Origin of the sequence: Streptomyces sp. IMTB 2501 (assembly GCF_001953885.1) — a bacterium.
Classification (GTDB): Bacteria; Actinomycetota; Actinomycetes; order Streptomycetales; family Streptomycetaceae; genus Streptomyces.
In genome coordinates this window covers 1-57671 of sequence record NZ_MQUS01000037.1, presented here as the reverse complement: position 1 = coordinate 57671, position 57671 = coordinate 1, and the positions used below count along the sequence as shown (strand labels likewise).

Here is a 57671-nt window from a genome sequence, read left to right as displayed (position 1 = left end):
AGCCGCCAGGCTCGCCGGCCACACCAAGGCGATCGGCTTCGACATGGGTGGCACCTCGACCGATGTCTCCCATTACGCGGGAGAGATCGAACGGGTCCTGGGCACCCAGGTGGCCGGGGTGCGGATGCGGGCGCCGATGACCGACATCCACACCGTCGCCGCGGGCGGCGGATCTATCCTGCACTTCGACGGGATGCGCTACCGCGTCGGCCCGGACTCTGCCGGCGCAGACCCCGGCCCGGTCTGCTACCGGCGCGGTGGGCCACCGACCGTCACCGACGCCAATGTCATGCTCGGCCGCATCCAACCCGCCTTCTTCCCCCGGGTGTTCGGCAAGGACGGCGACCAGCCGCTGGACGAGGCCGCGGTGCGTGCCCGCTTCACCGAGTTCGCCGAGCAGACCGCCGCCGCCACCGGAGGGCATCGTGGCCCGGAGGAGGTCGCGGCGGGCTTCCTGGACATCGCCGTACTCAACATCGCGAACGCGGTGAAGAAGATCTCCGTCCAGCGCGGCCGCGACATCACCCGCTACGCACTGGTCGCCTTCGGCGGCGCGGGCGGCCAGCACGCCTGCGCGGTCGCCGACCGGCTCGGCATCGACACCGTCCTGATCCCGCCGCTCGCCGGGGTGCTCTCCGCGTACGGCATCGGGATGGCGGACGCGATCGCGCTGCGCGAACGGTCCATCGAGGCCGCCCTCGACCGGCCGGAGACGGCGGCCCGCGTCGAGGCCGTCCGCACCGAGCTGGAAGAACGGGCACGTACCCAGCTGCGCGAGGACGGCGTGCCGGACGCCACCGTCCGCACGGCCGCCCGCGCCCTGCTGCGCTACGAGGGCACCGACTTCTCGCTGCCCGTGCCGCTGGGCCCGGCCGAGGACATGCGAGCCGCCTTCGCACGCGACCACCGCGACCGGTACGGCTTCACCATGAGCAAGCCGCTGGTCGTGGAGGCCCTCGCGGTCGAGGCCACCGGTTCCTCCGGTCCGCGCACCACCACGACGACCGTGCTGCCGCGGCGGGCCGGAACGCTGCGACCCGCCGCCACCGTGCGGATGTTCACCGAAGGCCGCTGGCAGCCCACGCGGCTGTACCGGCGCGAGGACATCCTCTCCGGGGACGCGGTCGAGGGCCCGGCGATCATCGCCGAGGCGGACGGGACCACTGTCGTCGACCCCGGTTGGCGCGCCGCAGGCGACGAGCACGGCGACCTCGTCCTCACCCGCTCCCGGCCCCGCCCGTCCCGTACGGCGGTCGGCACCACCGTCGACCCCGTGATGCTGGAGGTCTTCAACAACCTCTTCATGTCCGTGGCAGAGCAGATGGGCGTACGGCTGGAGAGCACCGCCCACTCGGTCAACATCAAGGAACGCCTCGACTTCTCCTGCGCGCTGTTCGACCCGGACGGCAATCTCATCGCCAACGCGCCTCACATCCCCGTGCACCTCGGCTCGATGGGCGAATCCATCAAGGAGGTCCTGCGTCGCAACGAGGGCTCGCTCCGGCCCGGCGACGTCTACGCCATCAACGACCCGTACCACGGCGGCACCCATCTGCCCGACATCACCGTCGTCACCCCGGTCTTCGACGAGGCGGACGAGCGGCTGCTCTTCCTGGTCGCCTCGCGCGGACACCACGCCGAGATCGGCGGCATCAGCCCCGGATCCATGCCCGCGTTCAGCACCACCATCGACGAGGAGGGCGTGCTCTTCGACAACTGGCTCCTGGTGCGCGAGGGTCACTTCCGCGAGGACGAGACCCGCCACCTGCTGACCAGCGCCCGCTACCCCTCGCGGGACCCGGACACCAATCTCGCCGACCTGCGCGCGCAGATCGCCGCCAACGAGAAGGGCATCCGCGAACTGCGCCGTGTCATCGAGCAGTTCGGCCTCGACGTCGTCCACGCCTACATGCGGCACGTCCAGGACAACGCCGAGGAATGCGTACGCCGTATCGTCGCCACCCTCGACGACGGGCAACACCGCTACGAGACCGACAACGGCTCCGTCATCCAGGCCGCCCTGCACGTCGACCGCGAACGGCGCGGCGCCGTCCTGGACTTCACCGGCACCTCACCTCAGCAGCCCGGCAATCTGAACGCGCCGACGTCCGTGGTCATGGCGGCCGTGCTGTATGTGTTCCGCACCCTGGTCGCCGACAACATCCCGCTCAACAGCGGCTGCCTGAAACCCCTCGACGTGCGCGTGCCCGCCGGCTCCATGCTCTCCCCCGCCTATCCGGCCGCCACCGTCGCCGGAAACGTGGAGACCTCCCAGGCCGTCACCGGTGCCCTGTACGCCGTCCTGGGTGCCCAGGCCGAGGGCTCCGGCACGATGAACAACGTCTCCTTCGGCAACGACCGCGTCCAGTACTACGAGACCGTCGCCTCCGGATCCGGTGCGGGCGAGGAGTTCGACGGGGCGGACGCCGTGCAGACCCACATGACCAACTCCCGCCTCACCGACCCCGAGATCCTGGAGTGGCGCTACCCGGTGCGCGTAGAGGAGTTCCGCATCCGCGAGGGCAGCGGCGGAGCGGGCCACCGGCACGGCGGGTGCGGTGTGGAGCGCCGGATCCGGTTCGCCGAGCCGATGACGGTCGCGGTCGTCTCCAGCCACCGCCACGTGGCGCCCTACGGCATGGCCGGCGGCGAACCCGGCGCCCTCGGCGAGAACCTGATCGAACACGCCGACGGCCGCACCCAGCAACTGCGCGGCTGCGACACCGCGGACGTCACCGAGGGCGACGTACTGGTGATCCGTACCCCTGGTGGAGGCGGGTACGGGCCCGCAGGTGGCATGCGGTCCGCCGGCTGACATGCTGTACGACGGGTCGTTCCCACACCCCGCAGCGACAGCAGGAAGCCGGGTGCGCGGCACAGGGCAGGGATACCGGGCCACCGCAGCCGCCGTCGATCACCTGCCCTTGATCCCGCCACGGCCGGCAACGCCTTGCCGCCCACGGCCGAGGGCCGTGGGCTCCGGCAGAGGGTCAGCAGGAGCTGAAGTCGAGCGTGGTCAAGAAGGCCTGACCCGGCTCTCTCACCGGGCCGGTGGCACGGCCGGCGAGCCCCAGTCAGAGCCCTGTGCGGGCCGGTCGCTGTCCGCAGCCGCCTGAAAGGCACGGCCGCCGAAGGACAGCCTGAGCATGCGGACGTCGCCGCAGCGCGGACAGTTTCCGTCCGGGCCGACGGCGGCGGGGCGGCATTTCAGACGGCAGGCGGGGCACTTGAGCCAGACGACTCCGCTGCCGTGCAACGGGGTGATTCTCATACATGCCTCCCTCACCGGGGCTATGGACTTGCTAATGTTAGCAATTACTGAGGTCGTCACCGCCGAATATGGGTGACCTGACTCCTCGATGGGCAGTTCGGTTCTGCCGGTGCCACAGGCGAGGATGGGTCGCATGTTCTTGATGAGTGGGTGGATGCGATGCCGAGTGGTCCGGCCGGTCAGGCCGTGCCGTGCTGGGGAGAGGACGGCACGGTGAGTACACCGCTGTACCAGCTGAAGGCCGAGTTCTTCAAAACGCTCGGCCACCCGGCCCGCATCCGCGTCCTGGAGCTGCTGAGCGAGCGCGAGCACGCGGTCGCGGAGATGCTGCCCCAGGTGGGCATCGAGCCCGCACACCTCTCCCAGCAACTGGCCGTGCTGCGGCGGGCGAACCTGGTGCGCACCCGCAAGGAGGGGTCGAACGTGTACTACTCACTGGCCAGCCCCGAGGTCGCGGAACTGCTGCGGGTGGCCCGCTCGATCCTCTCCGGCGTACTGGCAGGGCAGGCAGAACTGCTCGCCGACCTGAAAGCGGCTCAGTCGGAAGGAAAACCGCCGTCGTAACGACGGCCCATAGGACGGCGATCGTCTCCCGGGAGTTGGACAGCCTCGCGGAACCGGGAGACGGTCGCCTCGTGGCTCCCTCTCCGGTCGGCCGTGCGGGCGGCCGTGCCGGAGGGGAAGCCGCCGTACACCAGGCCATCGGACGGCGATCGTCCCCCGGGAGGCGGTCCGAGGAGACGATCGCCCCACCTCTTCTGATTCCGACCCTACGGAGCCGCTCGGCCAGGCCCGAGGAGCAAAGTCTCCTCGAAGTATGCAAAACGTAGGAAAAGCGTCGTAACTCCAACCGCTGGTTGCCTTGTTGATGATCTGCTGAAGTCCTCGCCACCAACCGGGAGAGGTTCATGGGCTTGTTGCGCAAGATCCGGACCACGGGGTGGGTCGCCGAACCCACGCCGCCACGCCCGGAGGGTGAAGTACCCGACAAGGCCGGGCAGTTGGGCGGCTCGGTGCAGGTGCGGTGTGTGGACGCGGGGTCGTGCAACGGCTGTGAGATCGAGATCGCTGCCGCGTTCAACCCGGTGTACGACGCCGAGCGGTACGGGGCGCGGCTTGTGGCCTCGCCCCGGCACGCTGATATGGCGCTGGTGACCGGGCCGGTGACCCGGAACATGGCCGAGCCGCTGCGCCGCACCGTCGCCGCGATGGCCGAGCCGCGCCTGGTGGTGGCGGTCGGGGACTGCGCGATCGGCTGCGGGGAGTTCGCCGGCGGGTACGGCGTCGAGGGCGCGGTCTGCGAGGTCGTACCGGTGGATCTGACGGTGCCGGGGTGTCCGCCGGAGCCGGAGGCGATCGTGGCGGCGCTCAGGACAGTGACCGGACGGTGAGCGTGATTCCGGCCGCCCTCGCGACGGCCACCGGACTGGGCGGCGCGGGCGCGCTGGCAGGGATCGGGCTGCCGTACCGCGCGCGCATCCCGGTCGTCGGGGTCCTGACGGCCGGTGTGGGGGTGGCGGGTGTCGCTGCGGGGGTGGCCGCACTGGGCGGAGGCCGCTGGGAGGCCGTCTACGCGGGCCTGTTGCCATTGGCCGGGGCGCACGCTGCGGTGGATGCGCTGGCGGGTCTGTTCATGGCGGTGGCGGGGGCGGTCGTGGCCGCGGTCGCGGTGTACGGCGTCGGGTACGCGGCCGGGCACGGCGCGCGGGGACTCGGCTCGCGGACGGCGCAGGCGGTGCTGCCGCTGTTCGCGCTCAGCTTGCTGCTGGTACCGGTGGCGGCGTCGGTGTCCACGTTCCTGGTGCTGTGGGAACTGATGGCGCTCGGGTCGCTGTTGTTGGTGCTCGCCGAGCACCGGGAGCGGCCCTCGGTGCGGCAGGCCGGTGTCTGGTACGCGGTGATGACGCACCTCGGGCTGGTGCTGCTGCTGACCGGGCTCGCGCTGTTCGCCGCGCAGTCCGGAGGCGAGACCTTCGCCGCACTTCGGGCGGGCGCACACGACCTCTCGGCGACCGTGCGCGGACTCGTCTTCGTACTCGTGGCGCTGGCGTTCACCTCGAAGGCGGGCGCGGTGCCGCTGCACGCCTGGCTGCCCCGGGCGCATCCCGAGGCCCCCAGCCCCGTCTCGGCGCTGATGAGCGCCGCGATGGTCAACCTTGGCATCTACGGCCTCGTCCGCGTGGGGCTCGACCTGCTCGGCGGTGGCCAGGCGTGGTGGTGGCTCGGCCTGCTGGCGGTCGGCGGCGCCAGCTCCGTCTACGGCATCCTGCAGGCGGCGATGGCCTCCGACCTGAAGCGGCTGCTGGCGTATTCGACGAGCGAGAACATGGGTCTGGTCCTCCTCGGCGTCGGCGCGTGCGGGCTCTTCGCCTCCCATGGCGACCGGCCGCTGGCCGCGCTGGCGCTGGCGGCGGCGCTGCTGCATGTGGTCAACCACGCCGCGTTCAAGGCCCTGTTGTTCTGCGCGGCCGGGTCGGTCCTGCGCTCCACCGGCCTGCGTGATCTGGACCGGCTCGGCGGGCTGCGCTCCCGGATGCCCGCCACCGCCGCCTTCTTCGCACTGGCCGCGCTCGGCGCGGTGGCCCTGCCGCCCGGTAACGGTTTCATCAGCGAGTGGCTACTACTACAGGCCCTCATCCACGGGCTGCAGGTGCCGGGTGTCGCGGTGGCTGTCGTGCTGCCCTTGTCGGTCGCGCTGATCGCGCTGTCGGCCGGCATCGCCGCGGCCGTGTTCGTCAAGGCACTCGGTGTCGGCTTCTTCGCCCGGCCGCGTGACGAACGGGCCGCGTCGGCGCGCGAGGCTCCGCCGCTGATGCTCGCGGGGATGGCCCTGCTCTCCGCAGGGACCGTGGCGCTCGCGGTGGTGCCGGGGTTGCTGGGCGGCAGTCTCGACCGGGCCGTCGGCGCGGTCGGACTGCCGGGCAGCGGGGCACTCACCAACAGCGGGTCGAAGGTGGAACTCGCCGATATCTCCGCCCAGTTGTCGCCGCTGTGGGTGGTGGCCGCCCTCACCGTCGCACTCCTGGTCGCGGTCGGTCTGCCCCGGCTCTACGGCCGCCGCCGACGCCGGACGGGCGCCCGGCTGTGGGACTGCGGAGGCGGCGCCCCGACGCCCCGCATGGCCTACACGGCCACCTCGTTCGCCGAACCCCTGCAACGCGTCTTCGACGACGTTCTCGCCCCTGAGCAGGATGTGAACGTCACCCCGGTGCGGGAGTCGGCCTACCTGGTGGAACGCGTGCGCTTCCAGCACCGGGTGCCCGACCGGATCGAACACCGCCTGTACGAGCCCGTTCTGCGCGGACTGGCCGCTGCCGGGCAGGGAGCACGCCGTCTGGCGGGCGGCAGCGTCCACCTGTATCTCGGCTACGGCTTCGCCGGACTGATCGTCCTGCTGTTGGCACTGGCGGTGGGCTGGTGATGAACACAATCGGGTACGTGGCCGTCACCGGACAGGTCCTGGTGGTCGGAGTCGGGGCGCCGCTGCTGACCGGGTGGATGCGGCAGGTGCGGGCCCGGCTGGAGGGCCGGGCCGGTGCCGGAGTGCTCCAACCCTGGCGGGATACACGCAAACTGCTCCGCAAAGAGCCCATCACGCCCGTGGGGACCGGGCCCGCCTTCCGGGCCGCCCCCGCCCTGCTGGTCGCCACCACCGTCGTGGCCGCCGCACTGGTGCCGCTGCTGTCCACCGACACCCCGGTCAGCTCGCACGCGGATCTGATCGTGGTCGTCGCGCTCATCGCGCTCGGCACTCTGGCGCTCGCCCTGGCGGGCCTGGACACGGGCACGGCGTTCGGCGGGATGGGCGCCTCGCGTGAGATGACGGTCGCCTCCCTGGTGGAGCCGACCCTGTTGCTGTCGGTGTTCGCGCTGTCGATACCAGCCGGGACGACCAACGTCCCGGCGATCGTCTCCGGCGCCATCCACCAGCCGGCCCGCCTCGCCTCCCCCGCCGGGCTGCTGGCCGTGGCCGCGCTCGCGGTGGCGGTACTCGCCGAGACGGGCCGGATCCCGGTGGACAATCCCTCCACCCACCTCGAACTGACCATGATTCACGAAGCGATGGTGCTGGAGTACGCCGGGCCCGACCTCGCACTGGTCGAGCTCGGTGCGCAGATGCGCCTGACGCTGCTGCTCGGGCTCCTGTCCTCGCTGTTCGTGCCCTGGGGCATCGCCACCAGCCTCTCCTGGGCCGCCCTGCTGGTGGCGCTGGTGCTGTTCACGGTGAAAGTGGCACTCCTGGGGGCGGCACTCGCCGCAGCCGAGGTGTTCTGGGCGAAGGTGCGCCTGTTCCGCGTGCCGGAGCTCCTTGCCGGTTCCTTCCTGCTCGCGCTGCTCGCGGTGACCGCCTCCTACTTCCTGAACGGAGCATCATGAGCGGCGACCTGTACACCCAGTTCCTCGACCTCGCCTGCGGGGCGTTCCTGCTGGCGGCCGTGCTCGCACTGTGGCAGCGCGAACTCGCCGCGATCGTAAGGGTCTTCGCCGTCCAAGGCGTGGCCTTGGCCGCCATCGCCGTGCTGCTCGGCGCACACGAGGAACGGTGGGACCTGACCGCCGTGGGTCTGGGTGTGGGGGTGCTGAGGGCGGGAGTGCTGCCGTATCTGATGCGGCGCGCGCTCGCCGTGCTGGCCGCCGACCGTGGCAGCGAGGAGGTCCGCGAGACCCAGCCGCTGGTCAACGTCGCCGCCTCGCTGCTGACCGCCGCCCTGCTCACGCTGCTCGCCTACACGGTCGCCCGGCCCCTGACCGAGTTGCACCCCACGCCGGCCACTCGCGCTCTGCCGGTGGGTCTCGCCGTCGTCCTGATCGGGTTCTTCGTGCTGGTGACCCGCAGACGGGCGCTGGCCCAGGTGGTCGGCTTCCTGCTGCNNTGCGGGAGGCGTTCGGTACGACCGACATCGACGACCTGCGGGAGTTGCACGACTGATGCCGTATCCGTCAGGAGGCGCCGCGCTGCTGCTGATCACTCCCATTGCCGCACCGCTGGTCGTCGCTGCCGCGTATGCGATGACCGGTGCGCGAACACCTCGCCCGGCGCGTATTCGCTCGCACGGCCGACCCAAGGTGATCGCCCCGACACCCGTCCTGCCGGCCGAGGAACCTGAACCCGAGCAGTTCCCGCAGCGGTATCCGGCCGACTGGGCGGGGCTCTTGTCACCCGTGGCGATCCTGCTGTGCGGGAGCCTGCTGGCGGCGAACGTCCTCGACAGCGGACCCACCTTCACCTCCTCGGGGCTGCTGCGCGCCGACGCCCTGACCGCGTGGATGCTGCTCGTCGTCGGCGCCGTCGCCTTCATCGCTTGCGGGACGGCTCCGGCATACCTGGCGGGCGAACGCGCCGCCGGACGGGCGGGCGACCACACCGTGTGGCGCTATCACGTGCTCGTGCAGGCCTTTCTGGCCGCCATGTGCCTGGCGGTCATGACCGCCAACCTCGGTGTGCTGTGGGTCGCGATCGAGGCCACCACCATCGTCACGGCCTTCCTCGTCGGCCACCGCCGCACCCGCAGTTCGGTGGAGGCCGCCTGGAAGTACGTGGTGATNNTGGCTGCCCGACGCCCACAGCCAGGCCCCCGCACCCGTCTCCGCGCTGATGTCCGGGGTGCTGTTGTCCGTCGCCTTCGCCGCGATCCTGCGCTACCGGGTCATCGCCGACGCCGCGCTCGGCGTCGGCTTCACCCGTGTCCTGCTCGCCGGAATCGCCCTGCTCACCCTCACCCTTGCGGCCGGGCTGCTGCTGGCCCAGCGTGACTACAAGCGGATGCTGGCCTACTCCAGCATGGAGCACATGAGCCTGATCGCCCTGGCCACGGCGATCGGCAGCCCACTGGCCCTGTCCGCGGCGCTGCTGCACATCGCCGGCCACGGGCTGGCCAAGTCGGCCGCCTTCTGCGCCTCCGGCCGCATCCTCCACCTGACCGGCACGACCAGGATCGGCCGGGTCCGCGGGCTCCTGGCCCAGGCACCGTCCCTGGGCGGAGCCTTCGGGATCACGGTGGTGGCACTGATGGCCTTCCCGCCGTTCAGCCTCTTCGCCTCCGAACTCGGCATCGCCCGCGCCGGTTTCGCCGCCGGCACCGACCTGGCCTGGGCGACGTCCGCGGCCCTGCTGCTGGTCCTCGCCGCCTTCGCCGCGCTCGCCGCCCGTACCGCACGGATGCTGCTCGGCCCGGCACCGTCCCGGCCGGCGGGCCCGGCGGAGCCGGGAATCTGGCCGCTGGTCCTCGGCCTGATGGCCTGCGCCGCGCTGGGCACCACCACCGGACCTCTCACCGACCTGCTGCACGCCGCCGCCCAGGCGATCGGAGGCCACTGACCCATGCGCACCACGGAAGAGATCAACACCGCTGAACTGCCACGGCGCGCCGAGGAGTTGCTGACCGGCGGCCATCGCCTCACTCTGATCGCCGCGCACCACGACGAGCACGGCATCCGCGTGGTGTACCTGTTCACGGCGGGCCCACCCGACACCCGCACCGAACTGCACGTCCGCCTCGAACCCGACCGCCCCGAACTGCCGACGCTGGCCCATCTCTCCTTCCCNNCGCCACTTCCACTGGCCCCGCGGCTGGTACCCGATGCACCCCGAAGCCGGCCCCCCGCCACCCTTCGGCGAACAGGAAGGCCCCTACCCCTTCCTGGAAGTCGAGGGCGACGGCGTCTACGAGATCCCCGTCGGCCCGGTCCACGCAGGCCTCATCGAACCCGGCCACTTCCGCTTCTCCGTCGTCGGCGAGACCATCCTCAAACTCAAGGCCCGCCTCTGGTTCGTCCACAAGGGCATCGAGAAGCTCTTCCAGGGCCGCACCATCGCCGCCGGCCTGCCGCTGGCCGAACGCATCAGCGGCGACACAGCCGTCGGCCACGCCCTGGCCTACTGCCTGGCCGTCGAGGAAGCCACCGGAACCGACGTACCCTCCGAAGCCCGGCAGGCCCGCGCCCTGCTCCTGGAAATGGAGCGGATCCACAACCACGTCGCCGACCTCGGCATGCTCTGCAACGACGTCGGCCACTCCATCCTCAACTCCCATGCCCAGCGCGTCCGCGAACAACTCCTGCGCCTCAACCGGGAGACCACGGGCCACCGGCTGCTGCGCGGCGGCGTCGTACCTGGCGGCGCGGCACTGCGGTCCGTGCCCGACGTACGACGGCTGAAGGCGATCGGCGAGGACATCCGCGAGATCACCGACCTGGCCCTCGGCCACTCCACCATCCGCGACCGCTTCACCGGCACCGCCGTCCTGAAGACCGAGGCCGCCCGGGAGATCGGCTGCCTGGGCTACGCCGCCCGCGCCAGCGGCCTCGCGCACGACGCCCGCATCGCGCACCCCTTCACCGAGTACGGGATGCGGCTCGACGTCCCTGTCCACACCAGCGGTGACGTACTGGCCCGCTTCCTGGTGCGCGCCGAGGAGATCGACACCTCTCTCACCCTCATCGCGCACCTGGCCGACGGCCTCACCGCCCCGCGAGCCGTCCTGGGGTCGTCACCCGCGCCCGGCGCGGGACCTCGAAGCGGTGTGGGCCTGGTGGAGGGCTGGCGCGGCACCATCGCCACCCGCGTCGAACTCGCCGCCGACGGCACCCTGACCCGGGTCAAACCCGTCGATCCGTCCTTCTTCAACTGGCCTGCGCTACCCGTGGCATTGGCGGACACGATCGTCCCGGACTTCCCGCTGACCAACAAGAGCTTCAACCTCTCCTACGCGGGCAACGACCTGTGACGTCGTACCTGGGGTATCGGCTCACCGCGTCAGGCGGTACCCGGCGACCAGCTCGGCCTTGATGCGGACCACGTACTCCATGTCCCTGTTGACCCAGGGGGTGAGTTCGACGTGGTAACGGGAAAGTACCTGCGGGTCTGTCACGCGGCTCGCCTTGCCCGTGACCATGACGCTCCAGCCGGTGTGGGTGTCCTCGTCGATGCGGTCCGCCTCGTACACCACCACCTCCGACGCCGAGGCGCTGGTCAGCAGGGCGGCCCCGGCATGCGTCCGGATGACGATGTCGCCGTTGTCCGTGACGAGGTGGTTCACCGGCCTGATCACCGGCAGGGCCTGATGAGTGAAGCCCACACGCCCCATGGACACGCTCGCCAGCAGCCTCAGTGACTCCTCCCGGACCAGCTCGACCATACGAGCCACTGAAGGGGAGGAGGCCGACGGAGTGGTCATGCCAGTTCTCCCTGGACGGCCCCGTGCTCGGCCCCCTGTGGCCAGAGCACCTCGACATCGACACCGTGGCTGCGGGCATAGGCCACCAGGTGCGCCGTCGCATCCTTCCCGGAAGACGGCGAGCCGTCCCACACAGCCAGCACCCGGGCGCATGAGCGCAGCAGACCCTCGTCGGCCGATATGCACGAGGTACGGTCCGCGGGGTCGTACTCCACCAGCCGCACCTGCTGAGACAGCAACAGCAGTTCCCCGGCGGCCTTCCGGTCCGGCTCGGCGATATACGCGGGTACGCCATTGCGGGACGGGAGCACCGTCACCATCGCCAGCCCGGCCTTCCTGGCCGCCCGCCCGAACGCCACGGGCAGTCCCTTCCCGGCGCGGACCAGCCCTGCCCTACCCGCCCGGGCGAAACCGGCCAGCCGGGAGCGCAGCTCCTCCTCCAGCAGCGCGAGTGTCGACGCGGTGAGATCGGGATGCCCCACGACAACGATCACCCTGGCCTTCCTTTCTCCTCATGTCCTTGATGATCGGCACACGCGGTCGGTGTGCACAGGGGCCTGCCGACCCGGAGATCAGGGCCGTTCGGCCCTGGCGGACCGATACGGACGAAGCCACTGCCCGGGTATGCCTACCTTCTGTCTCCGGGTGTGCTCTATGAGGGGATCTGGAACCGGACGAGGACCACCTTGCCGTCGTGGTGGACGGCAGGCTCGGCGCTGAGATCGCCGTCGTGGTCTGCGGCCAGCTCGGCCACCATCCGCAGCCCAGCGCCCATGCCGTCGTCGGTGAGATCGGGCAGACGTGGCTCGGCGTCCGCGACGCTGACGACCAGCTGCCCGGCCGCGACCGTTATCCCCACGTCCGTCACCGGCGAGCGTGGCGCGTGCCGCAGCACATTGGTGACCAGCTCGCTGACCACGAGCAGCACCGCGTCCGCAAAGGCGGAACCGGGGGCTACACCGACCAGGGGGAACTGCTCCGCCACCGCCTCCCGGGCCTCTCGGACCGCTTCCGGCCCCAGCAGTACCGAGATGACATGCCGATGCCCCCACGGCCGTACATGCTCAACGGCTGCGGCGGGTCTGCGGCGGTGCCAGGGCAGCCGGAAACGTCGATCCCCGCCGGTCACCGCATCGTGTCCGTTCGGCGCAACTCGTCGAGCAGGTCCCGCCGTCCGGCCAGCAGCACCGACAGGATCCGGCGGGCGGCGGCCAGCAGCTCGGCCACATCACCGCCGGCCAGCTCGTACACCACCGTCGAGCCGGTCCGGGTGGCAGTGACGATGCCGGACCGGCGCAGCACCGCCAGCTGCTGCGACAGGCTCGACGGCTCGACCTCGATCTCCGCCAGCAGCTCCCGCACCGGCCTCGGTCCGTCCTGCAACAGCTCCAGCACCCGGATCCGTACCGGATGCCCCAGCATCCGGAAGAACTCCGCCTTCGCCTCGTACAACGGAACCGGCATTCCGATCACCCCTTGCCCGCCTCCGGCGCCGCGTCGCCATCGACATCGATGCCATGCCTCCGCGCCACCCGCAGTGCGTCGTCGAGTTCGTCCTGCGCCACGGCCACCTCATAGGCGTCCTCGGTCTGAAGAGCCGCCGCGAGCGCGGCACGCGCCTCGCGCACCCGCTCCCGAACGGCCTCGGCGAACCTACCCACCGCGAGGACCACCTCCCCTAGAATTTGCTTGACATGGCATCTAGCGAATTGAAGAACCTTTCAAGTGTAGCGTCGGGACCCTTGCTCAGAAGAGGTCGCACCACCTTGGATCCCGCAGCCGCCCCGCTGCCCACCCGGGCACCGTCGAACGGACTCGGCTCGTCGGGCATTCTTGGGGTGTCCCAGCGAGTCGGTGAGGGGAACTGTGGTGGACGAGCGCGCGCAGGATCCGCGCCAGGCGGAGACGTCCGGGAGATCTCCGCAGCTGCGGCTGGACGCACTGCTGGACGACCTGCAGGCTCAGGTGGCGCAGGTCCGGGCGGCCCGGGACCGGGTCCACACATTGCTGGACGCGGTCCTGGTGGTCGGCTCCGACCTGGACGTGGAGGTGGTGCTGCGCCGCATCGTGGAGTCGGCGGTCGCCCTGGTCGACGCACAGTACGGGGCGCTCGGCGTGCTCGGTGAGGAAGGCACGATCAAGCAGTTCCTCACCGTCGGCATGGATGACGAGGCTGTCGCCCGTATCGGGCACTACCCGCGCGGCGAGGGCATTCTCGGCCTGCTGATCCGCAACCCGGAGCTGCTGCGCCTGGCCAACCTCGCGGAGCATCCGGCGTCCGCCGGATTCCCGCCCGGGCACCCGCCGATGACCAGCTTCCTGGGCGCGCCCGTCCGGGTGCGCGACCAGGTCTTCGGGAACCTGTACCTGACGAACAAGCGCAGCGGTGCCGAGTTCGACACGGACGACGAGGTGGTGCTGCGCACGCTGGCCGCGGCGGCCGGTGTGGCGATCGACAACGCGCGCCTCTACGACGACGCCCGCCGCAAGCAGCGGTGGCTGGCGGCCAGCAACGACCTGACCCGCAGCCTGCTGTCCGGCGCGGAGCCCGCCGCGGTGCTGGCGTCCTTCACCGCCACCGTGCGGGAGATGGCCGGCGCGGACCTGGTCACCCTGGCGGTGCCGGTGGGCGACCGCGGCGAGCTGGTCGTCGAAGCCGCCTCGGGCACACGGGCCGAGGAGGTCCACGGGCTGGTGCTGCCCGCCACGGCGCTGGCCGCGAAGGTCTTCACATCCGGTGAGACGATCACCTGCGATGCTGTGAGCGCCGACCCGCGCGCCGAGGGCGGCAGCGCCTCGATCGTGGAGCTGGGGGCGGCGTTCTTCGTGCCGCTCGGCACCCGGGAGCACGTCCGCGGGGTGCTGCAGGTGGCGAACGTACCGGGCAGCCTTCCCTTCACCGACGCCGTGGTCGACATGGTCACCGGCTTCGGCAACCAGGCCGCACTGGCCCTGGATGTCGCCGAGCACCGGCGGGACACGGAGCGCATGCTCGTGTTGAACGACCGTGACAGGATTGCCCGGGACCTTCATGACCTGGTCATCCAGCGGCTGTTCGCCGGCGCGCTGTCGCTCCAGTCCACGCTGGGCCGGGTATCCGACCGGCCGCAGGTGAGCGAACGGATCCAGCGGGTCGTGGACGATCTGGACGACACCATCAAGATCATCCGCTCCACCATCTACGCCCTGCGCGAGCACGAGCAGGCGCGTCACGGCAGCGGGCTGCGCGCCCAACTGGTAACGGCCACCGAACGGGCCACCGAGTCCCTCGGCTTCGCCCCGGCGCTGCGCATGACCGGGCTCCTGGACACGGCCGTGTCCGCCGAACAGGCCGAGCAGCTACTGGCCGTGCTCGGTGAGGCCCTGTCCAACGCCGCCCGGCACGCGAACGCCACCGGCGTCGACGTCGGCGTCGAGGTCACCGACACCTTCGTGAAGCTGCGTGTGGCCGACAACGGCCGCGGCACCGACCCTCAGGTCACCCGCCGCAGCGGCCTGGCCAACCTGCGCCGACGCGCGGAGGACATGGGCGGCACGTTCACCCTGTCCTCGAACCAGCCGAGCGGCACCGTCGTCGAATGGGTGGTCCCGCTCTCCTCGCCCGCCTGACGTTTCCCGCCCGGGACCGGCCTACCGATCGACGTCGTCGATCAGACGTTGGCGTCTGCCGCCCTGGCTGGCTGATGGTGCACCTCGCCCCCGCACATAGCACTTCGTATGAGACCAGAGGGGCATCGGACCCGTTCGCTTGAGACAGGCCCAGATCGACAGAGACGCACAGTTGGGGCGCTGTCCCCTGCCATCCAATCGAGGCGATCGACAGTGAACCCAGCCGTTTCAGCAGCTTCTTGGCGGTGAGCCCTGACCGTGCGGGGACTTTTTCTTATGCTGCGCGGACGACTCAGCCGTGATCGTCGACGTCCATGCCGCCGATCGGATCGCGATGCGTGATGCCGAGACGTTCGAGCTGAGGGTCGGGACGCTCGCATATTCCGGCGTGAAGCACGTTGAGTACTCACGGAAGTGAGTTGAGTTGCGGCATACTGCAAGGCGCCTTGTGGAATCGATCAGTACTGGCGCGTCGCAACGCATCACGGTGTAGCCCTGGCATGTTCTGTGCGGGCGTCAACAGGCGCAATCCGGGTCCGGTGCCTGGGGAGCCTGATGGGCAGGGGGAGCAGCGATGAATCCGGTCATCATCGTCCTGGTCGTTCTGGTGGTGTTGGTCTTCATCGCCCTGTTCAAGGCCGTCCAGGTCATCCCCGAGGCCAGCGCCGCCATCGTCGAGCGCTTCGGCCGATACACGCGGACCCTGAACCCGGGCCTGAACATCGTGGTCCCGTTCATCGACACCGTCCGCAACCGCATCGACCTGCGCGAACAGGTCGTACCGTTCCCGCCCCAGCCGGTGATCACCCAGGAGAACCTGGTCGTCAACATCGACCCAGTCATCTACTACCAGGTCGCCGACGCCCGCGCCGCCACCTACGAAGTCGCCAGCTACATCCAGGCCATCGAGCAGCTGATGATCACCACGCTCCGCACCATCATCGGCGGCATGGGCCTCGAACGCACCCTCACCTCCCGTGAGGAGATCAGCATGGCCCTGCGCGGCGTCCTCGACGTAGCGGTCGGCAAGTGGGGCATCCGCGTAAACCGCGTCGAGCTGAAGGCCATCGAACCCCCCACCTCCTTCCAGGACTCGATGGAGAAGCAGATGCGCGCTGCTCTCGACAACCGGGCCCGGCTTCTCAAGGCCGAACGCGACCGGGACTCCGAAGTTCCGCGCGCTGAGGCCGAGAAGCGGTCCGCCCTGATCCGGGGACAGAAAGATCGCGCAGTGCCCGCCATCACGTCCAGCGGGACGGAGGTCACACGAACCGCGCCGCTGTCGCACCCGCAGTCGGATTTCCCGCCCGCCCGCCAGCCTTTACGGGAGGGCGACCCTCGCCGGATCGATCGCTACCGACTGACAGCCAGACTGGGCCAAGGCGGGATGGGGACGGTCTATCTCGGACACTCCCCGGGCGAGCGCTTGGTCGCGGTCAAGGTCATCCAGCGGGAACTGGCCGCCGATCCCGCGTTCCGTCAGCGCTTCGCCCGTGAGATCAGTGCCGCGCGCAAGGTCGGCGGTTTCCACACCGCGTCCGTGGTCGATGCCGATGCGCACGGTGACCCACCCTGGCTGGTCACCGAGTACATTCCCGGCCCGTCCCTGCACGAGGTCCTGAGCCGACACGGTGCCCTGCCGCCCAAGACCGTCCAGATCCTGGCCCTCGGTATCGCCGAAGCCCTCCAGGGCATCCATCAGTGCGGCATCGTCCACCGTGACCTCAAGCCTGGCAACATCGTCCTTTCCGGCACCGGTCCGCGCGTCATCGACTTCGGCATCGCCCGAGCCCTCGACGGCACCGCCATCACCCGTACCGATCATGTCGTGGGCACTCGGGGCTTCCTCGCTCCCGAGCAGCTCACCGGCGCGCCGGTCACCTTCGCCACAGACCTCTACGCCTTCGGCATGGTGCTCTGCCACGCAGCCGGGGCCGTGCCGGCGGATGGCGAGTCCCTTGATTCCGCTCTCGGCCTGCTGCCGTCCCGCCTGTCCGGCGTCGTCGCCCGCTGCCTCGACCATGATCCCGCGGGCCGTCCGACGCCCGCTGAGGCCATCGAGCAGCTTGCCGACCGCCACTCATCGGGCGAGGACTGGTTCCCGCCACTCGTGCGCACGCTGGTAGATCTGCACAACCAACCCACTGCGTCGGCAGGTTGACAAAAGTCGGGCCATGCCTGATCCGGTCTCCGACAACGTCCGCGCCGGAAGGGCGCGCAGGCAGTACCCATTCCGGACAGCGTCAGGCCAACTGGCAGGCCCCCGTTGGCATCCAATCCAGTCGGCCCAGGTCAGCGCGCTGCACACGACTCGCTTCGCTGTCGGTGGATGTCCTTTGACAGCGAAGTTAGTCGTTCTGTTCTCGTTAACCTGCGGCGACTGGATTGGTTGGCAAACGATCAGGTGAGGCGGGTTGGGTACGTAGCCGAGACCCGACACTGCTGGGTGAACCCTGGTCGTCGTGGTGACCCCCCGTCACATAGGGAGCGACAACAGCTGTACTGGCCCTGAGAGTCAGCGGGCATCGTCGCGCAGGGGCGTCACCATAGTCCGCAGCGGCATGGTCACCAGGCGGTCTTGGCGGTGCTGTATGAGGTGCGGCAGGCGGCGTCGGAGGCCGTAGCGGAAAGATCGGTCATGGCCTCGGTCCACACTTTCTTGACCACCTTTTCCAGGCCCCGGGCCGCCGCGGGAGTGTTCGCAGAGAACTTCCTGACCGTTCCCACAGTGGCGACGGTGAACTTGTTGCACATCGGCAGGGCGGCGTTGCGGTAGCGGTTGTCGAGTTCACCCGTCACGGCGGAGCTGTTGGCGGTGGCCCAACTGTTCCACGCCGCACAGGCAGGCCGGGTGAGTTCGGCCCGCTCGGTCTCGGTCAGACTGCCCAGAGCGGCGACAGCGGCGTCCCAGAACTCGTCCGGGACGGCGTAGCGGGTGGTGGCGAACTGATCCCCGGTCTTGAAGATCGCTTCCTGGCAGGCGTACGGCAGCGAAGCCGCTTGCGTAAGGGCGGCCAGGAGCGGAGGGGACTTCCCACTCTGAGCGGCCGGGGTCTCCTCCTGGGGGATGACAGCCACTACCACCGCCAGGACACCGGCGGCCCCAGCCACGGCCAGAGCGCAGCGCGTGAGGATGCGGGAGGTGTTCATGAGCGCAGGTCTCCTGTACGTGAGGGCTGAGCGGCCAGCCCGGTGCAGACCAGGGGCGGGGACTGGAAACGGAGCATCAGCCACCGCGCCAGTCCCCGGCCCTCTCTCTCAGTGCTGACGGTCGGCTGCTGATGTGGCCAGTTGGGCGAGGCTCAGTGCGTCCGGTAGGCCGGTGAGTGCAACGTGTGCTTGTTCGGCGCGTGAGGATGCCATCTGGGCCGCCTTGGTGAGGGCGCCGGTGCGTGTCAGCACGGCGAGGATGTCTCGGTGTGCGGTGACGGGGTCGGTGTCGCCGTGGAATACGGTGGTCAGGCGGTCGCGGTCGGCTTTGTCGGCCACTTCGTAGGCGAGCAGGACGGGCAGGGTGGGCTGCAGGTTGGCGACGTCGCTGATGGCTGTCTTGCCGGTGATCTGGTCCTCGGCGGTGTAGGGGAGCAGGTCGTCACGGATCTGGAAGGCCATGCCGAGCTGTTCTCCGTACCTGCGTAGGGCCTGGTGCTGCTCCAGGGTTGCTCCGGCCAGGATGGCGCCGGCCTGGCAGGCGGCGCCGGTCAGCGCGGCGGTCTTGGCCTGCATGATGTTCAGGACGGCGGGTACGCCGCAGGTCAGGTCGCCGCGGATCTCGGTTTCGCGCATGATGCCCTGGCACATATGACGCAGGGCCTCGACGGTGACCCGTGCTGCGTGCAGTACGCGCTCGGCGGGGCCGCCGCTGAGCATGGCCGCGATGCCGGCCATCGACAGTCCGTCGCCTGCTACCAGGGCCTCGGCGAGGCCGTACTGCTCGGCGGTGGAGGCCCGCCCGCGGCGTACCGGGTCCTGATCGACGATGTCGTCGTGGACGAGGCTGGCGACGTGCAGGCATTCGATGCCGGCCGCGAACGCCAGCACCTGCTCAGCAGTGCCGCCGACGGCCTTGGCCGACTCCATACACAGGATGGGGCGAAGGAGCTTGCCCGGGGGGAACAGGGCGTCCAGGCAGGCCACCTCCAGCAGGCTGTCGCCGCTGCCCACCCAGCGCAGCAGCTCAGCCTCCAGGAGCGGAATATGTGTGCCTCTGGGGTTCAGGGCGGTGGACACGACACGTCCTTTCGATGGTCAGCAGGGGATGACGGCGCGCATGTGAGGGCGCCACACGTTGAGGAAGGCGCCCATGGGTGGCTGCACCGGCCGGTGTAGCACGTCCTGACCTACGGCCAGCACGCTGGCCACTTGCAGCCTGAAATGCTCGGCCAATGCGTGGATGACGGGGCCGACCGGGGTGCGTTCCAGTTCAGCGGTCAGAGCGGTCAACCCGTCGGTGACACGCTCGGCCTCGAACGCGATGACGTCGGCCATGCCCGGTGTCCACCGTTTGGCCCTGACGTCCTCGGGGTGGACCCCGAACTGGTGGAGATCCTCGAGAGGGAGGTAGAGGCGGCCGTCGTCGAGGTCCTCCGACAGGTCGCACAGCACGTCGGTCAACTGGCCAAGTTCGGCGAACTCACGCACCAGCGGCTGCGCTTCCGTGAGTTCGGTGCCAGCCACGGCCCACAGGGCCCCGTAAAACGGGCAGCCGGCGACCTGCATCGCCCACTGGCACAGATCCGCGTAGGTGGCGAAGTCGCGGAAGTCGACGTCGCGCTGCATCCCGGTGAACATGTCCTCGATCAGTGACAGCGGCATTCCGAAGGTCCGGTAGGTGTGCACCGTGGCATGCAGGACGGGGTCGTCGGAGCCGCCGGCGGCGAATGCCGCCCAGGTGGCCTCCGCGAACTCGGCGAGACGACGGTGACGCCTCTCTACCGGCCCGCTGTCTACACAGGCATCGGCACGGCACCCGTGTGCCCCCAGCGCCGCCATGTGAGGCCGTGCCGCTGCGGGCGCGAGGCGCAGCGCCCCCCAGAAGCCGCGCCCTGCGCCGAGACCGGATACCTCTCGCGCGCACACCGTGTTGCAGCGCCGAAGGACAGGATCGGTGATACCCGCCGCGTCCAGCCATCGCCCTACCAGCATCTGTGAACCCTTTTCTGCTCAACCGGCCCCCTTTCGGGGCCAGGACTTCGCTCTGCGATGAGGGCGCGACACGTCCCTCCAGGGCCCTTGTTGGGCCGTCGTGCGGGGGCGTCACTCAGCGGGGCGTCGACGTGGCCCGGGCCGGGTGCGCAGGTTGTCGGCGCGTGGGCAGCCAAGGCAGACGCAAGGACGGCTTTGCGGTCAGGGCGTCTTTGGTACGGCGGTGGAAGGCGAGCAGGCCCAGGAACGCAGCGCCGGCGAACCACAAGAACTGAACGGCCAGATCACCGGGCCGCCAGCTGCGGGTGAAACCCGCAGCTGAGGCAGCCTGCATGGTGCCGTAGGTAGGCAGGAACCGCACGACCTGCCTTCCGGCACCGCCGCCGGCCAGGGGATTTTGAAGACCGACATCCACGAGGCTGGTCATGACCAGGGCGAACATGCCCTCCACCTCCCGGCGCAGCAGCGAGCCGAAGACGACGCCGAGCGCCCCGTAGGTCATCGCTCCGCAGAACAAGGCAGCGGCGAGCAGCAGTGGCTGGCGAGGGCTCCAGGCCATGTAGATCACCGCGGTGGCATAGGCGGCGATGGCGCCGGAGGCCAGGGTCAGCGAGGTGGTCTTGGCCAGGACGAGATGGATGCGGGGGTAGCCGGCCAAGGCCAGGCGGCGGTCGAAGCGCCCGCCGTTGAACGTGACGGCGAACATCATGAACCCGGTGATGAGGGTGACGGCGTTGATGGCGCCGGTGATCTGCGTGATCTGGTTGCCGGCCGGTGCCAGGAGCTGGCCGGTGTCCCGCAGGCGGAAGGTCAGGTGCCTGCTGGGGATGACGGCGTACGCCAGGCTGATCCAGCAGGGGATGAACACGGCGACCAGGACCATGGCGAGCCTGTTCCGGGCGTGTTCGACCAGGTCGAAGCGGACTGCTGTGACGAACAGGTTCAGGTGCCGCATCACGCCGACACCCCCTCAGCCGGGCGCAGCACGCCGTCCTGAAGGCGCCACAACTCGTCCAGGCGCTCAGCGTCATAGGCCAGGTGGGAGACGACAAGGACTGAGCGGCCCGCATCGCGTAATCGGGCTGCCAAGTCCCAGAAACGCAGGTAGGTCTCCCAGTCGAAACCCTGGTAGGGCTCGTCCAGCAGCACCACCTGCGGGTCGTGCATCAGCGCCAGGGTCAGGTTCAGCTTCTGACGGGTGCCGCCGCTGAGCAGGCCGGCCCGCTCATCGACGTACTCCGACAATCGCAACGCGTTCATCACCTGCCCGGCGTGCTGCAGATCCGACAGCCCGCGCGCGACGCGGAAGAACTCCAGATGCTGGCGCACGGTCAGAGCCTCGTTGACCACCACGTCCTGCGGGCAGTAGCCGAAACGGCCCTCATGACGGACCGTGCCACCCAGCGGGCGCAGCTCACCAGACAAGATCTTCAACAGCGTCGACTTGCCCGCACCGTTCTCGCCGACAATCCCGGCCAGCACTCCAGGCCGCAGATCGAGGTCGAGGCCCCGCAAGACCTCACGGCGACCGTATGCGTGACGCACACCCCGAACCTCCACCGCACCCCCCGGGCTCTACGGCGGTGGCACGCACTCGCTGCTGGCCACCCGCCGTCACAGCAAGGCTAGGCATCACGTACGGTCAAAACCGGAGCAAGATCGCTTATTAGCCCGCACGAGTGAAGACCGCGATGTAACCGCTGCTCAGCTCCGGGTGGAAATGGCGCCCACCCGGCCACCGAAACGGCCGTACCGGAACCGCGTCCTCGAACCTGACCGACACGCAGTCCAACAGCGGACGCCGTCGACGCTCGCACCTGCCATCAACGCACGACACCTCGACGTACGGCACGGCCCCGTCCGTCCCAGCCGGTACGGCCATCCAACACCCCCAGCGTGCTCATCCCGCACGACTAGGTTCACTGTCAAAAAAGCCGAAACGACTAGGTTCGTTGTCAAACGACTCGATTGCATGACAAAGGACAGTGGACCCGCGCGAACCCGAGGACCAGCCCGAGTGTCCAGTTCTCCAGCGGTACGACCTGGTCGGCCTGTGGCCCCTTCGGCCCCTGGACGATCGTGAATTCGACCCGCTGGCCCGCCTCCAGGCTCGTGTAACCGGGCATCTGGATGGCGCTGAAGTGAACGAAGAGGTTATCGCCGCCCCCGTCCAGGGCGGCGAACCCGTAGCCCTTGTCCGCGTTGAACCACTGCACCGTGCCTTGCCCCATCGCCCTGTCCCTGCAGGAGAGGTACCGAAGATCAGGACACACTGTCCGTCGGCACGGTACAGGTCTGTGGCCACCGACCAGGAGCCGCAACGACGGTGACGGCAGCAGGATGCCTGGTGGGTGGCGACCCTCTCACCGGCAGCACCCGGGACCCGATCGACACCGGGTCCGGCCGCCGCGTGATCCTCGTCGACTGAAGTGGCACTTTCCGGTTCACGCCGGACTTGGACTCCGGTCTCGGCAGGTACTGGCAGGATGTCGACCTGCCATGGCTCTGGAACCGAGACCCCTCCGGCCGGCCGTCCACACACCACGGTCGCCTTGTCTCGCGTCAGCGGGAGCCGCAGATTCCTCCCCCGCACATTCGATCCACGATCCCCATGCTCTGCCGCCCCCGTGAGGCGGCGGTGCACCGCCCGGTGCGCAAAGTCGATGGCCGGGAGGTCTACTGGAAGCAGCGGAGGCTGGTTTTGGGGTGTCACCGGGAGCGGTGGCCGAGGTGAGGGAGGAGCGGCTCGGGGTGGCTCGGCCGGCCATCGTGATGAGGAGCGACCGTGGATGTGACCTTTGTCGACCCTGTGTGCGCAGGAGGGGGACCCTATGCCTGCGCCTGCCTGGATACCTCGCGTGACGTCCGCGCCCGGGAGGCGGCGATCAGGCTGCGGCGCCGGCATCTGCGTGCGGATCTGGCTCAGCAGGGGGCCGACGAGGCCGCCGTGGCCGTTGTCTGCGCTGGGGTGGGCTCGGACCGGGAGGTTGCCGGGCGTCACGGGCAGGCCGTCTTCGCGAGCCACGGCCGGCTGGCCCTGGTGGAGGAACTGCCCTGCCCGCCTGCGCATGACACGGCCCGGTTCAGCGCGTTGCCCGGCGTGATGCCGCTCGCGGTCCGGCACGCTGCGGTCATCCCGTACGCGGCCGCCACCGTGCACCTCGTCCCGCACCCGGAGACCGGCGCGCCGGAGGAACTGCAGGTGGACATCCAGACCGGAAGGTGGCCGAGCAGTGCAGTCGCACCTGAAACGCGGCACCACCGGAGCGGCCCGGTGGCCGCACGGCGCCGCCGAGGTCGCCCGTGGGCTGGCGGAGCTGGTCCAGCGCACCCGCGCCGAGGTGATCGTGCTGGGCGGGGAGGCATGGGCGCTCGACGTCCTGGTGAACCGCGCGCCTCGCCCCTTGCGGGAGCGCGTGGTCACGGTCGCGGGTGACGGGCACCCGGCCGGTGAGGGCCGGGCGCTGCTGGAGCGGGAGCTGAGCGAGGTCTTCCGGAGCCGGCTGAGCGAGCGGGACCAGGCTCGGGTGGAGACGTTCCGGGCGCGGCGCACCCGGCACGTCGACGCGGTCGAGGGCATCCCTTCGGTCGTGGCCGCGCTGCAGCCGGCTCCGGCAGGCGCACTGCTGCTCAACACGCCCGTCGATCTGCCCTTGCGGCTGTGGGCGGGCTCGGAGCCGACCCGGATCGCCCTGTCGTCCGCTGACCCGGAGTCCTTCGGTGTCCTCGGCTTCCAGGAGGAATCGCCCGGCGCGTCCTTGGTCCGCGTACTGGTCCGCACCGGCGTCGAGCTGGTGGTCGTGGAGCGGGAGGAACTGCCCCTGGAGGACGGGGTCGGGGCGCTGCTGCGGTACACCGACCCGGGGGTGCCGTTGTGAACGCCCGTCGCCCGGCAGGAGCTGCTGCGGGTCCTGCCCGATGTTGGGAAGAGTTGGTCAGCTATGACTGAGGGGCCAGTGGTAGTGGGGACGGACGGCTCGGCCGGAGCGGCACGTGCGGTGTCGTGGGCGGCGCAGGAAGCCGCTCTCCGGCATCAGCCTCTGCACATCGTGTGCGCCGTCGACCTCGACCTGGCGGAGCGTCTGTCCGACGAAACCGCCCGGAGGGTCCGCGAGGCCGCCCGGTCGCTGGCGGCCGAGGCGGCGGCCGCGGCCTCCGACAAGGCTCCGGGCCTGGCGGTCACCACGGAGGTCGGCCAGGAGCCAGCGGCGGACAGTCTGCTGCGGGCGGCCACGGCGGTGGTGCCGCGGGCCGGGGACGCCGCGGCGACGATCGTCGTCGGTTCGAGGGGAGCGGGCGGCTTCTCAGCACTGCTGCTGGGGTCGGTCGGGCTGACGGTGGCCGGACAGGCGAGCTGTCCTGTGGTCGTCGTGCGGGGTATGGAGCGGCCGTCGAGCAGGGTGGTCGTGGTGGGCGTACGGGATGAAAAGGACCTCGATGCGGTGCGCTTCGCCGGACAGACCGCCAGGCGGCGGAAGGCGTCCTTGCGTCTGCTGAGCGCGTGGTCCTACTTCCAGTATGTCGGGAGCATGGTGCCCCTCGCCGACGAGGTGCGCAGGGCCGTGGAGGCCGAGGCCGCGGCGAGCACCCGCATGCTCGGCTCCGTCCGGGAGGAGTTCCCGGACATCAAGGTGACCGAAGAGGTGGCGAGGGCCCCGTCGCCGGCTGGTGAACTGGTCGCGGCGTCCTCGCACGCGGATCTCGTCGTGCTGGGCGCCCGCAGGCCCGCTCACCACATGGGCCGTGCTCTGGGCCGGGTCACGCACGCCGTTCTGCAGCATGCGCAGTGCCCGGTGGCAGTCGTTCCGCACGGGTGACTCCTGCCGCTTGCCGATGGTAGGGAACCGCCCGGTTGGTCTTGTCCTGCGGCCGGACCAGGACACCGCCTGCTACCCCGGGCCGCGCCCCCTCCGCACACCGGAACCCGTGCGGCTACGGACGGGGCACCGGCGCTACCGGCACGGCAGACCATCCGGCGGGGCCGCCGCGGTAGTCGCACGTGCGGGTTGAGTCGCGGATCGGTGACGAGGTGATGGGCCTGCAGAACGCGGACAGCAGTACGCCGAGCAGGGAGGCGGCTGTGGAATGCAGCCACGGTGCGGACCTGCTGCGATTGGGCGCTGGGGCTGACCCGCCGATACGGATGCAACGCCCCGCTCGTGTGCCCCGCCTGCCAGGCAAGCGACGAACGGGCCGCGGGCACACCTGTTTGATCGGGCATCCGTCTCTTGCCCCCTCGCAATGACACACGCAGCGACGCGCTGTGCGGCTGGCGGCCTGGCTTCACGGCTGCTTTCCTCGCCGGGATCTTCTCGGCGATCTGCCTCTTCACCGGGCTTCGGGGCTCGCGCACCTCGGTCTCCGAGCGCTTGCCGCGAGAAGCCTGCACCTTCACCCTTCGGACGTCAAAAACTTTACCTGAGAGGTGTTGACTTTTGATGCAGCTCATGCATTCTGGTTGACAGACCACAACACCGAAAGAGCTACAAAGCCGGTGAGGACGTCTAGTCGGCAGAGTGACTCGGACAGGATGTGGCTTAGGCCCCCGGCAAGCCGGCGCGATACCGAGGCAACAGTGACGACTGAGGCTTCAGGACACGTGCAGCACTACCGGGGACTGTTTTGTCTCGGAGTCTTCGCACGGGCCTGACCACGGTACGAAGGCGACGCCTACACTCTGCGGAACCGAAGAGCACAAGCCGGTCCATCGCGGCCTCGCATGCACGTGCCTCTCCCGGTGCCGCGCACCTCCCACTCGGTCGGCAGGTCGGCCAACACCCAGGCGGCGACGCACTCGGCGTCTTTCCTGACTCACTCTCCGAGCCGTCGTACTGGTGCAGCCCACCCAGGCCGTCATGCGTGCTCAGCGGCCACTTCGTAGGCTGCCCGCCGGAGTGGGTCGCGCCGTGGTCGCCGGTACTCCAGGGCTGTGGCATCGGTGGCCCGGCGGCGTCCCGCTTCAGGTTCGCCGTCGGCACGCTTCACTCCCGGTGGGCAGTTGGCCCTGCCGGCGCCCCAGCGCGTCACCAGCCCCGAGCAAAGGGCCGTCTGGCCAGCCCGTGCCCATACCACTGGCTGCCTCCTCTCAGGGGCAGTGGCACAGGACCGTGACCTGCTGTTTCGCTCGCAGACTGGGTTCTGTGACCCGTCGCGGTGATCGTTCCTACTTTGGAAGCCGGGCTCGGTCGGGCTGTCGAGCCGAGGGGCATCCGGAGGCCGTCGTGGACGCGGGCGGCTTCGAAAGCGGCGGGACATGGCCGGGGCTACGCCTGGACGAGTACTTGGACGAGCTACAGGTGCGCGTGGGTGCCATGCGGAGCACGCGGGACCGGGTGCATTCGCTTCTTGAGGCGGTGCTCGCGGTCGGTCAGGGGCCGGAACTCCCAGATGTACTGCGGTACATCGTCGAGGCGGCGGTCCCACTGGTGGACGCCGAGTACGGGGCGCTGGGTGTGATCGGCGACGACCGGAAGCCGTCGGCGTTCGTGCCCGTCGGGATGAGTGATGAGCTGCGACAGCGGCTCGGGCTACTGCCTCAGGACCACGGGGCGCTCGACCTGCTGATCAGGAACCCGGAGCCGGTACGGATCGCAGAGTTCTCCGAACATCCGGCGGGCCTGTCGTCATGGCGACGTCGCGCACGATCCGCGTAGTGACGAGGCAGAGGCGGAGTTCTTGGCCGGGCTCGGACCCGCGGTGGCGGTGCCCATGGGGACGGGTGCGGCGGCCCGCACCGTACTGCCGGTCGCCCGCGGCAAGGGCCGCCAGCCCTTCGGAGAGGAGGAGACCGAGCCGCTGCCCGGCTTCGCAGCGCAAGTGGCCGTCGCCTGGAGCCGGCGGACCAGCTCCGTGACGCGGAAAGGCTCGCGGTGTTCGAGGATCGTGAGCGTATCGACCGGGGCCTGCACGACTTCGCCATCCAGCGGCTGTTCGCCTCCGGGATCGCCCTTCAGGGCCTCCAGCGCCTCGTACAGGCCCCGCCGGAGGCGGCCGAGCACTGGCACAGACAGTGAACGACCTGGGCACGACCATCGACGGTCTTCGCCCCGCGCACACGAGAGCGTGGGCAGGAGCGGCAGACGCTGCGCGGGCGGGTGGTCGCAACGGTGGAGGTGGCCACCGCCCCGCCCGGCTTCTCCCCAACCCTGAGCACGGAGGGGCTGTTGGACAGCGAAGTGCCCGAAGCCGTGGCCGACTACCTGATCCCCGTGCACGCCAAGGCACTGAGGGACGTCGCGCGGCACGCGAACGCGAGTGCCCTTGACGTCGATCTCGTCGTCGAGCGCTGGGAACTGGTCCTCACCGTCACGGACGACGGCTCGGGCATTCCGCAGGACGTGAAGCTCAGCGGCCTGGCGAACATGCGGGAACGGGCGGCAGGGCTGGCTGGCGAGTTCGTGCGGGAAGTGCCGCCCGGTGGAGACACACGGTTGCGTTGGCGCGTGCCGCTGTTCGGCCACGCCGAGGTGCCGACCACATCAGGGGACGGCCCGAGGTGACTCGCCGCCCGTGGCCCAAGGAGCCGAACGGCCCTGTCGCGGGCGGGGTGCGGCCGGGTTGGGTGGGTCCGGATGCGGGCCGCCCGCTCCCGGATGGCCTGCTCCGGCCGGTTCACGGTTCTGGGCACGGCGAACAGCTCGGGCGGAGTACGTCTTCTCCTCCGCCCGAGCCGTCGGCTGTCGCCCGGTGCCGCGAACCGGCCTTCACGCACCCTCGCCGTCGCCGTCTGCCGCGACCAGCCGGATGCCGGTGATCAGATCGGGGCGGATGCGTACGACGTGGTCCATGTGCTGGTCCGACCAGGAGTGCAGAATCTCCTGGTAGCGCGTCACTTGGCGGGGGTCGGTGACGAGATGGCAGTAGCCGGTGACGACGACGCTCCAGCCGGTACGGGTGACCAGGTCGATGTCGTCGGCCTCGTAGGCGACGACCACGCCGGGGCCGCCGTTCTGCCGGGCGTGGGAGACGAGTGCGGCACTCTCGTGGGTGCGGATGACGATGTCGCCTTCGTCGAGGACATGGTTGACCGGGCGGGCGGTGGGCAAGGCGTGCCGGGTGAAGATGAGCCGTCCCACCGGCATGCTGCCGAGCAGGCGCAGGGACTCGTCGGGAGCCAGTTCGACGCTGCGGCGCGGACTGGTGTCCCTCGCCGTCCGGTGCTGACGGGCGCTGACGAACCGGCGGGCTGCTTCATCCCGCACAGCACGGCCGCCCGGAGGTGTGACCTGTCGCGGTCCGTCCAGTCGTGGAGGGCCGGGACTGGGATGCCATCGACGTGTCCTTCGCATACGGCGTACCTGACCGCCGCGCGGGTCCGCCGGCGGATCTGACGAACTCCATGGAAAGCCTCTCGATCACGGTTGTGCCAGGGCCGTTCGGCCCTTGTCGACCGAGGGGCGTGCCGACTTCACTGATCCCGCGGTCCCGCCTGTGGTGCTTCGGGCCCGCCCGTGGGCTCGGCAAAGCGGTCCCGCTCACGGGCGCGGCCCCGGCGGGGCCGCGTACAGCGAGGACTGGCGGGAGAGCGCCGTACGGCGGGGAGGCGAGCGCGGAGATGACAGCGGCGGCCGGGCACACGGACCCGACACCGGACAGACTGAATCTGGTGCAGGCCGAGCTGCGTGCGGCGCTGGAACGGCTCCCCGAGCGGAGGACGGCGCTGGCGCGGGCGGGGGCCGGTGTGCCGGTGGCGTTCGGGAGGGCGGTGCGGGCGGCGGGACGGGAGCTGGTCCTGGTGACCCTCACGCAGGGGCTGGTGCCCGCGTTGCTGCCGGCGCGGGACCGGGTGGCGCCCGGCGAACTGGTGTCCCTCGCCTGGCAGGTGCGTCTGCTGGCGTACGACCTGGCGGTCCGGGACGCGTGCGTCGGAGCGGACGAGCGGATCATCGCGCAATGCCGGCAGTTGCTCGCCGTGTGGGCCGGCTCGCCATCCAACGGCCGTGATGCCACCGCGCACTTGGTGGCGTACGCCCGCGCCCACGGCGTTCCGGTCGAAGTGGTGTGGCCGCAGAGGGCCGCCCGCGGGGCGATACCCGGCCAACCGGCGCGGGACGCCGGTCGCCGCCCACGTGGCAGCAGGTACCTCTCGGCCACCGTGGGCCCGGAACCCACCCCGACCACCGGCAAGGCGGAACACCCCCGATGACCAGCAGTACGACCACCAGCGCGCACCAACTCACTGCCAGGGACGGAGAGGAGGGGCGGGAGCGAGGGATCGCTTCGGAGGGTACGACGGGTGCCTCGCGTGCCTTCGCCTGGCTGCTGATCGTGACGGGAGCTCTGGGGATCCTGGCCTCCTTCGTGATCACCATCGACAAGTTCCAGCTCCTGACGGACCCGCGCTTCAGCCCGTCGTGCAACCTCAGCCCGGTGCTGTCGTGCTCGAACGTGATGCGCAGTCACCAAGCGTCTGTGTTCGGCTTTCCCAACCCGCTACTGGGCCTGCTCACCTACCCGGTCGTGCTCGCCGTCGGCTGTGCCCTGCTGGCCGGGGCCCGCTTCCGGCGCTGGTTCTGGCTCGGCCTGAACGCGGGCACGCTGTTCGGCGCGGGCTTCTGCATGTGGCTGATGAGCCAGGCGCTGTACGAGATCGGCGCGCTGTGCCTGTGGTGCTGCCTGGCCTGGGCAGCCACGATCGCGATGTTCTGGTACACCACCGTGCACAACCTGAGGCACGGGATCATCCGTGCACCCCGCGTCGTGGTGGCCGGTGTGCTGGAATTCCATTGGGCACTACCGGTCACCTGGTATCTGTGCATCGTCATGCTGATCGCCACCCGTTGGTGGGACTACTGGCAGTCCCTGCTCTGAGCACCACCGTGCTTCAGTCGGCTGTGCCAGGCGGACGGGGCGGGCACCGGGGTTCGTACGACCATGGCGAAGGCACGCCATCAGCCTCCTTCCCCGAGGCGGCGATGCTGGTGCGGGAACATCAGCGCGGCCGGCCCTGGACCGCCCCGCGTAACGCTGTGACGTCACCGGTGAGCAGGAGTGCGCAGGGCCAGGACGGCCAGGTCGTCGTGTCCGTCGCTCGGGTGGTGGTCGGCGAGCGTGTGCACGAGGTCGTCCAGCGGCGCTTGGGCGTGGTCGGCGGCGATTTGCGCAAGGGCTTGCAGGCTGGTGTCGATGGGATGGTCGGGGTGTTCGACCAGTCCGTCGGTGAAGAAGATCACCGTGGTGTTCGCGCCGAGTGGGCGGGTGTGGTCGGGGCGGGGCTGGTCGGGGTCGACGCCGAGGGGGAGGCCGGGATCGGCATGCAGGTACTGCGGACGGCCGTCGGGGGTGATGAGCAGGGGTGGCAAGTGGCCCGCGCTGGACCAGTGCAGTGTCCAGGCTTCGCCAGCAGGTTCGATGCGTGCGAGGCAAGCGGTGGTGACGGGGTTGTCGGTGATGGCGTGCACGGTGCGGTCGAGCTGGGCCAGGACGGCGCTGGGCGGGGTGAGGCGGTCGAACAGCAGTGCGCGCAACATGTTGCGGGTGGAGGCCATGGCGGCGGCCGCGTGCAGGTCATGGCCGACGACGTCCCCAATGACGGCCGCGCAGGCGTTGTCAGGCAGCCAGAGGGCGTCGTACCAGTCTCCGCCAAGGTGCCCTGGGGTGGGGGCGGGCCGGTAGACGGCGGCGCTGGTGAAGGGGTGCAGGTCGGGGAGGGCGGGCAGCAGCAGTCGCTGGAAGTGTTCGGCGCTCTCACGGATCTGCTCGTACAGGCGGACGTTCTCGATTGCGATGCCGGCGGCGCCGGCGAGGGTGACGACGATGTCCTCGTCGTCACGGTCGAAGGGCAGCCCGTCACGGCGTTCGGACAGGTACAGGTCGCCGTAGATGGTGCCGCGGACACTGATGGCGACGCCGAGCAGGGTGCGCATGTGGGGATGGCCGGGTGGGAACCCCGCAGAGGCGCGGTGGGAGGGGATGTCGTCGACGCGCAGGGGCTCGGGATTGCGGATCAGGTGTCCGAGAACGCCGCGTCCGCGGGGAAAGTCCACGTCGGCGAGGGCAGCGCGCTCGGCCTCCGACAGCCCGGCGGCGATGAACCGCTCAAGGAACTGGCCGGACTCGTCCAGCACTCCCAGTGCCCCGTAGCGGGCATCGACCAGGCCCATGGCAGTGGTGACAATCCGGTGCAGGACCGCAGGCAGGTCTGTCTCCCGGCTGATGGCCTGCACCGCTTCCAGCAGTCCCTGCAGCCTGTCCTTGGCCATGGCCAAGTCCCGCAGCTGCTCAGCGATCTGGGCGAGCTGCGCGTCCAGCCGCAGCCCCAGAGGATGCGGGTTCGGGCGCGGGGGCTGTTCGGACGGCTCCATGTCGCCCCCAGTCACGGTCGTGCTGTCGCGGCCCGACGGCCGGTGCGGCCGGGCACGCACTGATCCGCCCGCCCGGCCGCTTACCCCATTCCCTCACACGGTGGTCAGGCCGGTCAGGTCGTGATCTCGATGTGGCGGGGCTTGGCTGCCTGCGCCTTGGGGATGATCACGGTCAGGATCCCTTTCGCCGGCTGCGCGCTGACCCGCTCGGCCTCGACGTCGGCGGTCAGCGCCGCGCGGTACTCGAAGCGGTGCGGCGCAGCACGCCTTCGCGTCCGGGTTCCATGAGTTCTCCGGTGATGCACGGCTCGCGTTCGCCGACCTCGACGTCGACCTTTCCTCTCGTTTGAGACCAGGTAGCTCGCACTCAAGTATGTACGCCTCATCAGTCTCGCGCAGGTCGGCCGGCGGCTCCCAGGCCATGGTCTCGCTCCAGCGGGGCGCGGCGGCCTCCGTCAACCGGTTCACCCTGTCGAACGGTTCGTCGAACTCGGCGGCCAGCGGCTCCCCCAGGGGAAGGCCCGATCCAGGAGGGGGCTGTGCCGGTGTCGTACGGGCAGAGTCATCGCATCCACCTCCAGGCGAGGGAATGGGACCGGAACTCTCTGTACCCTCCATGCTGAAGTGGCAGGTGAGCGGTCGCCCTGTGGATGAGGCCAGCCGTCGTGTTCCTACGCCCTTACGGCCGACTGCCGGCCTGCTCTCGCCCGTCGGGAAGTCCGATCTGCGCCCAGATCGTCTTGCCGCCGGTGTGGTGGCGTGTCCCCCAGCGTTCGGCGCACTGGGCGACGAGTAGCAGGCCGCGCCCGCCTTCGTCGAAGGTGCGCGCCCGTCGCAGGTGCGGGGCGGTGCTGCTGCCGTCGGAGACCTCGCACAGGAGCGCGGTGTCACGGATCAGGCGCAGTCGGATGGGCGGTTGTCCGTAACGGATCGCGTTGGTGACGAGTTCGCTGGCCACCAGTTCGGTGGTGAAGGCCACCTCGTGCAGTCGCCACTGCGTCAGCCGTGCCAGGATCTCCGCGCGGGCATGGGCCACCGTGGCCGGGTCGGACGGCAGCTCCCAGGTGGCGACCTGGTCGGCATCGAGGGCTCGGGTGCGTGCGAGCAGCAGGGCGACGTCGTCCTGGGGCTGGGCGGTAAGCAGGCTCTGGATCAGGTCGTCGCAGGTGGCCTCGAGCGAAGGACTGGAGTGTTCCAGGCGACGGCGTAGTGCTGTGAGGCCCTTGTCGAGGTCCTGCTCGGTCCCCTGGAGGAGGCCGTCGGTGTACAGCGTCAGGAGGCTGCCCGGGGGCAGTTCCCACTCGGCCGTTTCGAAGGGCAGACCACCCACCCCGAGCGGAGGTCCCGCAGGGACGTCGACGAATTCGGCAACGCCGTAGGGAGTGACGACGGCGGGCGGCGGGTGGCCGGCGGTGGCAGCTGTGCAGCGACGTTCGACCGGGTCGTAGACGACGTACAGGCACGTGGCGATCAGGTCGGTGGAGATCCCGAGGTCGGACTCGGGGTCCTGGGTGGTGTCCTCCTCCGCCGCCAGGTGGGTGACCAGGTCGTCGAGGTGGACGAGGAGTTCGTCCGCTGGCAGGTCGACGTCGGCCAGGGTCCGTACCGCGGTCCGCAGGCGCCCCATGGTGGCGGAGGCACGCAGGCCGTGGCCCACCACGTCCCCGACGACCAGTGCGACCCGGGCGCCCGACAGCGGGATCACATCGAACCAGTCGCCTCCGAGGCCTGCCCGGGTGCGAGCCGGAAGGTAGCGATGGGCAGTCTCGACGGCGTCCTGAGCGGCGACCCGACGGGGCAGCAGGCTGCGCTGCAGCGCCAGGGCGGTGGTGCGTGCGAGTGTGTAGCGACGGGCGTTGTCCACGGCCACGGCGGCGCGTGCGCCGATCTCTTCGGCGAGGAGCAGGTCGTCCTCCTCGAAGGGGTCCTGACGGCGGTGGCGGACGAGGACGGCCACGCCGAGGGTGATGCCGCGGGCGCGGAGCGGAATGACCATGATCGAGTGGATGCCGAAAGCCCCGACCACCCCTGATCGTTCCGGGTCGGCCCGCTGCCAGTCCCTGATGGCCTGGTCGAGGCTCCGGTGCAGTGAGGACCGGCCGGTGGTCACGCAGCGGACAGGGGGCGTGGACTCGGGGTAGTAGTCCACGTCTCCCGGCCGGATCACCGCCTCGGGTACGCCCGGAAGGATGGACTGCTGCGCCGCACGGCGCAGGGCGACGGTGCCGGTGGCGGACGGCCTCGGCTCAGCACCCCGGAACAGGGAGTCCAGCAGGTCGACAGTGACGAAGTCGGCCAGCCGGCCGACCGTCACGTCGGCCATCTCCTGGGCCGTGCGCATCACGTCCAGGGTGCTGCCGACCTGGGTGCTGATGTCGTTCAGCAGGGCGAGCCGCTCCCGGGCGGCGTGCTGTTCGGTGACATCGAGTGCGGTGACCTGCACGTGTCGTACCTGCCCTGCGGGCGTCTTCAGCGGGGACACGGTCACGGCCCAGACCCCTTCAGGCGCGTCCGGCCGGGGCCTGCCACGCACATGGAACTTTTCGGGTTCCCCTGTGGTGAACGCACGGCGCATGCCGTCCTCGACCGTCCGGCAGATGTGCGGCGGCAGAATGTCCGTGACCCGCCGCCCCCGCATCTGCTCTTCGGTGAGGCCGAGCTCCCGTACGGCGCCGGCGCTCGCCCGCAGGGCCAGCAGCCGCGAGTCGTACACCATCAGGGGCACGTGGCACTGCGCAAAGGCTTCCTCGGTCGTCTCCCCGTCCGGTGGAAGTTGCTCCGGAAGCGGATGCTCCCATGGCGTGGCCACGACGAATTGCTGTGCGTTGCCCTCACTGTCACATGATGGATAGGCCCGCACATGTGCGGGCACGCACCGGCCGTCCCGGTGCCGCAGCAGGATCCTTTTGCTTCGCCCGCCGAGAGCTGCCGGAAAACCCCCTTCGAGGTCCGCGTCCGAACCGAGCAGACCGGTCGCAGGACGCCCGACGACTTCCCAGTACGCATACCCGAGCAGACGCTCCGCGCCCGCGCTCCACCCCCTCACGATCCCCTGCGTGTCGACGACCACCGTGGCCGGGGCCGCCGGATCTGGAGGCGTGCCGGAGCTGTTGCCGAGCGGGGTGGCACCAGGCATGTCGATCTCGCCCATCCTGTCTCCGCGGACACACGGGCTCGGGGACGACCGGGGCACCGCGTGTCTGAGACGTCCGGGCCCGCTGTGTCGACTCCGTACTCCCACTTCTACCGTTCTTCGCCAAGGCCCGCACATCGTGCGATCTGACACTGCGCGCCGGGCTCGGTCATCCCGCACCGCGTACACCACGCCGCGTAGCCCCGTTCCGTTCTCGCCGCGCCGACGCTCGCACTGCGGGAGCGAACCGAGGACAGTGAGGTCTGGATGCCGCCCTCTGCGTGCTCCCCGTCGACGCGGGGCGGCGACGATGGGGCGCTGACACCGGAGTGATAGCGGTTCGGCGGTCCGTTGTGTCTGAGTCACGAAGCCCGTACGGCGACGTCGTCACGGGCGTGGAATGCCTGGCTCAGTTCCGCTGTCTCGGCTGCGGACGAGTCGCCCTCTCCGGGCCGGAACCCCGCGCACTCACGGAGCCGCTGTTGAGAGCCGTCTGCCCATCAGGAAACGCTCAGGGCACTCTCGCCGCCCCTTCCATGGTCCCGGAATACCTGCCCTGATCACCTTTCGCCGGTCAGGGGCACCAGGCCAGGCGTGCGGCTCGCTACGAACTCAGGTTGCCGCATCGTTCCGAGTGGTGTGTCGGGGGCCGGACGCACCGGTCTGCAGGGTGAGGGCGAGCCAGCTCGCCCAACCGATGGGTTGCAGGGCCCAATAGCCGATGGCCCGGTACAGGAGCGTCGCGGCGATCGCCGGGCCGGGCCCAAGGCCGTACAAGACAAGCAGCGCGGACAGGCTCGTCTCCACGATGCCGAGGCTGCCCGGGGTCAGGCGCAGGCTGCCGGGAATCTGGGTGAGCACGTAGGCAAGCAGCAGGCTGTGCCAGGGCACGCCGATGCCGAGCGCCCACAGGCTGGCGGCCAGACAAGCGACGTCGAAGGCCCAGTTCAGCAGCGCGAACGCGAACGGTCGCAGCCAGGGCCGCAGACCAGGCTGCAGGCTGCGGGCCTGCTCGACCAGTTGGGCGAGTGCCTCCTGGCCACGCCGGATATGGCGGGAACGCATCCCGGCGCTCGTCCACGCTCGCCCCACCGCGTTACGGACGCCCGCGAAGCGGGATACTCCCACGACCGCCAAGGCGATCCCCAGGACCAGCAGCGCGCCGGCTACCGGAAGCAAAACGGTCCGCAGCCCCGCCGGTCCCGCGCCGACCGTGCCGGCCACGAGCAGGACGGCCAGAGCGAGTACCGACAGCGCACCGGCCACCACCAGCACGGCGACCGCGAGCACCTGTTCCACGCCCCGGCGGCGCAGCTGCCGGAAGACCCAGGCGGCGGAGAACGCCGCCCCACCGGGCAACGCACCCGCCACGGCATTGGCGGCCACCACGAGCGCCGTCGCGCGCCGCAGGCTCCAGCGTGTCCGGCCCGCCTCCAGCAGCCAGCGGTACACCGCCGCGAAACACACGAGCGACAGCACCTCGCACACCACGGCGACCGCCACCGGCAGCGGGCGTACTCCCGCGATGAGGTGGTAGGCCTGCGCCAGTTCACGCCGCCGCAGGACCGAGACCAGGACCAGGGCCGCCGCGACGAGAACGGCCACCACCCACCACAGCGGGCCGGGTCGCGCGCGACGTCCCTCCGCCCACCCCGCCCCGCGCACCCCCTCGGATTCCCACCGCCCGGACATCGGCCATCCCCCCGACATGCGAGCTACCGCGTGCTGCGCAGATCCCGCAGCACCAGGTCCAGCCGCTCCTCCGGATCGAGCTCCAACACCGCGGCCCCAGTCGGCTTCGGCGTTCATCTCACCCCACCACCCGCGTCGCAATCGTCCGGCAGGCCACCGTCCCGCAGCACGACCGGCTGTAGGTACGCCCTTGAGGACCGGTGAGACCGGCGTTCTGCCGCTTCCCGGAGCCCCTTCATGTACGGGACGCAGGGTCGGCGTAGCGCAGCAGTACGCCCACGCCCTCGCTCAACCGCAACTCCTGCTCGGGCACCAGGACCAGTTCGGCCCTCGTGCCGACGACGGCGCGGGCCAGGGCCGCATCAGCCCGTTCCTCGCTGACCTCCCGTATACCGTAGGAGCGCAGTTCCTGTTCGGCGAGGGCGAGTTGGCCGGGTTCCGGGCCGGCCCACATGTGCAATGGCGACTCGGGGTGGTCGTTGAGGAAAAGGGCCCTGACCCTGCCGCGTTGCAGCGCCGACACGGCGGGCGCAAGGCCTTCCGCGAACGCTCCGTCACGGGCCCGCTCGGCGAGGAAGGCGTCCAGCAGAGCCCGGTCGTGAGCGGCCATGCGCCCTGCGAAGAGACTTTCAAGCCGCTGCTCCAGCAGCGCCCGCCCGGCCTTGGACTCGCCGGCGCCCTCCACGGTGGTGACCTGCCCGCGCAGGGAGGCCGGCAGCCGGTGGATGAGGATGCCGCGGGCCCAGACGTCTCCGGCGACGACCACCGTCTCGACGTCGATGCGCCGTGCGTAACCTTCCAGCTCCCGGCCGACCTCTGCGGCGGCGTGTGTCCAGTCGGCCACCGGGATCTCCTCGTCCAGCCGGTGTCCCAGCGTGACCTTGGTCAGCGGCCAGGTGCCCGCCTCGGCCTCGATCCGTACGATGCCGGTGGCGTCCGCCGAGTGACGGCCGCCGTAGTGCACGTGCACCGCCAGGTACGGAATCCCGGGCGCGTGCTGGACGATCACCGGCATGGTGTCCGGCAACGTTCCGAAGTGAGCGGTGTCCCGTGCGGGCGGTGCGGGCAACTCGTCCAGCAGGGCCAGGTGCCCGTGGGCGGTGAACACGGCCTGGCCGTGGGTGCCGGGTACGTCGGTGTCGCTGCCCACGCTGCCCGCCACCGCGGTGATGGAGTCCCGGTCCGCTCCCTCGGACAACAGTGCGTCCCGAAGATGGCGCCATCGCAGTTGTACGGCGGCATCGGGATCCTCGATGGCGGCGTCGCGGGACGTGTCCAGGTAGACGGACGCGAATGGACCGGACTGCTTGTAGAGAGGTTCCAGGAAGGAAAGTTTCATGGTCACTCCCGAGTGGGCTGTCGACGCCACGTGCCACCACGCCCGGGATGCCGCCGTATCAAGACACGTTCGTGTTGGCGTGCCGCGGCTTCTCCAATTACAGGATGCGCCTGCCTGACGAGCCGCGCCCGCTCACCGCACGACCCGCCGGCCGTCTGGCGCCGGCCTGGTCACGGGCCCGACGGCCCACCGGAAGTGCCCTGACGGCCCTTCTGCGCGAACCACCTCCCGGAGCCATCCTGAACGAAGACAGGGAGCGATGGCAGGAAACGACAGGAAACGAGGTGAGCCACGATGAAGGCGCATGAAGGTGACGTACTGCGGTTCACCGGCAGAACCGTGGGATCCGCCGAACACCATGCCACCGTCGTGCAGGTGCTCGGCGAAAACGGCGAACCGCCCTATCGGGTGCGCTACGAAGACGGTCACGAGACAGAGATCTTTCCCGGCCCAGGATGCGTGATCGAGACCCAGTCGGCACACGCTGCCCCGTTCGGGCAGCCGCACCGGGAGCGGCGGTGACCGGGCCTGCCGGAGGCGGGAACGGGTCCGCGCACCCTGTATGCGGGGCGAGGCTGCCGCGGCGTCGGGCGGCCCGGGGCGCGGCCACAGCGGGGATGGGGCGTGGCAAGGACCGGGACGAGCATGGGTGGTTGCTGCTGCCCAAGACTGGGTGGAGGCGCTTCGACACGATACGCGTGCGCCGTCTGTTCGGCTGAAACGGACGGTCCGGCCCGCTGCGGGGATGCAGGCTCCGCTCGGCGCCTGGAAGACCTCCACTGCGCCATGTGTGTCTACACCGGCGTACGCGATCCTCGCGAAGCAGTGACGAAAGCGTGCTCGTTGCTCAGCACCGTCGAGTCTCGCAAGGCGTGATCGTCGGCAAGCGGCTCTGGATCGTGGCCGACACGTCTCTCGCGGCGCAGCGGCGGCACAGGACCACCGCGGCAGCAGCGGTGGTGACGCCCCTCAGCAGCCTGGTTCTACGCCTCCAACAAAAAGGGCGAGCCTGGGCGCACAGGCAGCGTCATCGCCGCTCATCCCCACGAAGGGGTGGACTGCGCGTCGGCCCCGGACCGGGTGACTCAACCGGACCCGCTGCGGGTGTTCGCGGCCTCACACTGTTCACATCGTCGGCCACTCCCAGGCGTCCCATGAACGCGGACTCCCTGCGCGCCAGTCCAAGCCGCAGTTGCTCCCTCAACGCCGCATAGGGCTCATCTGATCCCAGCCGTTGTGCTGCCACGTCTGGTCAACGAGACGTGCGAGGCAGGCGATGTCCGCTGGATGGACGGACTTGCCAGGTCGTGGAGACAGCGAGACGACGCGCACACCCGCCAGTCGGCTTCCGATCGCCAACCGGCGGCCGACCGCAAGTCTGGCAGGCTCCGACCGGACGGCCCCATCAGGGCCATTCGACCCCTGCCACCCAGGAACGACCGGGTTGAGGCTGGTAGACGGGGTTCATGACGACCGAAGGGCGTGGGATCTGTGATCACACGAGTGCGGATGCCCCACCGGCACCTGACGCCGCCCGCCAAACCTGGGCCGCCGCGCGAACCGCCCACGCCTCCATCCCGGCAACCGCAGCCGTTCGGCGGACGGTGGATGTTCTGGTGGATCCTGATGACGCTCGTCATGGTCCTGCTGCTCTCCCGCGCCCGGTCCGGGCCACACACGACATCACTGTCCTACAGCGACTTCGTCGGCAGGGTCGGTGCCAGCCAGGTCCAGACAGTCGACATCAACGACAAGGGCATGGTCAGCGGCACCCTGAAGGACGGCACGAAGTTCACCACGCAGATCCCCACCGCACTGGGTACCGGGGCTCAGCTCCAGCAACAGCTGACCTCGCACCACGTGAAGATCACCGCCAGCCAGAGCAGCGGCGGCGGTTCGGCATGGCTGTCCGTGGTCTTCTCGTTCCTGCCGTTCCTGTTGCTGATCGGCATTTTCGTGTGGATGGGGCGCCGGGCCGCGGGGTCGGTGACCGGCGGGCTGAGCGCCATCGGACGCTCACGCGCGAAGATCATCGAGGCGGAGCGGCCCACCACCAGGTTCGGCGACATCGCCGGCTATGACGGGGTCAAGCAGGAGATCAGTGAGGTCGTCGACTTTCTGCGCAATCCCGCCCGGTACACCGCCGCAGGTGCCAAGGGCCCCCGTGGCGTGATCATGGTGGGGCCGCCCGGTACCGGCAAGACGCTCTTCGCGCGGGCCGTCGCCGGTGAGGCGGACGTGCCGTTTCTGTCGGTGACCGGCTCCGCGTTCGTGGAGATGTTCGTCGGCGTCGGCGCCTCCCGGGTGCGCGACCTGTTCGGCGAAGCCCGCAAACGCGCTCCGTCGATCATCTTCATCGACGAGATCGACGCGCTCGGATCCCGTCGCGGTGGTGGGGCACGGCTGGGCGGCAACGACGAGCGCGAGCAGACCCTGAACCAGTTGCTGTCCGAGATGGACGGCTTCGACCAGTCCAGCGGCATCGTCGTCCTCGCCGCCACTAACCGGCCGGACGCCCTCGACCCGGCCCTGCTGCGCCCGGGGCGGTTCGACCGGCAGGTCACCGTGCCGCTGCCCAACCAGGCCGAGCGGGCATCGATCCTCGCCGTCCACGCCCGTGACAAGACCCTGGCTCCGGACGTGGACCTGAACGTCGTGGCGCGCGCCACGCCCGGCTTCTCCGGCGCGGACCTCGCCAACCTGGTCAACGAGGGGGCCATCAACGCCGTACGGAACAACCGTACCCGGATCGAGTCGCACGACCTGGACGCCGCCCGCGATCGTGTGCTGCTGGGACGCCGGGAGTCCTCCAACGCGCTGCTGCCCGAGGAACGCCGCTCGGTCGCGGTCCACGAATCGGGCCACGCCCTGGTCGCGGCCTTGTGCGAGCACGCCGACCCGGTGGCGAAGGTCACCATCCTGCCGGCCGGCGTCACCCTCGGTGTCACCGAGCAACTCCCCGAGGCGGAGCGCCACTTGTACAGCGAGAGTTACCTGACCGACCTGCTGGCGGTGCGTCTGGGCGGGCGCGCGGCCGAGCTCGTGGTCTTCGGTGAGGGATCGACGGGAGCGGCCAACGACCTGGCCGGAGCGACCCAGATCGCCACCCGCATGGTCCGCGAGTTCGGCCTCTCCCCCGAACTCGGCCCGATCGGGTACGCCTCCACCCACCCGAACTTCCTCGGTGAAACCACCGACGAGCCCGGTCGCCCGGCGTATTCGGAGCAGACCCAGCGCATCGTCGACGAGGAGGTCGCCCGCCTGCTGCGCCAGGCCGAACAGCGGGCGATCACGCTGGTGCGCGGCCACCGGTCCGCCCTGGAAAGCCTCGCCGGCCAACTGGTCACCCGCGAGACCGTCGACGGCTCCGTCGTCCTCGACGTCCTGCGCCAAGAACACAGTCCTGCGGACGGAAGAGACGATGCCCACGCCGTCAACGCGTCATCGCCCCCTGCGCGTCCGGAACCAGGAGTTCGCACGCCGCCTCGGTGATCGTCAGCAACACAATGGCCAATGGCCTCCCGTCACTAGGGGCCCGCATCGCCGTCGTTGAAGGCTCGATCGACGAAGCATACGGCTGGCACCTTGGGGGTGGCGTGTCCTTCGAAGCGCACCCGGATGGCAGCCGTCCAGCGTGCATACGTGCTCACCACACAGCGTGCAGCGCCGATCACGCGGCACGGCTCGCCCCGCTCACCGGCCTCGACGTGCACGACCTACTCAACTCGCCGCGCTGCTCCCCGCTGCTGTTCGGCTTCGCCGGCAGCCCCGCCGCCGACCTCGGCGCCCTGGAACAGCTGCTGTACCGGCTCTCCCGGATGGCTTCCGACCTGCCCGAACTGGCGGAGGCCGACCTCAACCCGGTCCTGGCCGGGCCGCACGGCATCACCACGCTCGACGCCCGCGTCCGGCTCGTGCCACGTCTCCCCTACGATCCCTATCTGCGCCGCCTGCGCTGACGGTCTCCCCCGCTGACAGAGGTCAGCCATGAACCCACCAAGGACGGCGCCGCCATGCCCGACGACGTCGTGACGGTCCGCTATGGCACTCCGTTCAAGGACGTAATACGCCTCCTTCGCGAGCACCGCATCAGCGGCCTGCCAGTGATCGACGAGGACGAACAAGGTCATCTTGGATCTCCGTGCCAGTCAGGACGGGGGCGAGGAGTTTGAGGGTGCGATCGACGTCGGACTCGTAGTACAGGGGGCTGCGCGGGCCGGTGTTTGGACCAGCCGTGGTCGCTGGCGTGCAATGCGGCCTCCAACGGGAGTTTCGCGCTCTCGCACAGCACGATCTCCCTCAGACGGGCGGTGAACTCGGTGGTGACCAACCGGCCGCGGAAGCCGTGCCGGACCAGCCGGGGCAGGTAGCCGCAGTGGTCCAGCTGGGCGTGGATGATGGCGACGGCCTTGATGTCACCGGCGTCGCAGGGCAGCGGGCGCCAGTTCCGCCGCCGCAGGTCGGCGAGGCCCTGGAAGGGGCCCCAGTCGACGAGGACCCGGGCGTGGTCGCTCTCGACCAGGAACTTGCTGCCGGAGACCGTGCCCACGCCGCCGAGGAAGGTGAGCAGCGCGGGCCGGTGACGTACGGGCGGCCGGGTCGCCAGGCCGCCGGGCGTGGTCGTCATGGCGTGGACTCCTCGCGTATCTCACCTGATCGGGGCCGATCGGCCCTGGTGTGCAGCCGGTTGCCGTGGTGTGCTGGAAGTGGCGGGAAGGACCCGTAGGAGACGCGGGGAAACGGCTCGGAAGCCGTGCACCGTGCAATCCGGATCCGCGAGAAGCGGGTGGCGCCCTTCCCGTCCTGTCATGTCGTGACCGGCTCGGTGGTCGCGGGTCTCGCTGCGATGTCGCGCGCAGGGCCGAAGGGCCCTCGGCCGGGCCCGAGCGGCCCGTGGCGCCCTGAGGCAGAGCGCACCCACGCTGGGAGCAGAAGCCATGAAGGGAGCCGGTGCTATGACTTCCGCCACCACCTTGACCGCGGCCCTTGAGCCCGTGCACCGCGAACGGCTGATGCAACTCGACCGCGAGGTCTCCTTCGAGGTCGGGACCCGCCTGTTCGAAGAAGGCCGACACGCCGACCGCTTCTGGATCGTGCGCACCGGCAGCGTTGCCCTCGACCTGCATGTGCCCGGCCGCCGGCCCGCCGTCATCGAGACCCTCGGGCACGGCGAACTGGTCGGCTGGTCGTGGCATTTTCCGCCGTACCTCTGGCATCTGGGCGCCGAGGCGATCAGCCCGGTACGGACCTGGGAGTTCGACGCCGAGGCCGTGCGGGCGATGTGCGCCGCGGATCCCGAGTTCGGCCGTGCGATCGCCGTCTGGGTCGGTCGCGTGGTCGCCCAACGACTGCACGCCTCCCGGGTCCGGCTGCTCGACCTCTACGCCCCCTACGGCAGCGGGAGCCTGACATGACCGCGCGGCCCCGGGAAGCGGACAACATGGAGAGCAGCCCGTACCGAGTGAATGACGTGATGACGCACGCCGTTGTCGCCGTCGGCCGCAAGGCCCTGTTCAAGGACATCGTCGAGCGCATGGAACAGTGGCAGGTCAGCGCCCTTCCCGTGCTGGAGGGCGACGGCCGGGTGGTCGGCGTGGTGTCCGAGGCCGATCTGCTGCCCAAGGAGGAGTTCCGGAACAGCGATCCGGACCGGTTCACCCAGCGGCAGCGGCTGCCCGATCTGGCGAAGGCCGGTGCGTTGACCGCCGAGGAGCTGATGAGCGCGCCGGCCGTCACCGTCCACGCCGACGCCACGATCGCCGAGGCCGCGCGCATCATGGCGCTGCGGCACGTCAAGCGCCTGCCCGTCGTGAACACCGAGGGCCTGCTCGAAGCCGTGGTCAGCCGCGGAGACCTGCTGAAAGTATTCCTGCGCCCGGACAACGACCTGGCCGACGAAATCCGCCGCGAGGTCGTCGACACCCTTTTCCCGGCCCCCGCCGAGCCCGTCCACGTCGTCGTCGCCGATGGCGTCGCGACCCTGACCGGACAGGTGCAGGCACGCGACGCCGCCCGCATTCCCCTCGCCGCCCGCCTGGCGCACGGGGTCGAAGGCGTCGTGGGCGTGGACTGCCGGATCACCGCGGCCGACACGGAATGAGCCAACGCCCTGGAAGAGACGTGAGCAACCGCCTGCGACGGAGATCAGTGGAAGAACGGAGTGCCACGGCATGGCGGCCTGAGTGATGTGCGCTCAGCCTCTGCCGTCGTTCAAGTTGCGCCACTCCGGTCCGATTTGCTTCCACTCCTCGTCCCACTCGGCCATGCGCCGCCGGATGAGCCAGGTGCGCACCACGCAGCCCGCGCTCCAGACCATGGCACCGACCGACGGGGCGACGAGGACACCGGTCATGGCCGCCTGCAGTGTCGCTGCGGCACCGGTGACGGGTGCGAACACCACCCTGTCCCAGCGGTCCTTCCACACGGTCACCTGGCTGCCCGCGGGAGCGCCGGGGAAGACCTTCACCTGGCCCGCGTGCGTCGAGCCGTCCGTGTCCGTCCGGCGCACGGCGGCCCACACCCGCCCGTCGTCGTATCCGCCATCGGTGGCCGGAGTGCTCGCCGCGCTGTCGGTGAGTACGGCGGACATCGCGTGCACCCGGGTCGACCGGTCGACGGCCCGCGCCGCCACCACGCCCGCGACAACCCCGGCCAGGACCGCGGGCCTCCAGATGACGAGCACGATCCAGCTCTCGACGACATCGCTGTGCCGCCGCAGCGGATTGCGCCGCCAGTGCCACAACCGCACCGGGGTGACCGTCGTGGGAGCTGTTCCTGCCGTCGTCGCCGCCTCCGTCCTGCGCCGACGGCTCCGTCTCATGCCGTGCGGGCCTGGCCGGTATCCGGGAGGTCCGGGTCGAGATCCGGGTGGCGGGGCAGGCCGGTCAGTGCGCACTCCACGTCGACCACGCCCGGCACTACCCGGGCAAGCCGAGCGGCCAGCGGGATGAGGGCGCTCTCGTGGACCCGTCCGGCGAGCGTGACGACTCCGTCGTACACCTCGACACGGATCGCGTCGGTGTGCGTGCCGAAGAGCCGTACGACGACCTCGCGTCGCACCTCCTCGGCGATGTCGGTGTCGTCCCGCAGAAAGACCTTCAGCAGGTCGGAGCGGCTGACGATGCCTTTCAGAGTGCCGTCGAGCCCGACGACCGGCAGCCGTTTCACCCCAGTGCGGGCCATGATGCGGGCGGCGTGGCCGAGGGTGGCGTCGGGCCGCACGGTGACAGCCGGGGCGGTCCTGAGCTCACCCGCGGTCACCGCGTTCGCCTCGCCCACGTCGGCGGGTTGCCCCAGCCGCCCTACCGGCCGATGCCGCCGTCGCGGTACTCCTCCTTGGGCAGCAGATCGGCCTCGGAGACGACACCTACGACCACGCCGACGTCGTCCAGCACGGGCATGGCGCTCACCTGCCACACGCTCATGGTCTGCACGATCTCCTTGGAGTGCGTGCCGGTGCACAGCGCGACAACGCGGTGGGCCACCACGTCGTTCACCACGGTCGGAGTGCCGTTCATGGCGTCCTCCACAGGCTCGGCTGCCGTCATCGGACGGACACCTTCAGGCTGTGGCCTGGAAGCCGTCCGCGTCATGGGCCGAGTGGGCCCGAGACCACTCCCGTCGGCCCCGCGCTCCATGAGGAACGCCTACTTCTCGGGCAGCAGGCCGTGCCACTCCGGCACTGTGCCGCCGCTGTCCGCACAGGTGTCCTCCAGCCGCCCGCCCAACTGTTCCGCCCGCTCCCCAAGCTCCATCGCGATCGCCCCCCTGCCCGGCAAACCCCCAGCAGCGTCTCCGTCTCCTCACCGGAGCAGACCGGCCGACCGGCCTCACAGGCCGGCAGCGCCGCTCCACGCGCACATGCCTCGCCGGTGCCGATGAGGATGGCTACGGCAGGGCCGAGCCCCAGAAGCGCGGCGGTTCGGGAGAGATCCGCGAGTCGTGGGTGACGTCGTCGCCGGCGACCTGGGCGGCGACCGAGAACGCCAGCCCCATCAGGGTCCGGTCCAGGGGCGGCACCAGTCCCCGTTGCGCCTTCGCGTCCACTCCTACGCCAGAGGCATCGCGACCGCGGCCGGCGCCGAGCCGGAGATCTCCCGGGCGCGTTCGGCGATCAGGTCCAGCGCCTCGGCGGGCTCGCTGCCGGACATCAGGCTGAGGGTGATCTCCGCGTTCGCCCTCAGCCAGAGCTCACGCAACCGGGAGTCCTCGTACAGACGGGCGTTGTCGATGGCGACACCGGGGGCGACCGCCAACGTGGGCAGGACCGCCTGCATCCTCCTCGTCGAGCGCCGGCCCACCGCGCTTCTCGGTCGGATACAGGTTGCCGAAGACCTGATCGCGGACCCGGATCGACACGTCCAGGAAGCTGTTCATCGGCGGGTGATGGGGCGGGAAGCCATGCGAGGCGAGGTGCTGGGAGAGCTTCTCCAGACGCAGGGGCTCCGGGTGGCGGATCATCTTGCCGAGGATGCCGTGGCCCTCGGCAGGGCGCCGATCTCAGCGACCTGCTCATCGGTGACACCGACGGTGTGGAAGCCCGACAGGGTCCTGCCGCCAGGTTCGATGCCCCCGAGGCCCGCGTACTCGGCGTCCACGAGGGTCGCGGCCGCTTCGACGATGGAACACGGAGCGTCTTTCAAATCCACTTCCCGCCCCACGGCGAGGGCGGCTCCCAGCAAGCTGTCCGCACGGTCCGGGCACCGTGGACAGCATCGATCGATCCGCGACTGCAGCTCGCCGAGCTTCAGCTGCGGCATCAGATCGTGGAGATCCTCGGGAGTTCCCGCCGTGCTCATCCGCGGCCAACAGAACCGGCACCGACGGGCCATCTCCACGGTATTCCTCCCCCGCGGGCGACGATACGCGGCATCAACAACCGGCCACCGGCCGGGACGGCCCGGCGTGTCCGAACCGGGAGGGGCCGATCGGCCCCGTGCGCGGGACCGTGGGCACCTCCCCCGCCGTCTGGTCCCGGCCGACGCTGGACACGTACGGAGATCGCACTGTCGAGGAGTGCCGCCATGGTCCATTACGTGTACGACTTCCAGGACGGCGACCGGGACCTGGCCGACCTGCTCGGCGGCAAGGGCGCGAATCTGGCCGAGATGACCCGGCTGGGCCTGCCGGTGCCGCCCGGGTTCACCGTTACCACGGAGGCCTGTCGCGCCTTCCTGGCCACCGGTGAGGAGCCGGAAGGCATGTCCGCGGAGCTGTCCCGGCACCTGTCGACGCTTGAGAAGTCCGCCGGTCGGCTGCTGGGGCACCCCGACGACCCGCTGCTGGTCTCCGTCCGCTCCGGTGCACGCTTCTCCATGCCCGGCATGATGGAGACGGTCCTCGATATCGGTCTGAACGACGCCTCCGTGCTCGGCCTTGCGAAAGCGTCCGGAAGCGAGCGGTTCGCCTGGGACTCGTACCGCCGACTGATCCAGATGTACGGCAGCACGGTGATGGGCGTCGACCCGGTCCTGTTCGACGAGGCCATGACCCTGCTGAAAGAGGCCCGCGACGCACCCGACGACCTGCATCTGGACGTATCCGACCTCGCCTGGCTGGTGGAAACGTACAAACGGCTCGTCCGAGACGAGACCGGACGCGACTTCCCGCAGTCCCCCGCCCAACAGCTGCAGCAGGCGATTCTCGCCGTGTTCCGCTCCTGGAACGCCGAACGGGCCCGCCTGTACCGGCGGCGCGAGCACATCCCGGACGACCTCGGCACCGCCGTCACCGTACAGCGCATGGTGTTCGGCAACCTCGGCCCCGACTCCGGCAGCGGCGTCGCCTTCACCCGCGACCCGGCCACCGGACGCCCCGGACTGTACGGCGACTACCTGGCGAACGCCCAGGGCGAGGACGTGGTTGCCGGCATCCGGGACGCCGTGCCTCTCGCCGACCTGGAGCGGCTGGACCCGCGTTCCTATCGGCAACTCCGCGACCACGCACAGACGTTGGAGCGGCACTACCGCGACCTGTGTGACATCGAGTTCACCATCGAACGCGGCACCCTGTGGATGCTGCAGACCCGGATCGGCAAACGCACCGCCGAGGCCGCCTTCGCCATCGCCGCGGAACTCGTCGGGGAAGGGCTCATCACCGCCGACGAGGGACTGAAGCGGGTGCACGGCGAACAACTCGGCCGGCTGATGTTCCCCCGCTTCGACACCGACAAGGCCGGCGCGGCGATCGCCCACGGCGTGCCCGCCTCGCCCGGCGCGGCAGCCGGTACGGCCGTCTTCGACTCCGCGGAGGCGGTACGGCGAGGCAAGACCGGTGAACAGGTGGTACTGGTGCGCGAGGAGACCACGCCCGACGACCTGCCTGGCATGGTCGCCGCGCAGGCGGTGCTGACCAGTCGGGGCGGCAAGACGAGCCACGCGGCCGTCGTCGCACGTGGGATGGGCCGCGTCTGCGTGTGCGGCGCGCAGGACATCACCGTCAATACCGGCGCGCGGCGCTTCACGGCCCGTGACGGCACGGTCGTCGAGGAGGGCACCTTCATCTCGGTGGACGGCTCCACCGGTGACGTGTACACGGGCGCGGTCCCACTCATCCCCTCCGCCACGATGCGGTATCTGGAGTCCGGCGAGCAGGCCAACGCAGTGGTCGCGGCGGTGGCACGGACCCTGGAACACGCCGACGCGGTACGCCGGTTGGAGGTGCGGGCCAACGCCGACATGCCCGAGGACGCGACGCGGGCCCGGCGCTTCGGAGCGCAGGGCATCGGGCTGTGCCGCACCGAGCACATGTTCCTCGGCGAACGGCGCAAGCTGGTCGAGGAGATGATCCTCTCCCGCACCCAGGCCGGGCGTGACAAGGCACTGGCGGCTCTTCTCCCGCTCCAGCGACAGGACTTCACCGGCATGCTCGAGGCGATGGACGGCCTGCCCGTCACCATCCGGCTCCTCGACCCTCCGTTGCACGAGTTCCTTCCCGACCGCACCGAACTCGCGGTACGCGTCGCCTCCGTCGAGGCCTCGGGCGGACAACCGGACGCCCACGACCTGGAGTTGCTCGACGCGGTGAACCGGATGCACGAGGAGAACCCGATGCTCGGCCTGCGCGGCGTACGGCTCGGGATCGTGGTGCCTGGGCTCGTGGCGATCCAGGTGCGGGCGGTGGCCGAGGCGGTGGCCGAGCGGGTACGCGCCGGAGGCTCGCCCCGGGCAGAGATCATGGTCCCCCTCGTCGGCTCGGTCGAGGAACTCCGGCTCGCCCGCAAGGAGGTGGCGCGGGTGCTGGCCGAGGTCGGCGAGGAGACTGGTGTGCCGGTCCGCTGCCCTGTCGGCACGATGATCGAGCTGCCCCGGGCCGCGCTCACGGCCGGCCGGATCGCCGAGGAGGCGGAGTTCTTCTCCTTCGGCACCAACGACCTCACCCAGACCACCTGGGGCTTCTCCCGCGACGACGTCGAGGCCGCGTTCTTCTCCGCCTACCTCGACAAGGGCGTCTTCGCCGCCTCGCCGTTCGAGACACTCGACCGCGAGGGCGTGGGCCGACTCGTCCGCATCGCCGTCGAGGAGGGCCGTGAGAGCAGGCCGGAGTTGCAGACGGGCGTCTGCGGCGAACACGGCGGCGACCCGGAGTCGATCCACTTCTTCCACGCCGTCGGCCTGGACTACGTCTCCTGCTCGCCGTTCCGGGTACCGGTGGCCCGTCTAGAGGCCGGCCGGGCCGCTCTCGACGTGACCGACACCGGTGACAGCAGGTGAGCGGAGTCCAGCCATGCCCCAGGACAACCAGACGTCATGCCGCCGCATCGACCTCGACCGGTTCGAGGCACTGCGACTGCTGGGCAGTGTGTCCCTGGGCCGGATCGTCTTCACCCGCCAGGCGCTGCCCACCGTCCGCCCGGTCAACCACATCCTGGACGACGGCGACATCGTCATCCGCACCCATGAAGGCGCGGCCCTGACCTCTCACGCACAGCAGGGCGACGGCACCGGCGTGGTGGTCGCCTACGAGGCCGACGCCATCGACCCCGACACACACCTCGGCTGGAGCGTGGTGGTCACGGGGTACGCCCGCCTCGTCACCGATCCCCACGAACTGGCCCGTATCCGGTCCCTGCTGCACCCCTGGGCGCCGCAGCCCGGCATGGACCACGCGGTCCGTATCCGCCCCGGCCTGGTCACGGGTGTACAGCTCACCGGCGAAAACGGGATGGAGGAGAAGGTGCCGGGCCAGGCGCGGAAGACCTGCGGACTCCGATCCGTCGCCCGGTCACCGCGTGCGTCTCGATCCTTACACGTGCGTCACGCGAGCCACCCGCCCAAGACGCGCTGTACGCCAGCTCGGTGAACCGCCGCTTCCCGCTCTCGTCCGTCACGATCCGGGCGATGCCGCGAACCAAGAGGCCAGGGCAGTGCCCGGTACCGCGAGGAAATCGGGCACAGCGGTCGTGACGTCACACGCCCCATGCAGTGTGCGCCCCCACGTTCCCTCACCGGAAGGACGCCATCCCCTGAGGATGAGGCGAATGGGCGCTGCCGCAATCGTTGTCGACGGGCGGGTCGCGCTGAGCACCAGTCCGGCCCCGGCTGACCACGGCTGGGGCAGCAATCACTGGGCTCACACCGGCTCCGTCCACGTGAACATCATTCTCAATCGCACAGTACCCCCCCAAAAAAGCCTTCTGACCTGCACCTTTACCCCGACCATCCGTCGAGAGGGCACATCAGGGCACGCTGAGGACACAGCGACCGGCTGGTCAGGCTCAGGCGGAGTGGCGGTAGTAGGTGCGGGAGATCTTGACCGAGCCGTCGTTCGAACCGTTGGTGAGCGTGCGGATGATGGCGATGTCCTGGCCGCCCGGGTAGCGGCCGCAGAAGCTGCGGCCTGCGCGCAGGGTAGTGAAGGGCAGGGTGGAGGCGGGCTGGGTGACGATGCCCTTGAGGCAGTCGGAGAGGGTGAGGGAGTCGGCTGGTGGGATGTAGGCGGCGCTGTCATCGGAGATGTACTCGCCGTCCGCGCGGTCCAGGTAGAAGGTGGAGTTGTCCTGGGTGACCTTCCCGGCTTTGAGGTCGAACTCGTAGTCCGAGTCGGGGGAGGTGAGTTGGAGGTTCGTGTAGGCGGTGGTGTAGCCGGGGGCCATGGTCGGTTGCGGGGGCATGGAGGGGAGTACGGGGTGGGGGTGGCGCCGGTGGTCGCGGAGAGGCTGCCAGCGGCGGCGCTCTGGTCGCCGGTGTCGCCGAAGTAATCGGAATGGGTAAGGGCGAAGGTCGTTGCCGCGCCGGCGAGCGAGGCGATGGTCGTCAGAAGCACGATGCGGGCACCTATGCGTGCGGTGGTCGCGGCTGTGCGTCCGGCGGGTGCCGGCTGCAGTCGGCTGGGCGCCGGGGTGGGGAGGACGGGTGCGGCTGGGGCGTCCGCCGTGGTCCGGACCCGGTCCAGGAGGGTCGCGGGCGGGGAGGGTGTGGTCGGCAGGTCGCCGTGACGGTGTGGCCGTCGCGCTCGCTGGAGTCCACCTGGTCTCCGGCTGGACCAGATAGCGCCACCACGAGATCTGAAACTCCTGGTGGGTTCCCGCCTTGCCAAGAGCAGTCCAAGGGGTGGCTGGTGGCCCAGCACAGAATGTGAAGGGGCCAAGGCCGGCTGGGCTGGATTGCGGCAGTCCCTCTCATGCCGTCGTTCACGGGGCGAGGGAGAAGTAGTTCTCCTCTTCCTGGGTGAAGTGCAGGCGCAGCACGGTGTTGAGGCCATAGAGGCAGGAGCGCAGGTCGTCGAGTTGTTCGGCGGAGAGGCTCCCGTCCGCGTGGGCCAGTTGCAGGTGGGTGGCGATGCGGCGGGAGAGGCGCTCGATCTCGGTGTGGGCGCGGCTCATGGTGGCGGTGGCCTCGGGGCCGCCGAGCGTCGGCGCGAGGGCGGGGTAGAGCTCGTGTTCCTCGGCGTACTCGTGCGGCAGCAGCCGTTCGGTCAGCAGCCGGTGTGTCTCCTCCACGGCTGCCAGGGCTGTTGCGCCGGAGCTGTCGGAGAGGCGGTCGGCTGCGTCGCGTACGGAGTCGAGGACGTCCTGGAGGTTGTCGTGTTCGGCGGCGAAGCGGTGGATGAGGGCTTCGGCGGCGGGGGTGAGCGCCGGACGCACGGCCTGGTCGACGCGCAGGGCACGCAGGGCGTTGAGGATGACGGCGGCGTCGATGCCCTCCTGGAGCAGGGCTCCGGCGGCTGGCAGGAGCAGGCCCGCGGTGGCCGCGGCCATGGCGGCCAGGGACATGAGCATGCCGCCGAGGGCGCTCTGTACGGCGATGTGCCGGGCGCGTTGGGCGATGGTGACGGCGTCGGCGAGGCGGTCGACGCGGTCGGTGGTCAGGACGACGTCGGCGGCTTCGGAGGAGGCGGTGGAGCCACAGGCGCCCATGGCGACGCCGATGTCGGCGGCGGCGAGGGCGGGGGCGTCGTTGACGCCGTCGCCGACCATCACGGTGACAGCGCGTTCGCGTTCGGCGCGTACGGCGGCGACCTTGTCGGCGGGGCCGAGTTCGGCGTGTACGTCGTCCAGTCCGAGGACGGCGGCGACTTCGTGGGCGGGTGCGGCGCGGTCGCCCGTGAGCATCAGCAGCCGTTCAATGCCCGCCGCGCGCAGGTGACGCAGGGTACGCGGCGCGTCGTGACGCACAGGATCGCGCAGCAGGACGGCGCCGACCAACTGTCCGTCGACGGTGAGCCAGGCGACGGCCGCACCGTCGAGCAGAGCGCGGTTGTCGACCGTCTTCGCCCAGCCCGGCCGGGCGGTCGAGGCGCCCAGCCGACCGACGGAGATCTGGTGCCCGTCCACATTTCCGGTGACGCCCCGGCCGGGTTCCTCGGTGACGTCCGTCGGGACCGAGAGAGCCAGTCCGCGTTCGCGGGCGGTGTCGACAATGGCCTGGGCGAGGACATGCGGCGAGAACTGGTCGAGGGAGGCAGCGAGGCGCAGCACCTCTGCGGCTTTGACGTCGGGCACGGCGGTGACGTCGAGGACGCGGGGCCGGCCGCGGGTGAGGGTGCCGGTCTTGTCCAGCAGGAGGGTGCGGGCGCGGCCGAGGTTCTCCAGAGCGCCGCCGTCGCGGATGACGACGCCCAGACGGGAGGCGCGGGACAGGCCTGAGACGATCGCGACAGGAGCGGCCAGCAGCAGCGGACAGGGAGTGGCGACCACCAGGACGGCGACCGCGCGCACTGCGGATCCGCTGATCAGCCAGGCCAGGCCCGCCACTGCGAGAGACAAGGGCAGGAACCAGGCGGCATAGCGATCGGCCAGCCGCACGACGGGCGCGGACTCGGCGCCGGCCTGCCGGGCCAGCCGGACGATCCCGGCGTAGGTGCTGTCCTGCTCGGTGGCCGTGGCGCGCAGCTCGAAGGCACCGCCGGCGTTCACCCCGCCACTGCGCACCGTCTCATCGCGGCCCCGCTCGACGTGTAGGGCCTCACCGGTGAGGACGGACTCGTCGAGGACGGCGGTGTCGCTCTGCACCCGGCCGTCGACGGGCACGACCTCTCCTGGGCCGACGACGAGCAGGTCGCCGACGACGACGTCGGCCAGCGGCACCGGGGTCACCCCGGCGTCGGTGCGCCGGCGCGCGAAGCGCGGTGCGTGCTCCAGCAGGGCACGCAGGTCGTGGGAGGCCCGCCGCTGGGCTGCGGCTTCCAGGGTGCGGCCGGTGGCGAGCATCAGGGCGATCAGCGCACCGGCCAGGTACTCGTGGACGGCCAGGGTGCCGCCGAGCGCGAGGACGGCGATGAGGTCGACGCCCGTGTGGCCATGCCGCAGTGCGGCGAGCACCCATCCCACGGCGGGGATGACGGCGGAGAGGGTGCCCAGCCCCCAGAAGAGATCGGCGAGGTCACCGGCACCGGTCAGCCAGGCGATGCCACCGGTGATCAGGGCCGTCGCGGTGACGGCCAGGAGGACGGGTTCGAGCCGTGGGGACGCCACCGCCGCGGTCGGGCGGCTCAGCCGTGTGGCGAAGGTGCGGTGGGTCATGGCGTACCTCGGTCCGTTCGGCGCGGCGTTCGTGGGACGGATCCCCATCCAGCACATCGCGCCACCCAGTGCTGGCGGGAGGGGACGTCCGGCCCTGCTTCAGGGTCATGCGGACGGTGCATGTGCGTGCCGGTCATGGCCGGCCCCGGTCGGTGTGGAGGGCCAGGCGGGGGCAGGCGGCGACGGCTCGGCGGGCGTGGGTGCGCAGTGGGTCGGGCACGGTCCGGTCTTTGAGGATGGGGTAGCCCCATTCGTCGAGGTCGATCAGTTCGGGCAGGAGTTCAGCGCACAGGCCCTCACCGGTGCAGGTGATGCGGTTGACGCGCAGGCTTCGGGTACTGGTCATCACCATGTCTCCGGGGGCGTTGTGGGTGGTACGGGGATGAGGGGTGGCTGGTGAGCGGCGGGGCAAGGGCCGTGGGCGATGTGGTGGACGACGTCGACGTCGTCGGCGAAGGCGCACAGGGCGGAGGCGGCGAGGCTGGCGGCGCCGTCCGGGTGGCGGCAGGCTCCGCGCTAGGGCAGCAAACCGGTGCGACGGCGCAACCGGGACATCAGACCGGGCTCGGCACGTCCGGCGGCCAGCGCCGCGAAGTCCTCGGCCGCGGCGGGCAGCCCCAGGTGACAGGGTCCGCACTGGCGGGCGCTGTGGCTGGTCATGGTCCGTCAGGACTGCAGGTCCCGACCAACTTGCCAGTAATGTCAGTGAAGTTCGGGTACGACTGCCACCGGGCACGCCGCGTGATGCAGTACGCCGTGGGCGACACGGCCGAGCTGGAGCCCGAAGTGACCGTGCCGACGCCGGGCGCCAACGACGAGCAGATCGGCCTCGTAGGACGCGGCGATCAGGACGTCGCGGGCACGGCCCTCGACGCTGTGGCGCCGCACATCAAGGTCGGCCGGTGCGTCCCGCAGGGCTTCCTCCAACGCCTCGACGGCCTGCCGCTCGTAAAGGTGCACCGGCTCACCGGCGAGCAGCGGGTGGCCGGTGGTCGCGTGCGCGGGGCGGCGCCAGGCCCGTACGGCTTCCAAGGACACTCCGCGCAGTCCGGCTTCCTCGGTGGCGAACCGAACGGCGGACGAGCCCGCCGGTTTCTCGCCGACGCCGACGGCGATACGGCCGTGGATCCCGGCGCGGGCCTGGTTGTCGTGGCTGCCGCGCAGCACGACGACCGGGCAGTGCGCGTGCCCGGCGACCATCAGGCTGACGGACCCGAGGAGTGCCTCGGCGATCCCGCTGCGGCCTCGGCAGCCCAGGACGACGGCGAGGGCGAGGCGACTCTCGTGGACGAGCCCGTACTCCGGCTCCTCGGGCAGCACCGCGGTGGTGACCTTCACACCCGGTCGGCGGCGCTCGGCCCGTTCCCGGGCGGCGCCGACGACGTCCCGAGCCATCACCTCCTCCACCGGTTTGCCGAGTTCCTGCGCGAGCAAAGCGCCTTCGTAACGGTCCCAGAGGGAGGCGTACACCAGCCGGAGCGACGCCCCGCGCAGCGCGGCCTCGTCGGCCGCCCAGTCCACGGCCCGCAGGCTCGCCTCGGAGCCGTCCACGCCGACGACGATCGGAAGATCCGCCATGTTCCTTCTCCTCGTTCCTCTCCTCGTTCTTCCCCTCGCCACGGGTCAGTCGTGCGCGACCACGGCGACGGGCGCGACGACGTGGTGCAGGACGGCGTGGGTGACGTGGCCGATGTGGGCGCCGAGAGCACCGGTGCGGATCCGCCGGTCCACGACCGCCAGGCAGGCGTCTCGGGAAGCGTTGACGAGCACCTGCGCGGCACTGCCGGCGCGGCTCGTCTCGATCACGTCGACGTTCGGGAACTTCTCCCGCCAGGGACGCAGTACATCGGTCAGGAGGGTGGCCTGCCGACGTGCGATCGTGCCGAAGAGTTCGGCGTCACCGTAGAAGCGGTAGAAGGACGTGGACGGCTCGCTCCAGCCGTGCACGACCCTCAACGACGCACTGCGGCGCTCGGCGGCGTCGAAGGCGAACTCCAGCAGCGTCTCGTCCGGGGCACCGGTGTCGACGCCGACGACGACGGGCCGGAAGGGGGTCGCTGCGGACGGGATGCCCACGGGGTCCGTCTGGTGCTCGTCGGCGGCCTGCTCTCCGGCACGGACCAGCACCACCGGACGAGTGGCACGGGCGATGACAGAGAGGCTCACCGAGCCGACCATGAACCCGCCGACCCCGCCGAAGCCCCGTGAGCCCAACACCAGCAGCTCCGCTGCTTCCGCTGCCTCGGCAAGGACCTCGGCGGGCTTGCCGGCGACCCGGTCGGTGCTCACCTCCAGGCCTGGGTGGCGCAGCCGGAGGCCCTCCGCGGCCTCGACCGGGATGCTCTCGGACCAGTCCTGCCTGGTCTCGGCAGCGAGCAGAGGTGCCTGGGCCACGTGCGCGGGCAGGGGCTCCAAGACGTGCAGGATCTTCAGCGACAGGCCGCGCAACTGCGCTTCGCGGGCCGCCCATTCGGCGGCGGCCCGGCCTTCGGGCGAGTCGTCGAGGCCTACGGTGATGGTTCGGCTCATGGTCTCCACCTCCCGGGACGAGGGATCCGATACCAGCCTGCTGACGTCTCCGGTCGCCGGTCATGGGCCGCAGGTCCCTCTGCGGGACCGACCGGCCTGTTGACCAGAATCCCTCTGCCACGGCCTGACGCGCCGCGCGCCTCGTCCCGCGCCGCGCGCCTCCCCGTCGTCCTTCCGTGTGGGCCGTGGCGACTACCGGAGGGCACCGCCAATGGGGCGGAACGGCCCTGTCAAAGGCACTCGTCGGGCGTGCAGTGTGGGAGCGAAGGTGTAGAAAGTGGGGCCCGTACACCGGTGGGTGCCGGGAGCAGATGGCGAAGGGCGACGCATGGCCGAAGGCGCGCGCCGGCGAGGGCCGGGGAGACGGCTCTCGGCGGCCGGGTTCGGCACCCTGCTCGTCCACCCGCGGTCATGGCTGAGGGGTGATCTGCCCGCCGGCGTGACGGTGGCCGCCTATCTCGTGCCGCAGGTCATGGCGTACGCGGCGGTGGCCGGGCTGCCGCCGGTCACGGGACTGTGGGCGGTCCTGCCGCCACTCGCCCTGTACGCGCTGCTCGGCACCTCACGCCTGCTGTCGGTGGGCCCCGAGTCCACCACCGCGCTGATGACGGCCACTGTGGTGGGCCCCGTGGCCGCCGGCGACCCGGGCCGCTACGCCTCACTGGCGGCCGCTCTCGCCGTCACGGTCGGGCTGCTGTGCCTGGCCGCGAGGGTGGTCCGTCTCGGCTTCCTCGCGGACCTGCTCTCGCGCCCGGTGCTGATCGGCTATCTCGCCGGGGTCGCCCTGATCATGGCGGTGGACCAGCTGACCCGGCTCACGGGAGCGCCCGTCGGCGGTTCGGCGTTCTTCCCTCAACTGGTCTCGTTCTTCGCACACCTGCCGCGGATCCACCCGGCCACCGTGGTCCTGTCCGCCGCAGCCCTCGTGTTCCTCTTCGCCGCGGCCCGTTTCCTCCCCGCGCTTCCCGGACCGCTCCTCGCGGTGGTCCTCGCGACGGCCGCCGTGGTCACATGGGGCCTCGACACCCGGTACGGCGTTGCGGTCATCGGCACGGTGCCGTCCGGGCTTCCGGACCTCGCGTTCCCATCGCTCAGCGAGCTGCCCCGTCTGGTGCTGCCCGCGCTGGGTGTGCTCGTGGTGGCGTACACCGACATGATCCTGACCGGGCGGGCGTTCGTGGACCACGGCGACGCGGGGACGCGCGCGCTCGACTCCAACAGGGAGTTCCTGGCCCTGGGCGTCGCCAATCTGGGCGCCGGCGTGCTGCACGGCTTCCCCGTCAGCAGCAGCGCCAGCCGCACGGCGCTCGCGGCTTCCGCGGGTGCCCGCAGCCAGGCGTACTCGCTGGTCGCGGGAGCGCTCGTCCTGGCAGTCCTGCTGTTCCTCAGCCCCCTGCTGGGCCGCGTACCGGCGGCCGTGCTCGGGGCACTCGTCGTCTACGCCGCGGTCCGCATGGTCGACCTGGCGGGCTTTCGCCGTCTCGCCGCCTTCCGGCGCCGGGAACTGTTCCT

General features: G+C 70.4%; 49 protein-coding genes and 6 pseudogenes (1 of these 55 running past the window's edge). 26 read left to right on the top strand and 29 right to left on the bottom strand.

What is annotated here, in order from left to right:
* Positions 1-2815: the 3' portion of a hydantoinase B/oxoprolinase family protein gene (locus AV521_RS39880; protein WP_076096017.1), read on the top strand. It extends 806 nt beyond the left edge of the window; the window shows 2815 of its 3621 coding nt (coding positions 807-3621); its start codon lies beyond the left edge, outside the window; its stop codon occupies positions 2813-2815.
* A 225-nt stretch (positions 2816-3040) separates the two neighbouring features.
* Here AV521_RS39880 and AV521_RS39875 read toward each other — a convergent pair whose 3' ends face one another.
* Positions 3041-3271 carry a hypothetical protein gene (locus AV521_RS39875; RefSeq protein WP_076096014.1) on the bottom strand — a complete coding sequence of 77 codons (231 nt, stop codon included), beginning with the start codon at positions 3269-3271 and terminating at the stop codon, positions 3041-3043.
* Positions 3272-3484: 213 nt separating this feature from the next.
* Between AV521_RS39875 and AV521_RS39870 the strand changes: the two genes are divergently transcribed.
* From AV521_RS39870 to AV521_RS39855, 4 genes are all read left to right on the top strand, one after another.
* Entirely contained in the window at positions 3485-3835 is a 351-nt protein-coding gene (locus tag AV521_RS39870) for a metalloregulator ArsR/SmtB family transcription factor (RefSeq protein WP_076096073.1), read from the top strand.
* A 344-nt stretch (positions 3836-4179) separates the two neighbouring features.
* Positions 4180-4662, top strand: a complete 483-nt coding sequence (locus tag AV521_RS39865) for an NADH-quinone oxidoreductase subunit B family protein (RefSeq protein ID WP_076096012.1) — start codon at positions 4180-4182, stop codon at positions 4660-4662.
* Positions 4659-6692, top strand: coding sequence for a proton-conducting transporter membrane subunit (locus AV521_RS39860; RefSeq protein WP_076096010.1), 2034 nt, complete (start codon positions 4659-4661; stop codon positions 6690-6692). The genes AV521_RS39865 and AV521_RS39860 overlap by 4 nt, the downstream gene beginning before the upstream one ends.
* Positions 6692-7648, top strand: coding sequence for a respiratory chain complex I subunit 1 family protein (locus tag AV521_RS39855; RefSeq protein WP_076096008.1), 957 nt, complete (start codon positions 6692-6694; stop codon positions 7646-7648). The genes AV521_RS39860 and AV521_RS39855 overlap by 1 nt, the downstream gene beginning before the upstream one ends.
* A gap of 780 nt (positions 7649-8428) precedes the next feature.
* Here AV521_RS39855 and AV521_RS51725 read toward each other — a convergent pair.
* Positions 8429-8770 (bottom strand): hypothetical protein, encoded by a 342-nt coding sequence (locus AV521_RS51725; RefSeq protein WP_256725879.1) that lies wholly within the window; start codon positions 8768-8770, stop codon positions 8429-8431.
* A 106-nt stretch (positions 8771-8876) separates the two neighbouring features.
* Here AV521_RS51725 and AV521_RS51720 point away from each other — a divergent pair, with 106 nt between their 5' ends.
* On the top strand, positions 8877-9590 hold the full coding sequence (locus tag AV521_RS51720) for a proton-conducting transporter membrane subunit (protein ID WP_256725878.1): 714 nt from the start codon (positions 8877-8879) through the stop codon (positions 9588-9590).
* A gap of 262 nt (positions 9591-9852) precedes the next feature.
* Positions 9853-10998 (top strand): nickel-dependent hydrogenase large subunit, encoded by a 1146-nt coding sequence (locus tag AV521_RS39840; RefSeq protein ID WP_256725877.1) that lies wholly within the window; start codon positions 9853-9855, stop codon positions 10996-10998.
* A 21-nt stretch (positions 10999-11019) separates the two neighbouring features.
* On the opposite strand, the gene AV521_RS39835 is transcribed toward AV521_RS39840, so the two are convergent.
* The 5 genes from AV521_RS39835 to AV521_RS39815 form a co-directional block, all read right to left on the bottom strand.
* Positions 11020-11448 carry a pyridoxamine 5'-phosphate oxidase family protein gene (locus AV521_RS39835; protein ID WP_076096006.1) on the bottom strand — a complete coding sequence of 143 codons (429 nt, stop codon included), beginning with the start codon at positions 11446-11448 and terminating at the stop codon, positions 11020-11022.
* Positions 11445-11942 (bottom strand): hypothetical protein, encoded by a 498-nt coding sequence (locus tag AV521_RS39830; protein WP_076096004.1) that lies wholly within the window; start codon positions 11940-11942, stop codon positions 11445-11447. The genes AV521_RS39835 and AV521_RS39830 overlap by 4 nt, the downstream gene beginning before the upstream one ends.
* Positions 11943-12100: 158 nt before the next feature.
* A complete protein-coding gene (locus AV521_RS39825; protein ID WP_256725876.1) occupies positions 12101-12577 on the bottom strand; it encodes an anti-sigma regulatory factor in 477 nt (158 codons plus the stop codon).
* Entirely contained in the window at positions 12574-12912 is a 339-nt protein-coding gene (locus tag AV521_RS39820; protein ID WP_076096068.1) for a helix-turn-helix transcriptional regulator, read from the bottom strand. The genes AV521_RS39825 and AV521_RS39820 overlap by 4 nt, the downstream gene beginning before the upstream one ends.
* Positions 12913-12917: 5 nt before the next feature.
* Positions 12918-13109, bottom strand: a complete 192-nt coding sequence (locus AV521_RS39815) for a hypothetical protein (protein WP_076096065.1) — start codon at positions 13107-13109, stop codon at positions 12918-12920.
* A 208-nt stretch (positions 13110-13317) separates the two neighbouring features.
* Between AV521_RS39815 and AV521_RS39810 the strand changes: the two genes are divergently transcribed.
* The 3 genes and pseudogenes from AV521_RS39810 (at position 13318) to AV521_RS51710 (ending at position 17218) form a co-directional block, all read left to right on the top strand.
* Positions 13318-15057 (top strand): GAF domain-containing sensor histidine kinase, encoded by a 1740-nt coding sequence (locus tag AV521_RS39810; RefSeq protein ID WP_076096001.1) that lies wholly within the window; start codon positions 13318-13320, stop codon positions 15055-15057.
* A 574-nt stretch (positions 15058-15631) separates the two neighbouring features.
* Positions 15632-16312 (top strand): annotated as a pseudogene (locus AV521_RS51715) (SPFH domain-containing protein); the annotation flags it as partial.
* Positions 16289-17218 carry a serine/threonine-protein kinase gene (locus AV521_RS51710; RefSeq protein ID WP_256725885.1) on the top strand — a complete coding sequence of 310 codons (930 nt, stop codon included), beginning with the start codon at positions 16289-16291 and terminating at the stop codon, positions 17216-17218. The pseudogene AV521_RS51715 and the gene AV521_RS51710, both read left to right, overlap by 24 nt.
* 404 nt (positions 17219-17622) lie before the next feature.
* Here AV521_RS51710 and AV521_RS39800 read toward each other — a convergent pair whose 3' ends face one another.
* The 6 genes and pseudogenes from AV521_RS39800 to AV521_RS39770 form a co-directional block, all read right to left on the bottom strand.
* Entirely contained in the window at positions 17623-18207 is a 585-nt protein-coding gene (locus AV521_RS39800) for a hypothetical protein (protein ID WP_076095997.1), read from the bottom strand.
* Positions 18208-18315: 108 nt separating this feature from the next.
* On the bottom strand, positions 18316-19287 hold the full coding sequence (locus AV521_RS39795) for a polyprenyl synthetase family protein (protein WP_076095995.1): 972 nt from the start codon (positions 19285-19287) through the stop codon (positions 18316-18318).
* Between the two features lie 18 nt (positions 19288-19305).
* Positions 19306-20202, bottom strand: coding sequence for a squalene/phytoene synthase family protein (locus AV521_RS39790; RefSeq protein WP_076095993.1), 897 nt, complete (start codon positions 20200-20202; stop codon positions 19306-19308).
* Between the two features lie 115 nt (positions 20203-20317).
* Positions 20318-21160 (bottom strand): hypothetical protein, encoded by an 843-nt coding sequence (locus AV521_RS39785; protein ID WP_076095990.1) that lies wholly within the window; start codon positions 21158-21160, stop codon positions 20318-20320.
* Positions 21157-21762, bottom strand: a complete 606-nt coding sequence (locus tag AV521_RS39780; protein WP_076095988.1) for an ATP-binding cassette domain-containing protein — start codon at positions 21760-21762, stop codon at positions 21157-21159. Before AV521_RS39780 ends, AV521_RS39785 begins: the two co-directional genes overlap by 4 nt.
* A 479-nt stretch (positions 21763-22241) precedes the next feature.
* Positions 22242-22433 (bottom strand): annotated as a pseudogene (locus AV521_RS39770) (cold-shock protein); the annotation flags it as partial.
* 1002 nt (positions 22434-23435) lie between these two features.
* Here AV521_RS39770 and AV521_RS51705 point away from each other — a divergent pair.
* The 5 genes from AV521_RS51705 (at position 23436) to AV521_RS52405 (ending at position 27701) form a co-directional block, all read left to right on the top strand.
* Positions 23436-24080, top strand: a complete 645-nt coding sequence (locus tag AV521_RS51705) for a hypothetical protein (RefSeq protein WP_076095984.1) — start codon at positions 23436-23438, stop codon at positions 24078-24080.
* 63 nt (positions 24081-24143) lie between these two features.
* The gene (locus AV521_RS39760; RefSeq protein WP_076095982.1) at positions 24144-25019 is read left to right on the top strand and encodes a universal stress protein; all 876 of its coding nucleotides are present in this window, start codon (positions 24144-24146) and stop codon (positions 25017-25019) included.
* 1404 nt (positions 25020-26423) lie between these two features.
* Positions 26424-26855 carry a hypothetical protein gene (locus AV521_RS52415; protein ID WP_076095980.1) on the top strand — a complete coding sequence of 144 codons (432 nt, stop codon included), beginning with the start codon at positions 26424-26426 and terminating at the stop codon, positions 26853-26855.
* A gap of 216 nt (positions 26856-27071) precedes the next feature.
* Entirely contained in the window at positions 27072-27215 is a 144-nt protein-coding gene (locus AV521_RS52410; protein ID WP_305965216.1) for a histidine kinase, read from the top strand.
* A gap of 93 nt (positions 27216-27308) precedes the next feature.
* Positions 27309-27701 (top strand): sensor histidine kinase, encoded by a 393-nt coding sequence (locus tag AV521_RS52405; protein ID WP_076095978.1) that lies wholly within the window; start codon positions 27309-27311, stop codon positions 27699-27701.
* Positions 27702-27905: 204 nt separating this feature from the next.
* Here the strand turns inward: AV521_RS52405 and AV521_RS39740 are convergent, their stop codons facing one another.
* Complete coding sequence (locus tag AV521_RS39740) at positions 27906-28403, bottom strand: pyridoxamine 5'-phosphate oxidase family protein (RefSeq protein ID WP_076095976.1); 498 nt, start codon at positions 28401-28403, stop codon at positions 27906-27908.
* A gap of 353 nt (positions 28404-28756) precedes the next feature.
* Between AV521_RS39740 and AV521_RS39735 the strand changes: the two genes are divergently transcribed.
* Together AV521_RS39735 and AV521_RS39730 are read left to right on the top strand one after the other, a co-directional pair.
* The gene (locus AV521_RS39735) at positions 28757-29347 is read left to right on the top strand and encodes a hypothetical protein (protein WP_076095974.1); all 591 of its coding nucleotides are present in this window, start codon (positions 28757-28759) and stop codon (positions 29345-29347) included.
* Positions 29344-30012 carry a vitamin K epoxide reductase family protein gene (locus tag AV521_RS39730; protein ID WP_079249631.1) on the top strand — a complete coding sequence of 223 codons (669 nt, stop codon included), beginning with the start codon at positions 29344-29346 and terminating at the stop codon, positions 30010-30012. Before AV521_RS39735 ends, AV521_RS39730 begins: the two co-directional genes overlap by 4 nt.
* Before the next feature lie 164 nt (positions 30013-30176).
* Here AV521_RS39730 and AV521_RS39725 read toward each other — a convergent pair whose 3' ends face one another.
* The 5 genes from AV521_RS39725 to AV521_RS39705 all read right to left on the bottom strand — a co-directional run bounded on the left by AV521_RS39725 (position 30177) and on the right by AV521_RS39705 (position 37669).
* Positions 30177-31505, bottom strand: a complete 1329-nt coding sequence (locus AV521_RS39725) for a PP2C family protein-serine/threonine phosphatase (RefSeq protein ID WP_076095972.1) — start codon at positions 31503-31505, stop codon at positions 30177-30179.
* A 113-nt stretch (positions 31506-31618) separates the two neighbouring features.
* On the bottom strand, positions 31619-31810 hold the full coding sequence (locus tag AV521_RS51700) for an Hsp20 family protein (RefSeq protein WP_256725875.1): 192 nt from the start codon (positions 31808-31810) through the stop codon (positions 31619-31621).
* A gap of 374 nt (positions 31811-32184) precedes the next feature.
* Positions 32185-34656, bottom strand: coding sequence for a SpoIIE family protein phosphatase (locus AV521_RS39715; RefSeq protein WP_076095970.1), 2472 nt, complete (start codon positions 34654-34656; stop codon positions 32185-32187).
* 594 nt (positions 34657-35250) lie between these two features.
* Positions 35251-36243, bottom strand: coding sequence for a lysylphosphatidylglycerol synthase transmembrane domain-containing protein (locus AV521_RS39710; protein WP_256725874.1), 993 nt, complete (start codon positions 36241-36243; stop codon positions 35251-35253).
* A gap of 322 nt (positions 36244-36565) precedes the next feature.
* Positions 36566-37669 (bottom strand): hypothetical protein, encoded by a 1104-nt coding sequence (locus AV521_RS39705; protein WP_076095969.1) that lies wholly within the window; start codon positions 37667-37669, stop codon positions 36566-36568.
* Between the two features lie 294 nt (positions 37670-37963).
* Here AV521_RS39705 and AV521_RS39700 point away from each other — a divergent pair, with 294 nt between their 5' ends.
* The 4 genes and pseudogenes from AV521_RS39700 to AV521_RS39685 all read left to right on the top strand — a co-directional run bounded on the left by AV521_RS39700 (position 37964) and on the right by AV521_RS39685 (position 41841).
* Positions 37964-38191, top strand: coding sequence for a DUF1918 domain-containing protein (locus AV521_RS39700; protein ID WP_076095967.1), 228 nt, complete (start codon positions 37964-37966; stop codon positions 38189-38191).
* A gap of 1086 nt (positions 38192-39277) precedes the next feature.
* On the top strand, positions 39278-41161 hold the full coding sequence (gene ftsH, locus AV521_RS39695; protein WP_256725873.1) for an ATP-dependent zinc metalloprotease FtsH: 1884 nt from the start codon (positions 39278-39280) through the stop codon (positions 41159-41161).
* A gap of 161 nt (positions 41162-41322) precedes the next feature.
* Positions 41323-41628, top strand: a pseudogene (locus tag AV521_RS48250) (acetate--CoA ligase family protein); the annotation flags it as partial.
* Between the two features lie 54 nt (positions 41629-41682).
* The gene (locus AV521_RS39685) at positions 41683-41841 is read left to right on the top strand and encodes a CBS domain-containing protein (RefSeq protein WP_079249629.1); all 159 of its coding nucleotides are present in this window, start codon (positions 41683-41685) and stop codon (positions 41839-41841) included.
* Here AV521_RS39685 and AV521_RS39680 read toward each other — a convergent pair.
* On the bottom strand, positions 41796-42296 hold the full coding sequence (locus tag AV521_RS39680; RefSeq protein WP_076095964.1) for a hypothetical protein: 501 nt from the start codon (positions 42294-42296) through the stop codon (positions 41796-41798). The genes AV521_RS39685 and AV521_RS39680 overlap by 46 nt on opposite strands.
* 328 nt (positions 42297-42624) lie before the next feature.
* Between AV521_RS39680 and AV521_RS39675 the strand changes: the two genes are divergently transcribed.
* Entirely contained in the window at positions 42625-43083 is a 459-nt protein-coding gene (locus tag AV521_RS39675; protein ID WP_076095962.1) for a Crp/Fnr family transcriptional regulator, read from the top strand.
* A 26-nt stretch (positions 43084-43109) separates the two neighbouring features.
* Positions 43110-43769 (top strand): CBS domain-containing protein, encoded by a 660-nt coding sequence (locus tag AV521_RS39670; RefSeq protein WP_076096058.1) that lies wholly within the window; start codon positions 43110-43112, stop codon positions 43767-43769.
* Positions 43770-43862: 93 nt separating this feature from the next.
* Here the strand turns inward: AV521_RS39670 and AV521_RS39665 are convergent, their stop codons facing one another.
* The 3 genes and pseudogenes from AV521_RS39665 to AV521_RS51695 all read right to left on the bottom strand — a co-directional run.
* On the bottom strand, positions 43863-44489 hold the full coding sequence (locus AV521_RS39665; RefSeq protein ID WP_079249628.1) for a hypothetical protein: 627 nt from the start codon (positions 44487-44489) through the stop codon (positions 43863-43865).
* Positions 44486-45186, bottom strand: a pseudogene (locus AV521_RS39660) (CBS domain-containing protein). Before AV521_RS39660 ends, AV521_RS39665 begins: the two are co-directional and overlap by 4 nt.
* A 213-nt stretch (positions 45187-45399) precedes the next feature.
* Positions 45400-46467: pseudogene (locus AV521_RS51695) on the bottom strand (GAF domain-containing protein); the annotation flags it as partial.
* A 225-nt stretch (positions 46468-46692) separates the two neighbouring features.
* Here AV521_RS51695 and ppdK point away from each other — a divergent pair.
* Both ppdK and AV521_RS39640 read left to right on the top strand, forming a co-directional pair.
* Complete coding sequence (ppdK, locus tag AV521_RS39645) at positions 46693-49380, top strand: pyruvate, phosphate dikinase (protein ID WP_076095954.1); 2688 nt, start codon at positions 46693-46695, stop codon at positions 49378-49380.
* Between the two features lie 13 nt (positions 49381-49393).
* Positions 49394-49825: pseudogene (locus AV521_RS39640) on the top strand (pyridoxamine 5'-phosphate oxidase family protein); the annotation flags it as partial.
* 559 nt (positions 49826-50384) lie between these two features.
* On the opposite strand, the gene AV521_RS39635 reads toward AV521_RS39640, so the two are convergent.
* The 6 genes from AV521_RS39635 to AV521_RS39615 all read right to left on the bottom strand — a co-directional run bounded on the left by AV521_RS39635 (position 50385) and on the right by AV521_RS39615 (position 56159).
* Entirely contained in the window at positions 50385-50780 is a 396-nt protein-coding gene (locus tag AV521_RS39635; protein ID WP_143658731.1) for a hypothetical protein, read from the bottom strand.
* 519 nt (positions 50781-51299) lie between these two features.
* Complete coding sequence (locus AV521_RS39630; protein ID WP_107481146.1) at positions 51300-53630, bottom strand: heavy metal translocating P-type ATPase; 2331 nt, start codon at positions 53628-53630, stop codon at positions 51300-51302.
* A gap of 133 nt (positions 53631-53763) precedes the next feature.
* On the bottom strand, positions 53764-53976 hold the full coding sequence (locus tag AV521_RS39625) for a ferredoxin (RefSeq protein WP_076096052.1): 213 nt from the start codon (positions 53974-53976) through the stop codon (positions 53764-53766).
* 170 nt (positions 53977-54146) lie between these two features.
* Positions 54147-54290, bottom strand: coding sequence for an NADH-ubiquinone oxidoreductase-F iron-sulfur binding region domain-containing protein (locus AV521_RS49755; RefSeq protein ID WP_179023740.1), 144 nt, complete (start codon positions 54288-54290; stop codon positions 54147-54149).
* Between the two features lie 42 nt (positions 54291-54332).
* Positions 54333-55208, bottom strand: coding sequence for a universal stress protein (locus AV521_RS39620; RefSeq protein WP_076095951.1), 876 nt, complete (start codon positions 55206-55208; stop codon positions 54333-54335).
* A gap of 45 nt (positions 55209-55253) precedes the next feature.
* Complete coding sequence (locus AV521_RS39615; protein WP_076095949.1) at positions 55254-56159, bottom strand: universal stress protein; 906 nt, start codon at positions 56157-56159, stop codon at positions 55254-55256.
* Positions 56160-56487: 328 nt separating this feature from the next.
* Here AV521_RS39615 and AV521_RS39610 point away from each other — a divergent pair.
* A partial coding sequence (locus AV521_RS39610) for a SulP family inorganic anion transporter (RefSeq protein WP_076095947.1) occupies positions 56488-57671 on the top strand: 1184 nt, incomplete at its 3' end.

What these genes read in the sequence shown, in the direction of transcription:
- AV521_RS39855 (WP_076096008.1), top strand. Translation starts at nt 6,692, where the DNA reads ATGAACACAATCGGGTACGTGGCCGTCACCGGACAGGTCCTGGTGGTC.
- AV521_RS39635 (WP_143658731.1), bottom strand. Translation starts at nt 50,780, where the DNA reads ATGCCCCCGCAACCGACCATGGCCCCCGGCTACACCACCGCCTACACG.
- AV521_RS49755 (WP_179023740.1), bottom strand. Translation starts at nt 54,290, where the DNA reads ATGACCAGCCACAGCGCCCGCCAGTGCGGACCCTGTCACCTGGGGCTG.
- AV521_RS39735 (WP_076095974.1), top strand. Translation starts at nt 28,757, where the DNA reads ATGACAGCGGCGGCCGGGCACACGGACCCGACACCGGACAGACTGAAT.
- AV521_RS39835 (WP_076096006.1), bottom strand. Translation starts at nt 11,448, where the DNA reads ATGACCACTCCGTCGGCCTCCTCCCCTTCAGTGGCTCGTATGGTCGAG.
- AV521_RS39630 (WP_107481146.1), bottom strand. Translation starts at nt 53,630, where the DNA reads ATGACCCACCGCACCTTCGCCACACGGCTGAGCCGCCCGACCGCGGCG.
- AV521_RS39675 (WP_076095962.1), top strand. Translation starts at nt 42,625, where the DNA reads ATGACTTCCGCCACCACCTTGACCGCGGCCCTTGAGCCCGTGCACCGC.
- AV521_RS39685 (WP_079249629.1), top strand. Translation starts at nt 41,683, where the DNA reads ATGCCCGACGACGTCGTGACGGTCCGCTATGGCACTCCGTTCAAGGAC.
- AV521_RS39820 (WP_076096068.1), bottom strand. Translation starts at nt 12,912, where the DNA reads ATGCCGGTTCCGTTGTACGAGGCGAAGGCGGAGTTCTTCCGGATGCTG.
- AV521_RS39715 (WP_076095970.1), bottom strand. Translation starts at nt 34,656, where the DNA reads ATGGGCGAGATCGACATGCCTGGTGCCACCCCGCTCGGCAACAGCTCC.
- AV521_RS39840 (WP_256725877.1), top strand. Translation starts at nt 9,853, where the DNA reads ATGCACCCCGAAGCCGGCCCCCCGCCACCCTTCGGCGAACAGGAAGGC.
- AV521_RS39725 (WP_076095972.1), bottom strand. Translation starts at nt 31,505, where the DNA reads ATGGAGCCGTCCGAACAGCCCCCGCGCCCGAACCCGCATCCTCTGGGG.
- AV521_RS39730 (WP_079249631.1), top strand. Translation starts at nt 29,344, where the DNA reads ATGACCAGCAGTACGACCACCAGCGCGCACCAACTCACTGCCAGGGAC.
- AV521_RS39625 (WP_076096052.1), bottom strand. Translation starts at nt 53,976, where the DNA reads ATGACCAGTACCCGAAGCCTGCGCGTCAACCGCATCACCTGCACCGGT.
- AV521_RS39670 (WP_076096058.1), top strand. Translation starts at nt 43,110, where the DNA reads ATGGAGAGCAGCCCGTACCGAGTGAATGACGTGATGACGCACGCCGTT.
- AV521_RS39680 (WP_076095964.1), bottom strand. Translation starts at nt 42,296, where the DNA reads ATGACGACCACGCCCGGCGGCCTGGCGACCCGGCCGCCCGTACGTCAC.
- ftsH (WP_256725873.1), top strand. Translation starts at nt 39,278, where the DNA reads ATGTTCTGGTGGATCCTGATGACGCTCGTCATGGTCCTGCTGCTCTCC.
- AV521_RS39615 (WP_076095949.1), bottom strand. Translation starts at nt 56,159, where the DNA reads ATGAGCCGAACCATCACCGTAGGCCTCGACGACTCGCCCGAAGGCCGG.
- AV521_RS39620 (WP_076095951.1), bottom strand. Translation starts at nt 55,208, where the DNA reads ATGGCGGATCTTCCGATCGTCGTCGGCGTGGACGGCTCCGAGGCGAGC.
- AV521_RS39760 (WP_076095982.1), top strand. Translation starts at nt 24,144, where the DNA reads ATGACTGAGGGGCCAGTGGTAGTGGGGACGGACGGCTCGGCCGGAGCG.
- ppdK (WP_076095954.1), top strand. Translation starts at nt 46,693, where the DNA reads ATGGTCCATTACGTGTACGACTTCCAGGACGGCGACCGGGACCTGGCC.
- AV521_RS39865 (WP_076096012.1), top strand. Translation starts at nt 4,180, where the DNA reads ATGGGCTTGTTGCGCAAGATCCGGACCACGGGGTGGGTCGCCGAACCC.
- AV521_RS39790 (WP_076095993.1), bottom strand. Translation starts at nt 20,202, where the DNA reads ATGCTGGTAGGGCGATGGCTGGACGCGGCGGGTATCACCGATCCTGTC.
- AV521_RS39875 (WP_076096014.1), bottom strand. Translation starts at nt 3,271, where the DNA reads ATGAGAATCACCCCGTTGCACGGCAGCGGAGTCGTCTGGCTCAAGTGC.
- AV521_RS39700 (WP_076095967.1), top strand. Translation starts at nt 37,964, where the DNA reads ATGAAGGCGCATGAAGGTGACGTACTGCGGTTCACCGGCAGAACCGTG.
- AV521_RS39800 (WP_076095997.1), bottom strand. Translation starts at nt 18,207, where the DNA reads ATGAACACCTCCCGCATCCTCACGCGCTGCGCTCTGGCCGTGGCTGGG.
- AV521_RS39705 (WP_076095969.1), bottom strand. Translation starts at nt 37,669, where the DNA reads ATGAAACTTTCCTTCCTGGAACCTCTCTACAAGCAGTCCGGTCCATTC.
- AV521_RS39665 (WP_079249628.1), bottom strand. Translation starts at nt 44,489, where the DNA reads ATGAGACGGAGCCGTCGGCGCAGGACGGAGGCGGCGACGACGGCAGGA.